This window comes from Alexandriicola marinus (assembly GCF_004000435.1).
Lineage (GTDB): Bacteria > Pseudomonadota > Alphaproteobacteria > Rhodobacterales > Rhodobacteraceae > Alexandriicola > Alexandriicola marinus.
The window spans coordinates 113,428-169,382 of record NZ_RBVZ01000004.1 but is presented as its reverse complement, the minus strand read 5'-3'; the positions used below and the strand labels follow the sequence as shown (position 1 = coordinate 169,382).

56 protein-coding genes (2 of these 56 only partly in view) are annotated in these 55,955 nt (G+C 65.3%); 35 read left to right on the top strand and 21 right to left on the bottom strand.

Annotated features, from left to right (window positions below; all coding sequences use genetic code 11):
• The 5 genes in view from EP376_RS14910 to EP376_RS14890 are tightly spaced (at most 2 nt apart) and all read left to right on the top strand, a layout consistent with a single transcriptional unit that may run on beyond the window.
• Nucleotides 1-934: the 3' portion of a Gfo/Idh/MocA family protein gene (locus EP376_RS14910; RefSeq protein ID WP_127656407.1), read on the top strand. It extends 215 nt beyond the left edge of the window; 934 of the gene's 1,149 nt are visible here — the last part of the coding sequence; the start codon falls outside the window, past its left edge; the stop codon is at nt 932-934.
• A gap of 2 nt (nt 935-936) precedes the next feature.
• Nucleotides 937-1,941 (top strand): SIS domain-containing protein, encoded by a 1,005-nt coding sequence (locus tag EP376_RS14905; RefSeq protein ID WP_164744944.1) that lies wholly within the window; start codon nt 937-939, stop codon nt 1,939-1,941.
• Complete coding sequence (locus EP376_RS14900; RefSeq protein WP_127656406.1) at nt 1,938-3,014, top strand: SIS domain-containing protein; 1,077 nt, start codon at nt 1,938-1,940, stop codon at nt 3,012-3,014. The genes EP376_RS14905 and EP376_RS14900 overlap by 4 nt, the downstream gene beginning before the upstream one ends.
• On the top strand, nt 3,011-3,919 hold the full coding sequence (locus EP376_RS14895; RefSeq protein WP_238928776.1) for an ROK family protein: 909 nt from the start codon (nt 3,011-3,013) through the stop codon (nt 3,917-3,919). The genes EP376_RS14900 and EP376_RS14895 overlap by 4 nt, the downstream gene beginning before the upstream one ends.
• Complete coding sequence (locus tag EP376_RS14890; protein WP_238928775.1) at nt 3,916-5,094, top strand: N-acetylglucosamine-6-phosphate deacetylase; 1,179 nt, start codon at nt 3,916-3,918, stop codon at nt 5,092-5,094. The genes EP376_RS14895 and EP376_RS14890 overlap by 4 nt, the downstream gene beginning before the upstream one ends.
• On the opposite strand, the gene EP376_RS14885 is transcribed toward EP376_RS14890, so the two are convergent.
• Genes EP376_RS14885 through nthA form a run of 3 tightly spaced genes read right to left on the bottom strand, consistent with a single transcriptional unit; the run spans nt 5,091 to nt 6,725 of the window.
• Nucleotides 5,091-5,453 (bottom strand): nitrile hydratase accessory protein, encoded by a 363-nt coding sequence (locus EP376_RS14885; protein ID WP_203330946.1) that lies wholly within the window; start codon nt 5,451-5,453, stop codon nt 5,091-5,093. The two genes, EP376_RS14890 and EP376_RS14885, sit on opposite strands and share 4 nt — an antisense overlap.
• Entirely contained in the window at nt 5,440-6,078 is a 639-nt protein-coding gene (locus EP376_RS14880; protein WP_127656405.1) for an SH3-like domain-containing protein, read from the bottom strand. Before EP376_RS14880 ends, EP376_RS14885 begins: the two co-directional genes overlap by 14 nt.
• A complete protein-coding gene (nthA, locus tag EP376_RS14875) occupies nt 6,078-6,725 on the bottom strand; it encodes a nitrile hydratase subunit alpha (RefSeq protein WP_127656404.1) in 648 nt (215 codons plus the stop codon). Before nthA ends, EP376_RS14880 begins: the two co-directional genes overlap by 1 nt.
• 254 nt (nt 6,726-6,979) lie before the next feature.
• Here nthA and EP376_RS14870 point away from each other — a divergent pair, with 254 nt between their 5' ends.
• Nucleotides 6,980-8,188: a permease gene (locus EP376_RS14870; RefSeq protein ID WP_127656403.1), complete on the top strand. Its 1,209-nt coding sequence runs from the start codon at nt 6,980-6,982 to the stop codon at nt 8,186-8,188.
• A gap of 57 nt (nt 8,189-8,245) precedes the next feature.
• On the opposite strand, the gene adh is transcribed toward EP376_RS14870, so the two are convergent.
• The 4 genes from adh to bchE all read right to left on the bottom strand — a co-directional run bounded on the left by adh (nt 8,246) and on the right by bchE (nt 13,155).
• A complete protein-coding gene (gene adh / locus EP376_RS14865) occupies nt 8,246-9,763 on the bottom strand; it encodes an aldehyde dehydrogenase (protein ID WP_127656402.1) in 1,518 nt (505 codons plus the stop codon).
• A 108-nt stretch (nt 9,764-9,871) separates the two neighbouring features.
• Nucleotides 9,872-10,834 (bottom strand): helix-turn-helix domain-containing protein, encoded by a 963-nt coding sequence (locus EP376_RS14860; protein ID WP_127656401.1) that lies wholly within the window; start codon nt 10,832-10,834, stop codon nt 9,872-9,874.
• A gap of 70 nt (nt 10,835-10,904) precedes the next feature.
• Complete coding sequence (gene bchJ, locus EP376_RS14855; protein ID WP_276317304.1) at nt 10,905-11,465, bottom strand: bacteriochlorophyll 4-vinyl reductase; 561 nt, start codon at nt 11,463-11,465, stop codon at nt 10,905-10,907.
• Nucleotides 11,466-11,490: 25 nt separating this feature from the next.
• Nucleotides 11,491-13,155 (bottom strand): magnesium-protoporphyrin IX monomethyl ester anaerobic oxidative cyclase, encoded by a 1,665-nt coding sequence (gene bchE, locus EP376_RS14850; protein ID WP_127656399.1) that lies wholly within the window; start codon nt 13,153-13,155, stop codon nt 11,491-11,493.
• A gap of 269 nt (nt 13,156-13,424) precedes the next feature.
• Between bchE and EP376_RS14845 the strand changes: the two genes are divergently transcribed.
• The 8 genes from EP376_RS14845 to EP376_RS14810 all read left to right on the top strand — a co-directional run bounded on the left by EP376_RS14845 (nt 13,425) and on the right by EP376_RS14810 (nt 19,883).
• Entirely contained in the window at nt 13,425-14,258 is an 834-nt protein-coding gene (locus EP376_RS14845) for an urease accessory protein UreD (protein WP_127656398.1), read from the top strand.
• A 4-nt stretch (nt 14,259-14,262) separates the two neighbouring features.
• Complete coding sequence (locus EP376_RS14840) at nt 14,263-14,565, top strand: urease subunit gamma (RefSeq protein WP_127656397.1); 303 nt, start codon at nt 14,263-14,265, stop codon at nt 14,563-14,565.
• Nucleotides 14,566-14,602: 37 nt separating this feature from the next.
• Complete coding sequence (locus tag EP376_RS14835; RefSeq protein ID WP_127656396.1) at nt 14,603-14,908, top strand: urease subunit beta; 306 nt, start codon at nt 14,603-14,605, stop codon at nt 14,906-14,908.
• Between the two features lies 1 nt (nt 14,909).
• Nucleotides 14,910-16,667, top strand: a complete 1,758-nt coding sequence (gene ureC, locus EP376_RS14830; RefSeq protein WP_127656395.1) for an urease subunit alpha — start codon at nt 14,910-14,912, stop codon at nt 16,665-16,667.
• Nucleotides 16,668-16,686: 19 nt separating this feature from the next.
• Nucleotides 16,687-17,163, top strand: a complete 477-nt coding sequence (locus tag EP376_RS14825; RefSeq protein WP_127656394.1) for an urease accessory protein UreE — start codon at nt 16,687-16,689, stop codon at nt 17,161-17,163.
• Entirely contained in the window at nt 17,153-17,800 is a 648-nt protein-coding gene (locus EP376_RS14820) for an urease accessory protein UreF (protein ID WP_127656393.1), read from the top strand. The genes EP376_RS14825 and EP376_RS14820 overlap by 11 nt, the downstream gene beginning before the upstream one ends.
• Nucleotides 17,797-18,408 carry an urease accessory protein UreG gene (ureG, locus tag EP376_RS14815; protein WP_127656392.1) on the top strand — a complete coding sequence of 204 codons (612 nt, stop codon included), beginning with the start codon at nt 17,797-17,799 and terminating at the stop codon, nt 18,406-18,408. Before EP376_RS14820 ends, ureG begins: the two co-directional genes overlap by 4 nt.
• Before the next feature lie 104 nt (nt 18,409-18,512).
• Nucleotides 18,513-19,883 carry an aspartate aminotransferase family protein gene (locus EP376_RS14810; protein ID WP_127656391.1) on the top strand — a complete coding sequence of 457 codons (1,371 nt, stop codon included), beginning with the start codon at nt 18,513-18,515 and terminating at the stop codon, nt 19,881-19,883.
• A gap of 70 nt (nt 19,884-19,953) precedes the next feature.
• Here EP376_RS14810 and EP376_RS14805 read toward each other — a convergent pair whose 3' ends face one another.
• From EP376_RS14805 to araD, 5 genes are read right to left on the bottom strand one after another with little or no spacing between them, the layout of a single operon-like run.
• Nucleotides 19,954-21,468, bottom strand: a complete 1,515-nt coding sequence (locus tag EP376_RS14805) for an aldehyde dehydrogenase (NADP(+)) (RefSeq protein ID WP_127656390.1) — start codon at nt 21,466-21,468, stop codon at nt 19,954-19,956.
• Nucleotides 21,469-21,481: 13 nt separating this feature from the next.
• On the bottom strand, nt 21,482-22,627 hold the full coding sequence (locus tag EP376_RS14800; protein WP_127656389.1) for a fumarylacetoacetate hydrolase family protein: 1,146 nt from the start codon (nt 22,625-22,627) through the stop codon (nt 21,482-21,484).
• Nucleotides 22,627-23,544, bottom strand: coding sequence for a dihydrodipicolinate synthase family protein (locus EP376_RS14795; RefSeq protein WP_127656388.1), 918 nt, complete (start codon nt 23,542-23,544; stop codon nt 22,627-22,629). Before EP376_RS14795 ends, EP376_RS14800 begins: the two co-directional genes overlap by 1 nt.
• A 22-nt stretch (nt 23,545-23,566) precedes the next feature.
• A complete protein-coding gene (locus tag EP376_RS14790) occupies nt 23,567-24,481 on the bottom strand; it encodes a Gfo/Idh/MocA family protein (protein WP_127656387.1) in 915 nt (304 codons plus the stop codon).
• A complete protein-coding gene (gene araD / locus EP376_RS14785) occupies nt 24,481-26,226 on the bottom strand; it encodes an L-arabinonate dehydratase (protein WP_127656386.1) in 1,746 nt (581 codons plus the stop codon). The genes EP376_RS14790 and araD overlap by 1 nt, the downstream gene beginning before the upstream one ends.
• A gap of 126 nt (nt 26,227-26,352) precedes the next feature.
• Here araD and EP376_RS14780 point away from each other — a divergent pair, with 126 nt between their 5' ends.
• Together EP376_RS14780 and EP376_RS14775 are read left to right on the top strand one after the other, a co-directional pair.
• Nucleotides 26,353-27,270, top strand: a complete 918-nt coding sequence (locus EP376_RS14780) for a LysR family transcriptional regulator (RefSeq protein WP_127656385.1) — start codon at nt 26,353-26,355, stop codon at nt 27,268-27,270.
• Between the two features lie 78 nt (nt 27,271-27,348).
• Complete coding sequence (locus EP376_RS14775) at nt 27,349-28,668, top strand: serine hydroxymethyltransferase (protein ID WP_127656384.1); 1,320 nt, start codon at nt 27,349-27,351, stop codon at nt 28,666-28,668.
• Here EP376_RS14775 and EP376_RS14770 read toward each other — a convergent pair.
• Together EP376_RS14770 and EP376_RS14765 are read right to left on the bottom strand one after the other, a co-directional pair.
• Nucleotides 28,658-29,470: an alpha/beta fold hydrolase gene (locus tag EP376_RS14770; RefSeq protein ID WP_127656383.1), complete on the bottom strand. Its 813-nt coding sequence runs from the start codon at nt 29,468-29,470 to the stop codon at nt 28,658-28,660. The genes EP376_RS14775 and EP376_RS14770 overlap by 11 nt on opposite strands.
• Entirely contained in the window at nt 29,470-30,474 is a 1,005-nt protein-coding gene (locus EP376_RS14765; RefSeq protein WP_127656382.1) for a P1 family peptidase, read from the bottom strand. The genes EP376_RS14770 and EP376_RS14765 overlap by 1 nt, the downstream gene beginning before the upstream one ends.
• Nucleotides 30,475-30,600: 126 nt before the next feature.
• Between EP376_RS14765 and EP376_RS14760 the strand changes: the two genes are divergently transcribed.
• Genes EP376_RS14760 through EP376_RS14725 form a run of 8 tightly spaced genes read left to right on the top strand, consistent with a single transcriptional unit; the run spans nt 30,601 to nt 37,206 of the window.
• On the top strand, nt 30,601-31,272 hold the full coding sequence (locus tag EP376_RS14760) for a TetR/AcrR family transcriptional regulator (protein WP_127656381.1): 672 nt from the start codon (nt 30,601-30,603) through the stop codon (nt 31,270-31,272).
• 21 nt (nt 31,273-31,293) lie between these two features.
• Nucleotides 31,294-32,349 (top strand): C4-dicarboxylate TRAP transporter substrate-binding protein, encoded by a 1,056-nt coding sequence (locus tag EP376_RS14755; RefSeq protein WP_127656380.1) that lies wholly within the window; start codon nt 31,294-31,296, stop codon nt 32,347-32,349.
• Nucleotides 32,350-32,361: 12 nt separating this feature from the next.
• A complete protein-coding gene (locus EP376_RS14750; RefSeq protein ID WP_240652471.1) occupies nt 32,362-32,886 on the top strand; it encodes a TRAP transporter small permease subunit in 525 nt (174 codons plus the stop codon).
• Nucleotides 32,873-34,183: a TRAP transporter large permease gene (locus EP376_RS14745; RefSeq protein WP_127656378.1), complete on the top strand. Its 1,311-nt coding sequence runs from the start codon at nt 32,873-32,875 to the stop codon at nt 34,181-34,183. Before EP376_RS14750 ends, EP376_RS14745 begins: the two co-directional genes overlap by 14 nt.
• A 9-nt stretch (nt 34,184-34,192) precedes the next feature.
• Entirely contained in the window at nt 34,193-34,969 is a 777-nt protein-coding gene (locus EP376_RS14740; protein WP_127656377.1) for a cyclase family protein, read from the top strand.
• Nucleotides 34,970-34,972: 3 nt separating this feature from the next.
• Complete coding sequence (kce, locus tag EP376_RS14735; protein ID WP_127656376.1) at nt 34,973-35,902, top strand: 3,5-dioxohexanoate:acetyl-CoA acetone transferase; 930 nt, start codon at nt 34,973-34,975, stop codon at nt 35,900-35,902.
• The gene (locus EP376_RS14730; protein ID WP_127656375.1) at nt 35,902-36,399 is read left to right on the top strand and encodes an OsmC family protein; all 498 of its coding nucleotides are present in this window, start codon (nt 35,902-35,904) and stop codon (nt 36,397-36,399) included. The genes kce and EP376_RS14730 overlap by 1 nt, the downstream gene beginning before the upstream one ends.
• Before the next feature lie 3 nt (nt 36,400-36,402).
• Nucleotides 36,403-37,206, top strand: a complete 804-nt coding sequence (locus EP376_RS14725) for an FkbM family methyltransferase (protein ID WP_127656374.1) — start codon at nt 36,403-36,405, stop codon at nt 37,204-37,206.
• A gap of 30 nt (nt 37,207-37,236) precedes the next feature.
• Here the strand turns inward: EP376_RS14725 and EP376_RS14720 are convergent, their stop codons facing one another.
• Entirely contained in the window at nt 37,237-38,412 is a 1,176-nt protein-coding gene (locus EP376_RS14720) for an FG-GAP-like repeat-containing protein (protein WP_127656373.1), read from the bottom strand.
• A 582-nt stretch (nt 38,413-38,994) separates the two neighbouring features.
• Between EP376_RS14720 and EP376_RS14715 the strand changes: the two genes are divergently transcribed.
• The 4 genes from EP376_RS14715 (at nt 38,995) to EP376_RS14700 (ending at nt 42,465) form a co-directional block, all read left to right on the top strand.
• Nucleotides 38,995-39,762: an enoyl-CoA hydratase/isomerase family protein gene (locus tag EP376_RS14715; protein WP_127656372.1), complete on the top strand. Its 768-nt coding sequence runs from the start codon at nt 38,995-38,997 to the stop codon at nt 39,760-39,762.
• 149 nt (nt 39,763-39,911) lie between these two features.
• The gene (locus EP376_RS14710) at nt 39,912-40,562 is read left to right on the top strand and encodes a GntR family transcriptional regulator (RefSeq protein WP_238928772.1); all 651 of its coding nucleotides are present in this window, start codon (nt 39,912-39,914) and stop codon (nt 40,560-40,562) included.
• Nucleotides 40,563-40,582: 20 nt separating this feature from the next.
• Nucleotides 40,583-41,569 (top strand): sugar phosphate isomerase/epimerase family protein, encoded by a 987-nt coding sequence (locus EP376_RS14705; protein WP_127656370.1) that lies wholly within the window; start codon nt 40,583-40,585, stop codon nt 41,567-41,569.
• Nucleotides 41,566-42,465, top strand: coding sequence for a ribokinase (locus EP376_RS14700; protein ID WP_127656369.1), 900 nt, complete (start codon nt 41,566-41,568; stop codon nt 42,463-42,465). Before EP376_RS14705 ends, EP376_RS14700 begins: the two co-directional genes overlap by 4 nt.
• Here EP376_RS14700 and EP376_RS14695 read toward each other — a convergent pair.
• Entirely contained in the window at nt 42,435-43,280 is an 846-nt protein-coding gene (locus EP376_RS14695) for an amidohydrolase family protein (RefSeq protein ID WP_127656368.1), read from the bottom strand. The genes EP376_RS14700 and EP376_RS14695 overlap by 31 nt on opposite strands.
• A 4-nt stretch (nt 43,281-43,284) precedes the next feature.
• A complete protein-coding gene (locus tag EP376_RS14690; protein ID WP_127656367.1) occupies nt 43,285-44,313 on the bottom strand; it encodes an aldo/keto reductase in 1,029 nt (342 codons plus the stop codon).
• Nucleotides 44,314-44,346: 33 nt separating this feature from the next.
• Between EP376_RS14690 and EP376_RS14685 the strand changes: the two genes are divergently transcribed.
• Genes EP376_RS14685 through EP376_RS14670 form a run of 4 tightly spaced genes read left to right on the top strand, consistent with a single transcriptional unit; the run spans nt 44,347 to nt 48,462 of the window.
• Nucleotides 44,347-45,228 carry a BtpA family protein gene (locus tag EP376_RS14685; protein WP_238928771.1) on the top strand — a complete coding sequence of 294 codons (882 nt, stop codon included), beginning with the start codon at nt 44,347-44,349 and terminating at the stop codon, nt 45,226-45,228.
• Complete coding sequence (locus EP376_RS14680) at nt 45,228-46,430, top strand: M42 family metallopeptidase (RefSeq protein ID WP_127656366.1); 1,203 nt, start codon at nt 45,228-45,230, stop codon at nt 46,428-46,430. The genes EP376_RS14685 and EP376_RS14680 overlap by 1 nt, the downstream gene beginning before the upstream one ends.
• The gene (locus EP376_RS14675; RefSeq protein WP_127656365.1) at nt 46,427-47,914 is read left to right on the top strand and encodes an FGGY-family carbohydrate kinase; all 1,488 of its coding nucleotides are present in this window, start codon (nt 46,427-46,429) and stop codon (nt 47,912-47,914) included. The genes EP376_RS14680 and EP376_RS14675 overlap by 4 nt, the downstream gene beginning before the upstream one ends.
• On the top strand, nt 47,911-48,462 hold the full coding sequence (locus tag EP376_RS14670; RefSeq protein WP_127656364.1) for a phosphoheptose isomerase family protein: 552 nt from the start codon (nt 47,911-47,913) through the stop codon (nt 48,460-48,462). Before EP376_RS14675 ends, EP376_RS14670 begins: the two co-directional genes overlap by 4 nt.
• A gap of 33 nt (nt 48,463-48,495) precedes the next feature.
• Here the strand turns inward: EP376_RS14670 and EP376_RS14665 are convergent, their stop codons facing one another.
• The 3 genes from EP376_RS14665 to EP376_RS14655 form a co-directional block, all read right to left on the bottom strand.
• Nucleotides 48,496-49,413, bottom strand: coding sequence for a carbohydrate ABC transporter permease (locus EP376_RS14665; protein WP_127656363.1), 918 nt, complete (start codon nt 49,411-49,413; stop codon nt 48,496-48,498).
• A gap of 9 nt (nt 49,414-49,422) precedes the next feature.
• Nucleotides 49,423-50,532, bottom strand: a complete 1,110-nt coding sequence (locus EP376_RS14660) for a carbohydrate ABC transporter permease (RefSeq protein WP_127656362.1) — start codon at nt 50,530-50,532, stop codon at nt 49,423-49,425.
• Between the two features lie 92 nt (nt 50,533-50,624).
• Complete coding sequence (locus EP376_RS14655; RefSeq protein WP_127656361.1) at nt 50,625-52,253, bottom strand: extracellular solute-binding protein; 1,629 nt, start codon at nt 52,251-52,253, stop codon at nt 50,625-50,627.
• Nucleotides 52,254-52,515: 262 nt separating this feature from the next.
• On the opposite strand from EP376_RS14655, the gene EP376_RS14650 reads away from it, so the two are divergent.
• From EP376_RS14650 to EP376_RS14640, 3 genes are all read left to right on the top strand, one after another.
• A complete protein-coding gene (locus tag EP376_RS14650; RefSeq protein ID WP_127656360.1) occupies nt 52,516-53,574 on the top strand; it encodes an ABC transporter ATP-binding protein in 1,059 nt (352 codons plus the stop codon).
• 37 nt (nt 53,575-53,611) lie between these two features.
• On the top strand, nt 53,612-54,064 hold the full coding sequence (locus EP376_RS14645; RefSeq protein ID WP_127656359.1) for an RbsD/FucU family protein: 453 nt from the start codon (nt 53,612-53,614) through the stop codon (nt 54,062-54,064).
• Between the two features lie 65 nt (nt 54,065-54,129).
• Nucleotides 54,130-55,053 (top strand): ribokinase, encoded by a 924-nt coding sequence (locus EP376_RS14640; protein ID WP_127656358.1) that lies wholly within the window; start codon nt 54,130-54,132, stop codon nt 55,051-55,053.
• 3 nt (nt 55,054-55,056) lie between these two features.
• Here the strand turns inward: EP376_RS14640 and EP376_RS14635 are convergent, their stop codons facing one another.
• Nucleotides 55,057-55,955, bottom strand: the 3' portion of a protein-coding gene (locus EP376_RS14635) for a pyridoxal phosphate-dependent decarboxylase family protein (RefSeq protein ID WP_127656357.1). Its footprint extends 496 nt past the window's final position; only the last 899 of its 1,395 coding nucleotides appear in the window; the start codon falls outside the window, past its right edge; the stop codon is at nt 55,057-55,059.

Sequence of the window (55,955 nt, the reverse complement as noted above, 5' to 3'; positions counted from 1 at the left end):
TCACCTTGAACAGATCCGCGCGGGGCTCGAGGCGGATGTGCCGCATATCTTCACCGAAAAGCCGGTCGTCACCTCGATCGCCGAAACGCTGGAATTGGCCGAATTGCTGCGCAAGCATGGCGGCGCGTCGCGGCTGATGGTCGGGCTGGTGCTGCGCTATTCCCAGCATATGGTCGATCTGCGCCGCGCCATGGCCGAAGGCGCGCTGGGCCAGATCGCCTCTCTCGAGGCGAACGAACATATCGGGCCCTATCACGGTGCGTTCTTCATGCGCGACTGGCGGCGCATGGTCGAACATTCGGGCGGCTTCATGCTCGAGAAATGCTGCCATGACCTCGATCTCTATAACATGATCACGGCCTCGCGACCGAAACGCGTGGCCAGTTTCGGCGGGCGTCGGTCGTTCCTGCCCGATCACGCGCCGGCCTCGAACGCGGAAAACGAGATCTTCCATGTCAAGAAATCGGTCTGGGAATCGGTCGACGACCCGTTCCGTTCGGACGGGGATATCATCGATTTCCAGACGGCGATCCTGTCCTATGAAAGCGGGGCCAGCCTTGCGTTTCACACCAACCTCAACGTGCCCGATGAGCATCGCCGCTTTTGCGTGATCGGCACCCATGGTATGGCAGAGGGCGATTTCGTGCGTGGCTTTCTCAAGGTGACGCGGCGCGACGGAAGCGTTCACGCGGATCACGACTATACGCAGGGCGAACAGGCGCGGCGCAGCCACCATTATGGGGCCGACCACATGATGATCGACGATATCGCGGCCTACCTGCGCGGCGCGGCACAGGAATTGCCGGTCTCGATCCTCGACGCGCTTGAGGCCGGGGTCGCGGCGCTCGCGCTAGATGAGGCGCGGGTTGCGGGGCAGGTCGTCGACCTGACGGAAACATGGGCTGAATTCGACGATTTCGGCCTGAAAGGATGAGTATGACACAATCGGATCCGGGCCGGCACATGGCCGCCGAGATCGATGAGGCGACCGACGTTTTCGCGCGGGCGGCCTCACTCGATCTGGCGGCTGAAGCCGAGGCAGCGGGCTTTGCCGGGGCGCAATCGTTCTACACCGTGGCGCGGGGGTCATCCGATGCGGTGGCCAATATCCTGTCTTATGAATTCATGGCCGAACTTGGCCTGCCGATGACGTCGATGCCGCCATCGATCTTTTCGGTGGGCGCGGGCGTTGCGATGTCGGGGGCCGCGGGGCTGGTGGTGTCGCAATCGGGCGCGAGCGAGGATCTGGTGCGCGCGGCGCAGGGCATCCGCGAACAGGGCGGCCGGGTCGCGGCGATCACCAACGTGGCCGGCTCCGCCGTCGAGGCCGCCGTCGATCTGACGATCCCGGTGGGCGCAGGTCCCGAACTGGCGGTGCCCGCGACCAAGACCGTGATCGGCTCGATCGCGGCGGGTCTGTCGTTTCTCGCGGCGCTGAGCCCGGGTTATGGCGCGCGACTGGTAGGCTCTGTCTCGGCCATGGACGAGGCGGGGCGGCTCAGTGCCGCAGACCATGATGCCCTGCGCGCGGCGCTCTTGTCGGCGCGTCATGTCTTTGTGGTCGGCCGTGGCACCGGCTTCGGCGCGGCTCATGAACTTGCCCTCAAGATCAAGGAAACCTGTGCCATCCATGCCGAGGCCTATTCCGCCTCCGAGGTTCTGCACGGGCCTCTGCAGCTGGCCACCAATCCGCTGACCGTGATCCTGCTCGATACCGGCGCGCCGGGCACCTCCGAGAGCCTTGCCAATGCGGCCGCGCGGTTCCGCGAGATCGGGACGGATGTGCATCGCGTGGCCCCGGCTGTGGCGGGCCTGACGCCGGCGGCCGCCGCCGCTGCGATCCTGCGGCAGGTCTATCCTGTGATCCTCGACGCCGCTCTGGCGCTGGGGCACGATCCAGATGCGCCCGCGACCCTGTCCAAAGTGACGATGACCCGATGACGACCGGACCCCGCGAGACCTGGGCCACCTGGGGTGAGATCATGGCCCAGCCCGGCATTTGGCGCGACTGGGCCGCGTCCTGCGATTTCGCGGCCCACCGGGCCTGGATCGCAGCGCAGGACATCGACGAGGTCTGGTTCACCGGTGCAGGCACCAGCGCCTATATCGGAGATATCATCGTGGCCGGGCTCGAGGCACAGCGCGGCGGGCCGCGCCTGCGCTCGGTGCCATCGACCGATCTTGTCGCGCGGCCTCAGGATCATCTGCGTGGGCGCACGCCCCTTGTCGTCAGTTTCGGGCGGTCGGGCAATTCATCGGAAAGCGTGGGCACGCTCGATGCGCTGGATGCGCTCGCCCCGGACGCGCCGCGCCTGAATATCACCTGCAACGGGTCAAGCGTTCTGGCCACGCGGGGTGGCGCCGAAAGCCGCGTGATCGTCCTGCCCGAGGCGACCCATGACAGCGGCTTCGCGATGACGAGCAGTTTCTCGACGATGCTTCTGACGGCGCTGATGCTGTTCACCGACGGCGTGGCAGACCCCGCGCATCTGACGCGCGCGGCCGACGAGGCAGAGCGTCTTCTGCCGGGGCTGGCGGGCGCGGTGGGGCCGGCCCCCTCCCGCGCCGTCTTTCTGGGAACCGGACCGCTGGCCTTCGCGGCGCGGGAATCCGCGCTCAAGGTCATGGAATTGTCTGCCGGAGCGATCCCGTGTCTTTGGGATTCGATCCTCGGCTTTCGCCATGGGCCGAAATCCTTCGTCACCGAGGACACACGCATTGTCGTTCTGACCGGGGCCGAAGCGCCGGGTGCGGCCTATGAGGCCGATCTTGTGCGCGAATTGCGCACGCAGTTTCCGCAAGTGGGCCTGACAGTGATCGGCCCCGGTGGCGACATCGACATGCCTCAGCCCGACGGACCGCTGTGGGCCGCGCCGCTGGCGGTGCTTTTCGCGCAGGTGGCCTCGGTCCTCTGGGCCGAAGAACTGGGCTATAACGTCGACGATCCCTTTGCGGGGCAGGGCACGCTGACGCGGGTTGTGTCCGGGGTCACGCTTTACGAGGTCATACCATGATCCGGGCGGCGGGCATCGACCTTGGCGGCACGAAATCCGAAGTGCAGCTTTTCGATCAGGACTGGGCCCTTGTCGATCGCAGGCGCGACGCGACGCCCGCCAGCTACGACGCCCTTGTCGCGATGCTGACCGAACAGGTCCGCTGGGTGCAGGACAGGGCCGGCGAGGCCGTCCCGGTGGGGATCGGTGCGGCGGGGCTTGTCGATGCGGAGGGCAACGCCTTTACCGCCAACCTGCCTGCGATGGGGCGGCCCCTGCCAGCCGATATCGCGCGCGCGGCGGGCCACCGGGTGACCTATGTCAACGATTGCCGGGCGCTCGCGCTGTCGGAGGCGGTGTTCGGCGCGGGCCGTGGTCACGCCACGGTCATGTCACTGATCATGGGCACCGGCGTCGGTGGCGGCGTGGCCCATCGCGGCGCGCTCTGGCCCGGGCCTGCCGGCACGGGCGGTGAATTCGGTCATATGCCGGTCTCGGGCCCCGGCCTTCTGGCCCACGGGCTCGCTCTGCGCGAGTGCGGCTGCGGGCGCCGGGGCTGCGTGGAAAGCTATGTCTCCGGCCCCGGTCTGGCCCGCACGGCGCGCGAGGTCGCGGGCCGCGACATGACCCCCGAAGAGGTCGCCGCCGCCCGGGCAACCGATCCGGGAGCGGGGCGGTCCTGGGCCGCATGGCTCGACCTTGCGGCCGATATGGCGCTGGCGCTTGTCCAGGCAGTCGACCCGGACGTGATCGTTCTGGGCGGCGGGTTGAGCCGGGTGGACGGGCTTGTCGGCGAACTGGAACAGGCGCTGGCACAGGCGCAGATCCCCGGCTTTGGCGTGCCGCCGATCGTGCTGGCCGAAGGTGGCGACGCAAGCGGCGCACGCGGGGCCGCGCTGGCCGCCAGTCAGGAGGCCCAGACATGACGAGCGACACGCGATCTGTGGGAACCCTTTCGCCCGACCACTCCGCCGCGCAAACGGGTGACGAGGGCGAGACCTGGCTTGTGCCCGACAGCATCTTCGACGGACAAAAGCTGCGCCGGGGTGCGGCGCTGGTGATCCGCAATGGCAGGGTCGACCGGATCGCCCATGCCGATGATGCGCCGCCCGATCACAAGGTGATCGACGGTGTTCTCAGCCCCGGCTTCATCGACCTGCAGGTCAATGGCGGCGGCGGGGTCCTGCTGAACACCAGCCCCGATCTGGCCGGCATGATGGCGATCGCCGAGGCCCACCGAGGGCTTGGCACTGTGGGTATCCTGCCCACCGTGATCACGGATGCCCCGGAGGTTTTGGCCCGCGTCGTCGACGCGGCGATCGCGGCCAAGGGGCAGCGCGGCATCCTCGGCCTGCATATCGAAGGGCCGCACATCTCGCAGGCCCGGCGCGGCACCCATGCCGCCCGGCATGTCCGTCCGATGGAACAGGCGACGCTCGATCATCTCGAGAGGCTCCGGCAGGCGGGTCTGAAGATCATGATCACCGTGGCGCCCGAGGCCGTGACCCCGGCGCAGGTGGCCCGCATCGCCGCGGCCGGTGTCGTCGTCTCGCTGGGTCATTCCGACACCGATGCCGACACGACCCGCGAATACCTCGCCGCCGGCGCGCGCTGTTTCACGCATCTGTTCAACGCGATGTCGCCGATGCAGAACCGGGCGCCCGGTGTCGTGGGGGCCGCGATCAACTCCGATGCCCATGCCGGGATCATCGCCGACGGCATTCACGTGGCCGACGAGATGATCGGCCTTGCGCTTCGGGCGCGGCCCGTGCCGGACCGGATGTTCCTTGTCTCGGACGCGATGCCGACGGTGGGTGGGCCGGACCGGTTCGATCTGTATGGCGCGACGCTCAGGCTCGAGGAGGGGCGCCTGGTCAACAGCGAAGGGAGCCTCGCGGGCGCCCATCTGAGCCAGGCCGAGGGTCTCTGGCGGCTGGTCAACGTGCTGGGGATCGATCCCGATGCGGCGCTGCGCATGGTGGTGACAATTCCCGCCGGGCTCATGGGTCTTGACGATCTGGCAAGCCCGGTTGGACGCGATCTGCGCGATATCGCGCAGCTATCGGCCGATCTGCGATTCAAGGGCTGGCTGGCCGACTAACGGTCCTTCAGGACGACCGGCTGCCCATGCGGGGTCGAGAGATAGGCCGCGCGCCAATCTGCTTCGCAGCGGTCGATCTCGGACGGGGTGGCAAGGCGGCCTGCCGCGGTGACCTGTTCCAGAACCGCGAGAAAAGCCTCGTAATAGGTGGCATCGGTGTCGGGCGCGCCGCTGGCGTGCCGGCGGTCCAGTTCGGCTCCCAATGCGCGCGACCAGTCCTCGGGTGAAATCCGGCCGCCCGCCACCAGCAGTTCCATCACGGCGATGACCTCGGCATGCCATTGCTCGGCGAAGAGCGTGCCCTTGTCCGGGTCCGGCGCGCGCGTCCCGCGCGAGGGGCTTTCGTCAGGCGGGCTCAATATAGCTGTCCCACATGTCGGTCACGAGGCTGTCGCCATTGTCCTCGGCCTCGGGCCAAAGCTCGGCCATGCGAAACCTGACCACATAGGTCTGTTCGCGCAGCACAGTGCCTTCTGCCGCCAGTTCCGGCAGGGGTTGCGGACCGATCACGCGTTCGATGACGCCCCTGCGCCCGCGCATGTACCGCGCGAGCCGGGTATGCATCGAGGGCAGATCGCGCCGGGTCACGATGGTGTCACCGGGCGCGAAGCGCCCCGGGGTCTCGGCCTGGCGGATCAGGGGCGTGGCCGTCGTGTAGGCAAAGGGTTCCGGCACGGGCCCGTCGCCCCGGAAATCCCCGATTTCCGCGATGCCCTCGTCGATTGCGGTCACCATCATCGCGAGGATCCATTTCTCGAAATAATCCATCCGCAGATAAAGGTCGGGCGGTAGGCGTTCCAGAACATGGCGATACCAATCCAGCGTCCAGCCCGTGTCATCGGCCCGGAGCCGGCCCATCGACATCATGGCAATGGCCCAGATCCGGGCCTTCCATTCCTCGGCGAAAAGGCGGCTGTCGTCTTCATCGGTGTTGGGGATCGGGCCAAAGCCCTGAACTCCGCCCAGATCGTGAACCGTATCCATCAGCTGCCGTCCGCCACGGGCGACAGGTCGCGGACGGTACCGATCATCGAATTGCGGGTGACGAGGGCTGCCAGCGCCTCTTCGCTCCAGCCGTCGGTGCCCCGGGGTCGTTCGGGGACGACCATGTAGCGCCTGTCAGAGGTCGAATCCCAGACCCTGACATCGACGCCCGGCGGCAGGGTGGTGCCGAATTCGGCCAGAACGCCCCGGGGGTCGCGGACGGCCCGGGCGCGGTATTCGACCGATTTGTACCATGACGGCGACATGCCCAGCACCCCCAGCGGATAACAGGAGCACAGGGTGCACACGATCAGGTTGTGGACCTGCGGGCCGTTGAAGACCGCCACGATCGGATAGCCCTTGTCGATGGTCGGGATCAGCGCGTGAAACGCGGCCGGGCTGTCATCGGCCAGCCGCTCGGCGAAATCGGGGTCGGTCCAGGCCCGTGCGATGACGCGCGCACCGTTCATCGGCCCCACGTTTTCGGAATAATCGTCAAGCCAGTCGTCGACGGCGTGTTCGGCGAGGAACCCTTTGCGGACAAGCACCGTCTCCAGCGCCTTGAGGCGCAACGCCGGGTCCGGGGGCAGGTGGCTGTGCAACTCCCGGTGGAGATGTGCGGCCTTTTCGGAATGATGGGAACTCATTGTACACCCTCCCTTTCCGAGGCGCGGGTCTCCGCCGCGCATTGTCAACCTAGCGATGATTGGCGTCCAAGTCACGGAGAACGTCCTGGGCCCGATTGGACCCTCGGGCGCGGATCTGTTAGCTTTTCAACTCTGCAAACCCAGCTCCGCCGCGCACGCGTCCGGCGCAGACCGGCTGCGGACCGGATCGTCCAAGCGCGCACGACGCGGCGGCGAGACGAAACAACCCCCATTCCAGCCGAAGGGAGAAATCCATGCGGCACGAATTTCTGGAAACGTGGCACGAGGCCGCGACAACGACCGTTGGCCTGTTCTGGACAGCGTTCTGGGCCTTTGCGCTTGGCTACGCGATCTCGGCCATGATCCAGGTTTTCGTCACGCGCCAGACCATGCGCGACAGGATGGGCACGACCGGCCCGAAATCCGTGGCGATCGGCACGATCTTCGGATTTCTCAGCTCCTCGTGCAGCTTTTCCGCGCTGTCTGGCGCCCGCACGCTTTTCGCCAAGGGCGCGGGGCTGGTGCCGTCGATGGCCTTCCTTCTGGCCTCGACCAATCTTGTCGTCGAGCTTGGGATCATCATCGCGATCTTTCTGGGATGGCAATTCGTGGTGGGCGAGTATGTCGGAGGGTTGATCCTGATCGGTCTGATGTGGCTGGTGATCCGGCTGACACGGGGGATCGCGCCCATAGAGGAGGCGCGTGACCGCGCGCAGGCCAGCCAGAACGAGAACGGGGACGGGTCGGAAGAGCGCAGCTCGTGGCGCGAGAAGATCCGGTCCCGCGACAGCTGGGCGATGGTCGCGCAACGCTATGTCATGGAATGGCAGATGGTCTGGAAGGACGTGACGGTCGGCTTCACCGTGGCAGGCATCATCGCAGCCTTCGTGCCGCGCGACTTCTTTGAATGGCTGTTCATTGGCGGCGCCGATCCAAACTTCGGGGAATTGCTGGCACAGGCCCTGGTGGGGCCAGTCGCGGCCTTTTTCACCTTCATCGGGTCGATGGGGAACATCCCGCTGGCGGCTGTTCTTTATGGCAACGGCGTGGCCTTTGCCGGGATCATGGCGTTCATCTTTTCAGACCTCGTGGTGCTGCCGGTCCTGCGGATCAACGCGCAATATTACGGGTGGAAGATGGCGCTGTATATTCTGGCCGTGTTCCTTGTCGTTCTGGTCACGACGGCGATGCTTCTGCACTACGGCTTCGCGTTGCTTGGCCTTTTGCCCACGGCCGATCAGATCCGGAACGTAGTCGACCGCGAATTCTTTGCGTTCGACTATACCTTCTGGATGAACGTCGCCTTCCTCGTCATGACGCTGGGCTTTCTCGGCTGGAAGATCGCGCAATCGGGCTGGAGCTTCGCGGTAAAGCGGGGGATCCTCGAAACGAGCCTCCTTGCGCTGGCATTCGGGTCTTACCTGTGGCTTGCGGTCGGGCTCCTGATCGGGACATCGCTCTAGCGGCACAAGAAAAGGGCCCGCATTGGCGGGCCCTTTGGTTGGTCGGATCGCCTGAGATCAGAAGAAGCCGAGCTTGTTGGGATTGTAGCTCATCAGGATGTTCTTCGTCTGCTGGTAGTGATCGAGCATCATCTTGTGCGTTTCGCGCCCGATGCCCGATTGCTTGTAGCCGCCGAAGGCTGCATGTGCCGGGTAGGCATGGTAGTTGTTGACCCAGACCCGGCCCGCCTCGATCGCGCGGCCAAAGCGGTAGCAGCGGTTCGCGTCGCGCGTCCAGACACCGGCGCCAAGGCCGTACATCGTGTCATTGGCGATGGCGAGCGCCTCTTCCTCGTCCTTGAAGGTCGTCACCGACACGACAGGGCCGAAGATTTCCTCCTGGAAGACGCGCATCTTGTTGTGGCCCTTCAGGATCGTGGGCTCGATATAGAAGCCGTTTTCCAGCCCCGCGACCGAGGCCGCCTTGCCGCCCGTCAGGACCTCGGCCCCTTCTTCGACGCCGATGGTCAGGTAGGAGAGGATCTTCTCCTGCTGCTCGGCGCTGGCCTGTGCGCCGACCATCGTCTCGGGGTCGCGCGGATCGCCTTGCTTGATCGCCTTCACACGGGCGATGCAGCGCGCAATGAACTCTTCGTAGATGTCTTCCTGGATCAGCGCGCGGCTGGGGCAGGTGCAGACCTCGCCCTGGTTGAAGGCAAAGAGAACGAAGCCTTCGACCGCCTTGTCGAGGAAGGCGTCATCTTCGGCCATCACGTCCGAGAAGAAGATGTTGGGCGACTTGCCGCCCAGTTCAAGCGTCACGGGGATCAGGTTCTCGGTCGCGGCCTGCATGATCTTGCGGCCCGTGGCGGTGGAGCCCGTAAACGCGATCTTGGCGATGCGCGGGGAAGACGCAAGCGGAGCGCCGACCTCGGCACCATAGCCGTTGACGATGTTGAGCGCGCCCGCGGGCAGCAAATCGGCGATCAGTTCCGCCAGAACCATGATCGCGGCAGGGGTCTGTTCGGCAGGCTTGAGCACGATGCAATTGCCGGCGGCAAGTGCGGGGGCAAGTTTCCACGCGGCCATCAGGATCGAGAAGTTCCACGGGATGATCTGGCCCACGACGCCAAGCGGCTCGTGGAAATGATAGGCCACGGTATCGGCGTCGATTTCCGACATCGTGCCTTCCTGTGCGCGCAGGACGCCGGCGAAATAGCGGAAATGGTCGATCGACAGGGGGATGTCGGCGGCCGTCGTCTCGCGGATCGGCTTGCCGTTGTCCCATGTCTCGGCGCGGGCCAGAAGGTCGAGGTTCTCTTCCATCCGGTCGGCGATGCGCAACAGCGTGTTCGCCCGTTCGGCGGGCGAAGTGGCGCCCCAGGCGGCCTTGGCGGCGTGGGCCGCGTCAAGCGCGCGTTCGACATCGGCCGCGTCGGAACGGGCGACTTCGCCGACGACGTCTCCGGTGATCGGCGTGATGTTCTGGAAATAGCGGCCATTCACGGGCGGCACGAAGACGCCCCCGATGAAGTTGTCATAACGGGTCTTGAACGGGTTGGCCGTGCGGGTGTCGATTTCTGTCATCTGGTTCATGGGTCTCTCCTCCGATGGTGGACGCAAGGCTGCGTCGCTCCGATCGTGATGACCGATAAGATGAGCAGTTGTCAGGAGGGCTGGACACGATGACAGGGGTGATCTGTCTCAGCCCTGAGACAGATCGCGCATGTTTTCGGAGATCCCCAGCCGTTTCATCCGGCGATAGAGCGTCGCGCGCCCGATCCCCAGGTCGCGGGCCGCGGCCGAGACATTGCCCTCGGTCCGGGTCAGCGCGCGGATCATCGCGGCGCGTTCCGCGCCTTCGAGCCCGCGGGCATCTTCGCCGGTCAGTTCGCGCAAGGCGCGCGGACGCACCCGATCTTCGCGTTCCAGTTCGAACCGCCGCCGCGCGGCGCGGGTCGCCCCGACGACGATATCGTCGCGATCGACCGCCAGAAGGACCGCCGCGTCATCTTCGCCGGCCAGCAGAATCCGGTGGCCGGAATGCACCTCGCGGAAGAGATCCGTCTCGATCTGGGCGGCGACCTTGGTGACCATCGCGCCGATCAGCTGGTTGAACCCTTCGGTCTGGTCCATCCGCGCGGACGACACGTCAAGCGCCGCGATCAGCCGTCCGTCGGGGCCGAAGACCGGCGCGTCGATGCAGCTCATTGCCGTGTTGGACGGCAGGTAGTGCTGGTCGCGGTGGATGATCAGCGGGCGGCCCTCTTCGATGCAGGTGCCGATCCCGTTGGTGCCCTGTGCCGCCTCGCTCCAGTCCGATCCGGTCATCAGGCCCCACTCGCCAAAGGCGGTCCGATCCGACGCACCAATCCTTTCCGACAGGATCAGGCCCTCGTCATCGGTAAGAAAGATGCCCCGCCCGCAATGGCCGATCATCCGGTAAAGATCCTCGAGCCGGGGTTCGGCCACATGCAGCAGCCGGCCAAGGGCATCGCGCCGCTCGGCCAGCCGGCGGCTGTCGGCCTCGGCGCGCAGGGTCTTGTCGTTGGGATCAAGCTGATGCTTCACGAAGCAGCGCCGCCACGAGGCGGCCACCGACGACCGTGCCGAGGCGCGCGGCGATTCGATGCTTTGGAGCACGCGCTCTGCGTGTGGCGTGGTCATCTCGTCCTCCCTGACGAGAATAAGGCCATAGTATACCGTTGAATGCAATCTTTGGTCATCCGCGCCGGGGCTAAGCGCGTCTCAACTCGAACCGGCAACGGTCCTGTCCGGGCTGGGCGCGGCAGCAGGTCTCGACGCAGCGACAATCGGGCGCGACCAGCACGCGGTAGAGCCTCTCGAACACGGCGGCGTGCCATGTGCAAAGCGGTGCGTCGCTTTTCTCCCCCCGGATCAACGGGTTGTCGTGGATCTCGAAGCACCATGGCCCCTTTGCCTCGAACCGCCCCGATCCGGCGAAAGTCCATGCGTGCTTGCCGATCGCGGCGGTCAGGGCGCGGGCGGCCAGAGGCGGCGGGAGGGCCTTGAGGATCGTTTGTGCCACGCGCGGGATGCGGTGTGCGAGGATGTAATCGGCCGTGCCCGTCCCCGACAGAAGCGCCAAGTCCGGTGCCGCCTCGGGGGCGCGAATCCGCATGACGCGGTGAAGCCGGGCGGCCTGCTCCTCGGGGATCATGGACTGCCCGTCGGGGATCTGCGCGACACCGGCGAGATCAAGCATCTCGCGCGTGCCCGACGCGCCGAACCTTTCCTCCAGATGGGGCAGCAATTGCAGGATCGCGTTGGGGCCGATCAGGGCGCCGGAGGCATGGGCATCCTCAGGCGTCCTCCATCTGCTGGTCGCCCCCTCCGCAGGCGCGGATCTCGGCGCCGTTGGGCATCTTGAAATCCTGGCTCCGCTCGACCGCGCGTTCCTTCATCTGCGCCTTCACGGCCTCGCGCCGCTCCGCGGCAGCGGCGGCCTTGTCGGCGGAGGCTTCCCAATCGTCCATCTGCGCCTCGGCGATGGTGCGGGTCTCGTCGAAGTGGAAGTCGAGCTTCTTCTTGGATTGCGGGCCGGTATAGCCGACCTTTCCAAGGTCATAGAACGTGCGGCCCACGCCCGCCTTGAGGAAGGCATAGAGGCAACCCAGAAGATAGCGCCTGCGGAACCCCGTGCCCCGCCATGGATAATGGAACAGCGCCTTTTTCATGTAGAAACGGCGGTAATTGTTCATCACACCATCCAGCAATTCGCCCCGCTCCATCGCGGCAGGCTTCATGATGGGGGTCACGAAGTTGTAGCGGCTGAAGTCGAAGACCTCGACCTGATCCTTCAATTCCTGAAACAGCGGGGTGAAGGGCCAGGGCGTGTACATCGACCAGTTGGCAAGGTCCGGCTGCCAGTCCCAGGCCATCTGGTAGGTCTCTTCGAGCGTCTCCGGCGTTTCATTGTCGAGGCCTACGATGAACTGTGCTTCCACAAGGATATCGGCCTCGCGCAGCAACTTGATCGCCTGTTTGTTCTCTTCGACCTTGGTTTCCTTGTTGAAGACATCGAGCTTCATCTGTGCGGCGGCCTCTGTCCCGAGGCTCACATGAACCAGCCCGGCCTTGCGGTAGAATTTCAGCAGGTCGCGGTCGCGGTAGATGTCGGTGACGCGGGTGTTGATGCCCCATTTCACGCGTTTCGGCAGGCCCCGGTCGATCAGTTCCTGACAGAAGGCCACGAACTTCTTCTTGTTGATGGTGGGTTCCTCGTCGGCAAGGATGAAGAAGCCGACACCGTGGTTTTCCACCAGATCCTCGATCTCGTCGACCACGTCCTTGGGGTCGCGGACCCGGTAATCGCGCCAGAATTTCCACTGAGAACAGAACGAACAGGTGAACGGGCAGCCGCGGGCGAGGTTCGGGATCGCCACCCGCGTGCCCAGAGGGATGTAGATGTATTTCTCCCAATCCAGCACCGTCCAGTCGGGCTTGATCTTGGACAGGTCCTTGACCGTGGAGGCAGCCGGCGTCGCCACGATTTCGTCGCCATCTAGAAAGGCCAGACCCTTGATCTTGCGGCGATCCTCGGGCCAGCGGCCGTCCGCGATGGCCTGCATCAATTCGGTGCAGATCTCTTCGCCTTCGCCGCGCACGATCACGTCAACCCAGGGCGCCTCGGACAGGACCTGCTTGAACATGAAGGTGGCATGCACGCCGCCCAGCATCCGGACGGCCTTTGGCGCGACCTCGGAGGCGATGCGCAAGACATCTTCGGCGCGGTAGATCGACGGCGTGATGGCCGTGACGCCGACCACATCCGGTTCGATTTTGGCGATGCGGACCGCCAGATCGTCATCGTCGATATTGTCGGTCATCGCGTCGATGAAATGGATGTCTTCGAATCCCGCCGTGCGCAGGTGACCGCTGAGATAGGCGACCCATGCGGGCGGCCAGGTTCCCGCAATTTCGGCCCCGCCGGAGCGATAATTTGGGTGAACGAAGAGAATGCGCATCCGGTCGGCCTTTCAGTTGTGTAAGCCTAGATTGACATGTGAAGTGTCAACCTGACTTGATTCAGATCAAGATGGCCCTGTCTGAGTGCGGCAGACCGCGAAAGCGCCCGGATTGGCGCGATTCATCGGCGGTGAATTATTGGGCAGATCGTCCAAGGAATGGGCGTTCGTCGGCGCCGCCTTGGCGCAGCGCGTCACAAGTCGAGCCGCCCCATGGCCCCGCGTGCCGCGCCTATGCTCAATCGTCCCGACAGGAGGAACCTGACCCGATGGATGGACAGCCAGAGCTTGTGACAGACCGCGCCGCGCCGGTGCAGCCGCGGTCCGTGGGCACTCTCGATCTGGTCACCAAGCGGCGCGATGCGCTCAGCGTGATCGACAGGTTCCGCACCTCGGGCTCCATGAAGACACTGTTTCCGCTGACTGGCACGACGCTCGAGGCGATCATGATCAACACCTCGGGCGGGCTGACCGGTGGGGATCGGTTCGACGTGACGGCCGGGGTGGGCGAGGGCAGCACGCTGACGCTCACGACCCAGGCCGCCGAGAGGGCCTATCGCGCGGTGTCGGGCCGGGCGCAGGTGCGCAGCCGGATGGATGTTGCCCCGGGCGGGCGTCTCAACTGGTTGCCGCAGGAGCTGATCCTGTTTCAGGGCTGTGCGCTTGACCGGCGGCTAGAGATTGATCTGGCCCCGGGGGCGGAGCTGTTGATGGTCGAGCCCGTGATCTTCGGCCGGCGCGCCATGGATGAACGGCTTGACCGGATCGGATTTACCGACCGGATCGCGATCCGGCGCGCGGGACGGCCTCTCTATCTCGATACGATCTCTCTCGAGGGGGACGCGGGTGCGCTGATGGCGCGCCCGGCACTGGGCGCCGGGGCGGGGGCGATGGCCTGCGTGGTCTTCGTGTCGGAGATGGCCGAGGGGCTGCTGGCGCGCTGTCGCACTTTGCTTGGTGCGGCGGGTGGGGCAAGCCTCGTCCAGCCGGATACGCTTGTCCTGCGGCTTCTGGCGGAGGACGGATTTGAATTGCGGCGCAGCCTTGTGCCGATACTCGAAACGCTGGGCGGGGCCCGGCTTCCGAAATCGTGGAGTCTTTAGAACGATGCAGCTCACCCCGAGGGAAAAGGACAAGCTTCTGGTCGCCATGGCGGCAGAGGTGGCACGCAAGCGGCTGTCGCGTGGCGTGAAACTCAACCACCCCGAGGCCATCGCCCTGATCACCGATGCCGTGGTCGAGGGCGCCCGCGACGGGCGCTCCGTCGCCGACATGATGCAGGCCGGCGCCGAGGTCATCACCCGCGACCAATGCATGGAGGGTGTGCCCGAGATGATCCACGAGGTGCAGGTCGAGGCGACCTTCCCTGACGGCACGAAACTGGTCACCGTTCACAACCCGATCCGGTGAATGTGAGAATTTCAGAAAGAACGAGAGGGCAAACGCGATGATACCAGGCGAGTTGTTTCCGGCCGAGGGCGAGATCCAGCTGAACACCGACCGCGAGGCGATCACGCTGATGGTCGCCAATACCGGTGACCGGCCCGTTCAGGTCGGCAGCCATTATCATTTTGCCGAGGCCAATTCCGCGCTCGACTTCGACCGCGAGGCCGCGCGGGGCCTGCGCCTCGATATCGCGGCGGGCACCGCCGTGCGGTTCGAACCGGGACAACGCCGCGAAGTGCAGCTGATCCCGATGTCCGGAGATCGCCGCATCTTCGGGTTCAACAAGAAGATCATGGGAGCGCTTTGAGATGCCTGCTTCGATTTCACGGGGTGACTATGCCGCCATGTTCGGCCCCACGGTGGGCGACAGGCTGCGTCTGGCCGATACCGACCTGATCATCGAGGTCGAACGCGACTTGATCGCCGAACGCGCGGGTGCCGCCTCGGGCGGCAGCGGGCCGAACGCGAGGCTCTATGGCGAAGAGGTCAAGTTCGGCGGCGGCAAGGTGATCCGCGATGGCATGGGCCAGAGCCAGGCGACCCGCGCCCAGGGCGCGGTCGACACCGTCATTACCAACGCCCTGATCGTCGACTACACCGGCATCTACAAGGCCGACATCGGCCTGCGTGACGGGCGGATCGCCGCCATCGGCAAGGCCGGCAACCCCGACACCCAGCCCGGCGTCGATATCATCGTGGGGCCCGGCACCGAAGCCATCGCGGGCGAGGGACGGATCCTGACGGCAGGCGGGTTCGACAGCCATATCCATTTCATCTGCCCGCAGCAGATCGACGATGCGTTGCATTCCGGCCTGACCACGATGCTGGGCGGCGGCACCGGCCCCGCGCATGGCACGCTGGCCACCACCTGCACGCCGGGCCCGTGGCATATCGGGCGGATGTTGCAGGCCGCCGACGCCTTCCCGATGAACCTTGCGTTTGCGGGTAAGGGCAATGCCTCGCTGCCCGCCGCGCTGGAAGAACAGGTGAATGCGGGGGCCTGCGCGCTCAAGCTGCACGAGGATTGGGGCACGACCCCGGGGGCCATCGACTGCTGCCTGACGGTCGCGGACGCGATGGACGTGCAGGTGATGATCCATACCGACACGCTCAACGAAAGCGGCTTTGTCGAGAATACCGTCGCCGCCATCGCGGGCCGCACGATCCATGCCTTCCACACCGAGGGCGCGGGCGGCGGACATGCGCCCGACATCATCAAGATTTGCGGCGATCCGAACGTCCTGCCCAGCTCGACCAACCCGACGCGGCCCTTCACCGTGAACACGGTGGACGAGCATCTCGACATGCTGATGGTCTGCCATCACCTCGACAAGCGGGTGCCCGAAGACGTGGCCTTTGCCGAAAGCCGCATCCGTCGCGAAACGATCGCGGCCGAGGATATCCTGCACGATATGGGGGCCTTCTCGATCATCGCGTCCGACAGTCAGGCGATGGGCCGGGTGGGCGAGGTGATCATCCGCACATGGCAGACGGCCGACAAGATGAAGAAACAGCGCGGGCGTCTGGCCGAAGAGACCGGCCAGAACGACAACATGCGCGTGCGCCGCTACGTCGCCAAATACACGATCAACCCGGCCATTGCCCACGGGATCAGCCACGAGATTGGCTCGATCGAGGTTGGCAAGCGGGCCGATCTCGTGTTGTGGTCGCCGGCCTTCTTCGGGGTAAAGCCTGACATGGTCCTTCTGGGGGGCACGATCGCCATGGCGCAGATGGGCGATCCCAACGCCTCGATCCCGACGCCGCAGCCGGTCTATTCGCGGCCGATGTTCGGGGCCTATGGCCGCTCGGTCGAGCATTCGGCGGTGACCTTCGTCTCGGCCGCAGCCGAGGCTGCGGGCATTCGCGAGACACTGGGCCTTGCCAAGCAGACGCCCGCGGTGCGCGGCACGCGCAACGTGACGAAGGCCGATCTGAAGCTGAACACCGCGACCCCGCATATGGAGGTCCATCCCGAGACCTACGAGGTGCGCGCGGATGGTGAGCTTCTGACCTGCGAACCGGCGAAAGAGCTTGCCATGGCGCAACGCTATTTCATGTTCTGACGGGCCAGAGGGGCGTGACATGACCACACTTCCCATCGCGCAGATCCTGCACCGCAAGGGCCATTGGGACGGCGCGCCCGCCGGCACGATGAGCCGCGATTACGAAGGGCGTTTCCTGCGCCGCAAGCGGCTCGAGACGGATGCGGGACTGCCCTTCGTCGTCGATCTGGAGCAGACGACCTCGCTTGATCCGGGCGATGCGCTTGAACTCGGCGACGGGCGCCTGATCGAGGTGGTCGCGGCGCCGGAGCCTCTGTTGCAGGTCACTGGCCCCGATCTCGCGCGGCTGGCCTGGCATATCGGCAACCGGCACACGCCCTGTCGGATCGAGGCAGACCGCCTGCTGATCCGCGACGACCCCGTGATCGGCCACATGCTGGAGCACCTTGGCGCGCGGCTGGACAAGGTGACCGAACCCTTTACGCCCGAGGGTGGCGCCTATGGCCACGGGCGCACTCATTCGCACGAGCACGGGGCCACGGCCCATGAACACTGACGCACGGTTCCTGACCCTGATGCAATGGCTCTCGCCCGCCTTTCCGGTGGGCGGTTTCGCCTATTCGCACGGGCTGGAAACCGCAATCGCGGAGGGCCGCGTCGCATCGGGCGCCGATGTCGAGGATTGGCTGCGCGATATCCTGCGCGACGGCACGGGCCGGTCGGATGCGATCTGGCTGGGGCTTGCCCATCAGGCTGGCTCGACCGAGGCGCTGACCGCGCTCGATGCGCAGGCGCGCGCCTTTTGCGCGGCGCGCGAACGGCTGCGTGAGGGCGAAAGGCAGGGGGCCGCCTTTGTCCGGACCGTGAACGCGGTCTGGTCCCTCGATCTGCCGCCCATCCTTTTGCCGCTGGCCGTCGGGTCCGCCGCGGGGCAGGTGGGGATCGACCGGCGGATGGCGGCGATGGCCTATCTGCAATCCTTTGTCTCGTCGCTCGTCTCGGCGGCCCTGCGCCTTGCCCCGCTTGGCCAGACCGAAGGCCAGAGGATCGTCGCGGCCCTCGCGCCGGATTGCGCGACGCTGTCCGAGCTGGCCGAAACGGCGACCGAGGACGATATCCACAGCAATGCGTTCCTGTCCGACATCATGGCGATGCGGCACGAAACGCTCGAACCAAGGCTTTTCCAGTCATGACCAGAATGAACGGCCCGCTGCGCGTGGGCATCGGCGGCCCGGTGGGGGCCGGCAAGACGACGCTTACGGCCCGTCTGGCCGAGATCCTGCAAAAGGATCATTCGATCGGCGTCATCACCAACGACATCTACACGCAGGAAGATGCCGAGGCGCTGACGCGGATGCAGATCCTGCCCTCGGACCGGATCATCGGGGTCGAGACGGGCGGCTGCCCTCATACCGCGATCCGCGAGGATGCCTCAATCAACCTTGCCGCCGTGGCCGAAATGCGCGCGCGCCACCCGGAGGTGGAGATCGTGTTGATCGAATCGGGCGGCGACAATCTGTCGGCCACGTTCAGCCCCGAACTCGCCGATGTGACGCTCTATGTGATCGACGTGGCCGCTGGCGAAGAGATCCCGCGCAAGGGCGGCCCCGCGATCACACGGTCGGACCTGCTGGTGATCAACAAGACCGACCTCGCCCCCCATGTGGGCGCCTCTCTCGAAGTGATGGAGCGGGATGCGACGCGGGTCCGCGAGGGCAGGCCCTTTGTCTTTACCGCGCTGAAATCGCGGCAGGGGGCCGAGGCCGTGGCCATCCATCTTAAAGAGATCGCGGGCCTCTGACTGGCCGCGCGGGGGAGATTTGCACCCGCGCGCGCGTCGTGACACCAATGCATCAAGGGAAATGAAAGATCGGGCCCCGAGTCGGGCCCGGAAAGGGGCCTGAGATGCTGAAGAATGACATGCTCGAGAAATGGGACCGGGAGAATTTCTTTCACCCGTCCACACATCTCGCTGATTTCGCCCGTGGTGACATCCCCCACAGGGTCGTGACGGGTGGTCAGGGCTGCCACATCACCGACCGGGAGGGCAACCGGCTGCTCGATGCCTTTGCGGGCCTTTATTGCGTGAACGTGGGCTACGGGCGGCAGGACATCGCCGAGGCGATCGCCGCACAGGCCAAGGAACTGGCCTATTACCATTCCTACGTGGGCCACGGCACCGAGGCGTCGATCACGCTGTCCAAGATGATCCTCGATCGCGCGCCCGACCACATGTCGAAGGTCTATTTCGGGCTTGGCGGCTCGGACGCGAACGAGACCAACATCAAGCTGGTCTGGTATTACAACAACATCATGGGCCGGCCCGAGAAGAAGAAGATCATCTCCCGCTGGCGCGGCTATCACGGGTCGGGGCTGGTGACGGGCTCGCTCACGGGGCTCGAGCTGTTTCACAAGAAGTTCGACCTGCCGCTTGCGCAGATCCTGCACACCGATGCGCCCTATTACTACCGCCGCGCGGATGGCTCCCAGACCGAGGCGGAGTTCACGGCGCAATGCGTGGCCTCGCTGGAGGAGATGATCGAGCGCGAGGGCGCCGACACGATCGCGGCCTTCATCGGAGAGCCTGTTCTGGGCACCGGCGGCATCGTGCCGCCGCCCGAAGGCTATTGGGACGCGATCCAGGAGGTGCTGAAAAAGCATGACATCCTGCTGATCGCCGACGAGGTCGTGACGGGCTTTGGCCGCCTGGGCACCATGTTCGGCTCGACCCATTACGGGCTTGAACCCGATATCATCACCATCGCCAAGGGCCTGACGTCGGCCTATGCGCCGCTCTCTGGCTCGATCGTGTCGGACAAGGTCTGGGCGGTTCTGGAACAGGGCACCGACGAGAACGGCCCGATCGGCCATGGCTGGACCTATTCGGCCCATCCCATCGGCGCCGCGGCCGGTGTCGCCAACCTCAAGCTGATCGACGAGCTGGGCCTCGTGCAGAACGCGGGCGAGACGGGCGCCTATCTCAACAAGGTGATGGCCGAGGCCGTGGGCGGGCACGCCCATGTGGGCGAGGTGCGTGGCGAAGGGATGCTGTGCGCGGTCGAACTTGTTCAGGATCGCGACAGCCGCGCCGCCTTCGAGGCGTCGGAAAAGGTGGGTCCGCGCATCGTCGCGGCGCTTCTGGAGCAGGGCGTCATCGCGCGGGCGATGCCGCAGGGCGATATCCTCGGATATGCGCCGCCCTTCTGCCTGACGACGGCCGAGGCCGACGAGGTCGCGGGCAAGACGGCCAAGGCCATCGAAACCGTTCTGGGCTGACCGGGCCTGCCCCCGGACATGACAACGCCGCCGAGGGGATTGCCCCTCGGCGGCGTTTTCCATTGGTGACTTAGCGCAGGTCGGCGGGCAGCAGCGCGTCGGGCATGTTCTGATAGGACACCGGCCGCAGGAAGCGCCGGATCGCCATCGTGCCGACCGAAGTCGCCCCGAAATTGGTCGACGCCGGGTAGGGCCCGCCGTGAACCATCGCATCGCAGACCTCGACGCCGGTGGGGAAGCCATTCGCCAGAATCCGGCCCGCCTTGCGTTCCAGAACCGGCATCAGCGCCTGTGCATGGGTCGTGTCGCCGTCATCCATGTGGATCGTGCAGGTCAGCTGCCCCTGCAGGCTCAGCGCCATGTCGCGCATCTGGTCGAAATCCCGGACCCGGACGATCAGGCCGAGCGGGCCGAAGACCTCTTCACCCAGCGCCTCGTTCTCGAGCCATTCGTCGCCCGTGGTCGCGAAAAGGTAGGGCGTCGCGTTGCGCATGTCGCAGACGCTGGTCAGCACTTCCTGCACGCCCTTCGTGCCGGCCACGCGGTCGCGCCCCGCGCGATAGGCGGAGGCGATGCCATCGGTCAGCATGGTCTGCGCGCCCATCGGCTCGAGCGCCTTTGTCGCGGCCTCGATGAAGGCGTCGGCATCTGGGCCGTCGATCACCACGGAGATGCCGGGGTTGGTGCAGAACTGGCCCGCACCCATGGTCAGCGATCCAGACCAACCCTGCGCGATCTCTGCGCCACGCGCGCCAAGGGCCTGCGGCAGAAGGAACATCGGGTTGACCGATCCCAGCTCTCCGAAGAAGGGGATCGGATTTTCGCGCTGGGCACAAAGGTCAAACAGGGCGCGTCCGCCGCCAAGCGATCCGGTGAAGCCCACCGCGTTGATCAGCGGATGCTGGACCAGCGCCTGCCCCACATCGCGCTTGCCCCCCTGAATGAGCGAGAAGACACCGGGATGAACGCCGCAGGATTTGATCGCGGCAAGGATTGCCTCGGCCACGATCTCGGCCGTGCCGGGATGGGCCGAGTGGCCCTTGACGACGACCGGGCAGCCTGCCGCCAGCGCGGAGGCCGTGTCGCCCCCGGCGGTGGAAAAGGCCAGCGGGAAGTTCGAGGCGCCGAAGACGGCCACGGGGCCCAGCGGGCGCTGCACCATCTTGATGTCGGGACGGGGCAGGGGCTGCCGGTCGGGCAGGGCCTCGTCATGGCGCCGGTCGAGGTAATCGCCCTTCAGGATATGGCTCGCGAACAGACGCAGCTGGCCGGTGGTGCGGCCCCGCTCCCCCTGAAGGCGCGCCTCGGGCAGGCCGGTTTCGGCGGTGCCGATCTCGGTGATGGCCTCGCCGCGGGCCTCGATCTCGTCGGCGATGGCGTTCAGGAACGCCGCGCGATCCTCGCGGCTGGAATTGCCATAGGACCAGAAGGCCTCTTCGGCGGCGGCGCAGGCCGCGTCGACATGGGCGGGCGTGCCGACGGAGAAGTCATGCGCCGCGCCGCTGACAGGATCGTTCTTGAAGGTCGTCTCGCCCGCGACCCAGTCGCCGGCGATCAGGTGCTTTCCGTGGGGAGTGAATGCCATCTTGTCTTGCCTTTCAGATCAGGTTGCGCGCAGCGAGGTTGCGCATGAACGCCGCGGTCCCGAATGTCCATTCCGGGCATTCGGTCGAGAGGCGCACGGTGTTGGTCAATGTGCCAAGCCCCGGCGACGAGATCGAGACCACGTCCCCAAGGTGATGGGTAAAGCCCTGTCCGGGCTGGTCGCGATCCTCGGTCGGTGCGAACAGCGTGCCGAGGAACAGCATGAACCCGTCGGGATATTGATGATGCCGGCCAATGGTCTGGCCGACAAGGTCTTCGGGGTCGCGGCTTATCTCGCGCATGGAGGACTGCCCATGCAGGACATAGCCATCTTCGCCCGTGACCGTCATGTCAAGTTCGGCCCGGCGCACATCGTCGAGGGTGAAGCCCGCGTCGAAGAGGCGGATCATCGGCCCGATCGCGCAGGAGCCGTTGTTGTCCTTGGCCTTGTGCAGGAGCAGGGCAGACCGGCCTTCCACATCGCGAAGGTTCACATCATTGCCCAGCGTGGCGCCCAGGATGCGGCCCCGGCTGCTGACGGCCAGCACGATCTCGGGTTCTGGGTTGTTCCAGCGCGACATCGGGTGAAGCCCCACATCCGCGCCCCAACCCACGGACGACAGGGCCTGCGCCTTGGAAAAGACCTCGGCGTCGGGGCCGATCCCCACCTCGAGGTATTGCGACCACAGGCCCAGCGAAATCAGCTCTGCCTTGACCTCGGCGGCCTTCTCGGACCCGGCCTCGATCTGGTCGAGGCTGGCGCCGATCTTGTCGGCAATGCGCGCGCGGATCGCCTGCGCCTTGTCCGGGTCGCCCGCGGCCTGTTCCTCGATCACACGCTCGACCATAGAGCGCGCAAAGGTGACGCCGCAGGCCTTGACCGGTTGCAGGTCGCAGGGGGCGAGAAACCGTATCTGCCCTTCGTCGTGGCCCGGGGCGATATCGGCCAGCGATCCCAGCGCCTCGCCCGCGGCCTCGCGCACATGGGCCGCCGGATCGTCGCGTTCCAGCACATCGCGCACGCTCGGCGCCTCGGGCGAGGTGATATCCGTCACCACGCCGTCGCGCAGCGTGACGACGGCCGGGCCGATCCCCGGCCGCTCGACCCGGCCCAGCCAAAGCCCGGCCTGTTCTGCCTCGGTCAGGGGAGCCGGTGACATCAGCGGCCCCACCGCAGGGCGATCAGGTCCATGTCGCGCGACAACTGAAGAAGACGGTCCTTCGTGCGCTCCGACATCGGTTTGAGAGGATGGCGCACATGATCGGACCCGATCACCCCGCCTTCCTTCATCACGACCTTGGTCGCGCGCAGGCCGCATTGCCGGTTTTCGTGGTTGATCAGCGGCAGGCAGGTCGCCCACTGGGCAAGGGCCGCATCCTTGTCACCGGCAAGATAGCTGCGCACGATCTTGCCGATATGTTCGGGCTGCAGCGCCGAGGTCATCGTGCCTGTGCATCCGGCATCGAGATCGGCCAGAAGGGTCGCGGCCTCCTCGCCGTCGAAGGGGCCGACGATATCGTCGCCGCCCGCCTCGATCAGGGCGGCGAGCTTGTCGGCGGCGAAGGGCATTTCCATCTTGAAATAGCTGACCTGTTCCAGTTCCCGCGCCATCCGCACCAGAAGCGGGACAGACAGCGTACAGCCCGACAAAGGCGCGTCCTGCACCATGATCGGGATCGAGATCGCGTCGGACACGGCCTGAAAATGTTCGAAGATGCCGGCCTCGGCCGGGACAAGCCCCACCCCGTGATAGGGCGGCATCATCATCACCATCGCGGCGCCCATGGCCTGCGCGGCCTTGGCGCGCGCCACGACGATGCCGGTATGGAAATGGCTGATCGTCACGATGATCGGCACGCGGCCCGCCGCATGTTCGAGGCTGACCCGCATCAATTCGGAGCGCTCGTCATCGGACAGCAGGAACTGTTCGGAGTAATTGGCAAGGATGCAGATCGCGTCGACGCCCTGATCGATCATGCAATCGATCACGCGGCACATGCCGTCGCTGTCGATCCGGCCATCGTCATGGAAGGGCGTGGGCGCCACGGGGAGGATCCCGGTCAGAGGTTGTTTCACAGGGGGAAATCCTTTCGCGATCTCAGAATTCAAAGGGGGCCACGGTCTTGCGCGCGCCCAGCATGAAGGCATCGGCCACATGGGCAAAGGGGGCGAGGTCCATATCGATCCCCCCTTCGGCCACGAGGTGCGCCATATTGCGGTAGAGGCGGGGATATTCGCCCGCCAGCGTATCCTCGTCGCGGGGGCCTTCCGCGCCGTCGATCATGAGCGTGGCGCCGCCATCCGACAGGACAAGCGTGCTGTCATCGGTCTCGACTTGAATCGTCCAGGTCTGCGGGCCTTCCTGCCGCCAGTCGAAATCGGCTGTCACGTTCCCGGTGAAGGCCAGCTGCGCGGCGATCGGGGTCTGACGGTTCTCCGGGAATTCCAGCGTCGCTTCGGTCAGATGCACCGGGGCGGGCAGGATCGCCGTCAGGATCGACAGCGCGTTGATGCCCGGATCAAAGACGCCCATGCCGCCCGGCTCGAACACCCAATCCTGCCCGGGATGCCATTTGCGCACATCCTCGCGCCAGGTGATATGGGCGCGGCGGATCACGCGGTCGGCCAGCCACAGGCGCGCGGGCGCGACCATCGCGGCCTCACGCGAATGCCATGTGGCATACAGCGATACGCCCGCCTCGCGCGCCATGGCGGTCAGCGCATGGCATTCCGACAGCGTCGCCCCCGGCGGCTTTTCCAGCATCACGTGGCGCCCGGCGCGGATCGCGGCCTCGGCATAGGCGAAACGCGGCACCGGCGGCATGGCGAGCGACACGACCCGGATATCGGGCCGCGCCTCGAGCATCGCGGCCATGTCGGTGAAGGCCTCGATCCCCTCGACCGTGCCCCGGCGCGAGACCGTCGCGGCCAGTTCCCAGTCCGGCGAGGCGGCCAGCGCAGGAACATGCTGGTCGACCGCGATCTTTCCGATCCCTGCAAGCGCGATCTTCATCAGTGCGCATCCCGGCCGACGGGCGAGCCTCGGCACCCCTTGAGGAAATCGAGATCGGCTCCCGTATCGGCACCTTCGACATGGGCCTGGTGCAGCCAGGCGTACCCGCTGTCGAATGTCTCGTGGTGCGGTGTCCAGTTGGCCAGCCGCGCGGCAAGTTCCTCGTCGGTGATATCCAGGTGCAGCCTGCGGTTCGGCACGTCGATCTCGATCATGTCACCGCTTTGGACAACCGCCAGCGGCCCACCCGCCGCCGCCTCGGGCGACGTGTGCAGCACGACGGTGCCATAAGCCGTGCCAGACATGCGCGCGTCGGAAATGCGGATCATGTCGGTGATGCCCTTCTTCAGGACCTTGGGCGGCAGGCCCATGTTGCCCACTTCCGACATCCCGGGATAGCCCTTGGGGCCGCAATTCTTCATGACCATGATGCAGGTCTCGTCGATATCCAGATCCTCGTCGTTGATCCGCGCCTTGTAGTCGTCGATATCCTCGAACACGACCGCGCGGCCGCGATGTGTCATCAGCGCGGGTGTCGCGGCCGACGGTTTCAGCACCGCACCATTGGGTGCGAGGTTCCCCTTGAGCACCGCGATGCCACCTGACTGCGCCAGCGCCTTTTCTGCGGGCAGGATGACGTTCTCGTTATGGTTCCGGACGTCCTTGACCTCGTCCCAGATCGTGCTGCCCGACACGGTGATCGCGTCCCGGTGCAGAAGCCCGGTCTCGCCCAGCCGTTTGAGCACGACCGGCAGGCCACCGGCATAGAAGAATTCCTCCATCAGGAATTCGCCCGACGGCAGCAGGTTGACGATCGTCGGCACGTCGCGACCGCACCTGTCCCAATCATCGAGCGTCAGTTCCACGTTCGTGCGGCCCGCAAGCGCGAGGATATGGATCACCGCGTTGGTCGATCCGCCGATGGCCGCATTGGTACGGATCGCGTTCTCGAACGCCTCTTTGGTGAGAATGTCGGACGGCTTCATGTCGTCCTTGACCATCTGCACGATGCGCCGGCCCGACAATTGCGCGATGACCCTGCGGCGGGAATCGACGGCCGGGATCGCCGCATTGCCCGACAGTGCCATGCCCAGCGCCTCGGCCATGCTGGCCATCGTGGACGCGGTGCCCATGGTGTTGCAGGTGCCCGACGACCGGCTCATCGATTGTTCGGCCTCGAGGAATTCTTCCTGCGTCATCTCTCCGGCCTTCACGGCTTCGGAAAACTTCCACAGATGGGTTCCCGATCCGACGCGTTCACCCCGGAAATAGCCGTTCAGCATCGGGCCGCCGGTCACCACGATCGTGGGAAGGTCGGTCGAGGCCGCGGCCATCATCAGGCTGGGCGTGGTCTTGTCGCAGCCCACCAGCAGGACACAGCCGTCGATGGGCTGGCCGCGCAGGCTTTCTTCGACGGCCATCGCCGCGAGGTTGCGGAACATCATCGCGGTGGGGCGGTAGGTGTTCTCCGAGGCCGAGAATGCAGGCACCTCGACCGGAAAGCCCCCGGCCTCCCAGATGCCGGCCTTCACCTTTTCGGCGATGTCCTTCATGTGCGAGCCGTTGCAGGGCGTCAGCTCCGACCATGTGTTCATCACACCGATGATCGGGCGGCCGTCGAACAGGTCATCGGGATACCCCTGATTCTTGAGCCAGCCCCGGTGATAGATCGTGTCGCGGGACGTGCCGCCATACCATTCCTGTGAGCGGAGTTTCCGGGGCCATTTCGCGGGTGTGAAAGTCATCGGCTGTTTCTCCTCCTTCCCGACCGACAATCCGGCGGGCCTCGAGCATAGGAAATATACGAGGCTTGGCATACCAGTAAAATCGGAATATTGAGTGATCATATAACAAAAATGGTATGATGAGACATGTCCCTTTCTGCCAGGATCAGGCCCGCCCATCTGGCGCTGATCGTCCGCATCGCCGAGACGGGCAAGTTGCACCTTGCCGCCGACCGGTCGGCCATGTCGCAACCCGCGGCCTCGCGGATCCTGTCGGATATCGAGGGGCGGGCGGGAACTGCGTTGTTCGATCGCGGGCCGGGCGGGATGCGGCCTACGGCGGCCGGGCAGGCGGTCGTCAAACATGCGCGCGCCATTCTGGAGGGGCTCGACAATCTCGACCGTGAAATCGGTCTGGTTCAGACCGGCGGGGCCGGCTCTGTCCGGATCGGCACGGTGACGGGGCCCGCCGTGGGATCGGTCGTGCCCGCGATCCGGGCCTGCCGGGCCCGCGCACCCGATCTGGAAATCTCGGTCGAGGTGCTGCCGTCCGCACCGCTGGTGGCGGGGCTGGCCGAACGGCAATTCGATTTCGTCCTTGGCCGCATTCCGGCCGACGCCGATGCCCGTGCCTTTCACCTGACGCCCGCGCGCACCGAAAAGGTGACCCTTCTCGTTGATCGCGGCCATCCCGCGGCGGGTCGGGGCCGGGTCGGTCTGGCCGATCTGCTGGATCACGAATGGGTCGTGCAGGAGCGGGTCTCGCCCATTCGCAGCGCCGTGGAGGCCGCGTTCCGGGAACGCGGGCTTCCCACACCTGCGAAGGTGACGAATTCGTCCTCTCTTCTGGTGGCGCTGGCCATGATCGAGGGATCACAGGCCATCGCGCCCCAATCCGACGAGGTGGCCCGTCTTGTCGAGCGGCAGGGTGGGGCGCACGGGCCGGTGCGGCTCGATCTGCGCGATGAGATCGCTGTCGCCCCCTTCTTCGTGATCCGCAACAAGGCGCATCAATTGTCCCGCGCGGCCGAGACAGTGCTGGATGAAATCCTCGCGCGGCTCTGACCTGCGTGTCCGGCGAAATTGCCGCTTGCGGCGGCGCGGGCACCGACGCAGTCTTCGCCCCGAACAAGGGAGATGACGATGACGCTCGAACGCCGTGACTGGGTGCCGGACCGCTCCGAAGACCGGGTGCAATTTCTGGCCGCGCCCGTTTCGAGGCAGGGCACGGCGATGCTCGCGGACCGGATCGAGGGCCTCGCCAGAGAAAGCCGCGACATCCACGAGCGCCTCTGTTTCAACCTCAATCCCGCGACGAATGTCATGAACCCCCGGGCCGAGGCGCTGCTGGCCTCGGGCCTCGGCACGCGGGCCTCGTTGGGCTATCCGGCGGACAAATATGAAACCGGCCTCGAGGCGATCGAAGAGATCGAGGTGATCGCCGCCGAACTGGCCGCGGAAATCCTTGACGCGCGGTTTGCCGAAGTGCGCGTACCGTCGGGGGCGATGGCCAATCTCTATGGTTTCATGGCGCTGTGCGAACCGGGTGACACGATCATCGCGCCCCCGGCCACGATCGGCGGCCATGTGACCCATCATGCCGATGGCTGCGCGGGGCTCTACCGGCTCAGGACCGTGCCGGCGCCCGTGGCGGCGGATGGCTATACCATCGATGTGGCGGCGCTGCGCGATCTGGCCCGCGAGGTGCGGCCCCGGCTGATCACCGTGGGCGGCAGTCTGAACCTGTTCGAACACCCGGTCGCCGAAATCCGCAAGGTGGCCGACGAGGTGGGCGCCCACCTGATGTTCGACGCGGCGCATCAATGCGGGATCATCGCCGGCAAGGCCTGGGCCGATCCACTGGCCGAGGGCGCGCATCTCATGACGATGAGCACCTACAAGAGCCTGGGCGGCCCTCCGGGCGGTCTGATCGTGACGAACGATGCCGAGATCGCCCGGAAACTCGACGCCATCGCCTTTCCGGGGATGACTGCGAATTTCGACGTGGCCAAGACGGCGGCCCTTGCGATGACGCTGCTTGACTGGCGCGATCACGGGCGGTCCTATGCCCGCGCCATGATCGATGTGGCGCAGGCGCTGGCGGCTGCCCTGTCGGCCGAGGGGCTGCCGGTCTTCGGTGCATCGCATGGGTTCACCCGATCGCATCAATTCGCGATCGACGCGCGGTCTCTGGGCGGTGGCCAGGCGGCTTCCCTGCGGTTGCGCGAGGCGGGGTTCCTGACCTGCGGGATAGGCCTTCCGCTGCCCGAGGTGCCGGGTGACATGAACGGATTGCGCATCGGCACGCCCGAGATCGTGCGCTTTGGCATCGGGGTGCAGGATGCGCCCCGGATGGCCGGGCTCATCGCGCGGGCGTTGCGCGAGGAAGATCGCGCAGAGATCCTCGCCGAGGTGTCAGCCTGGCGCAAGAGCCTGAGCGAGTTGCACTATATCAACTCCTGAGCCTTTGAAGATCAGTTTTTGGCCCTAGGAATTGCAGTATTTCGCTCACGAAGGCCTCCGGCGCTTCCCAATGCAGGGAATGGCCTGCGCCTGGTATCGTGACGGCATCGGCCACGCCCAGTTCCGCAAGCCGGGCCCGGGCAAGGGCGTCCGGCACGATCAGATCCTCGCCTGCAAAGACCGCGCGGGTCGGTAGGCCCGTCACTGGTCTCAGCGCCATCGGATCGAATGCCGCGAAGGCCGCGACCTGCGCCTGCATCGCCGTAAGGCTTTGGGCATGGGGATAGGCGCCGGCGGCCAGCATCGCGGCCTCAACGTTCCTCGGTTCTTCGAAGAAGGGCGGCGCAAAGAGCCATGGATAGAGCGCGCGCAGCCAGTCGCTCCCGGCCGCGGCGCGGATCCGGCACAGGCCGTCGAAAAGCGCGACAAGATGCGGCCGCGGCAGCGGCGCGGTGCAGGACAAGAGGACCGACCGAACAAGTCCGGGCCGTTCGTCCGCGATCATCAGCGCCAGCGCTCCGCCCAGCGAATGCCCAACGATATGGGCAGGCCCCAGCGCCAGTTCCTCGAGCAGGGCGGCCGCATCGCGGGCCATGTCCTCGACCCGCGCCGCGCCCGCGTGGCGTGTCCGCCCGGTGGTGCGGTTGTCGGGTCGGATGACGGTGAATTGCGCCTCGAGCGGGGCCACGACCGGGCCCCAGCTGGCACTGTCGCTGAACATCCCCGCCAGGAGCAGGAGCGGCGGGCCGCTGCCGCCGGTCTCGTAGTGAAGCTCGGCTCCGTCGGTCTGCAAAGTCGGCATCAGGGCACCCCGTTCAGATCGGACCAGCAGGGTAGGATATCACCGGCGGCGGGGCGCGCCTCATAGACCGCGCGCGCGATGCTGCGCGCGACGCAATGGGCCGCCGCGTTGCAGATCGTCCCCAGTCGCGTGTCGTCCGCGACGGGGCCGTCGCAGGTGGTGGCCGCGAAGATCAGGTCACCGTCGGCAGGGCTGTGCGACGGCACGATGGCACGGGCGATGCCGTCATGGGCGGCGGTGGCCATGCGCTTGGCCTGCGCCTTGGTCAGCTGCGCATTGGTCGCCACGAGGCCGATGGTGGTGTTGGCGTGACGGGAAAGCGCGCCGTATTTGAGGCTTTCTTCCGGATCCACCAGTCCGCTTGCCGGATCGGGGCCGAACCCGCCGAATTCGCCGCCCAGTTCGAAAGGGGCGGCCCAGAAATGCCGGTCGCCCCTGGTGCAGGGGCTGCCGATCGGGTTTGCGATCATCAGCGCGGCCACCGTCACGCCCTCCCCGATCTCCAGAGAGGCAGTGCCGGTCCCCCCCTTCATCCGTGCGGTCAGGGCGCCGGTTCCGGCCCCGTGACTGCCCAGCCGGATGTCCTCGCCCAAGGCGTCCACGGCGGCCCGGCCAAGCGCGGGGTAGGGGCTGTCGGTCCAGCCCTTGTCGCCGCCATTGAGCAGGTCGAAGATGATCGCCGCGGGCACGATGGGCACGCGCACGGGGCCTACCTCGAAGCCGCGGCCCATCTCGCGCAGGCGCGCGACGACGCCGCTTGCGGCATCGAGACCAAAGGCCGAGCCACCTGAAAGGACCAGCGCATCAACGGCGGGCGCGGATTTGTCGGGCTCCAGCAGGTCCGTCTCGCGGGTGCCGGGCGCGCCGCCCATCACCGCGACGCTTGCCACCATCGGGGCCGCGCCCATCACGACCGTCACCCCCGATTTCAGGGCCCGATCCTCGGCCTGTCCGACCTGAAGGCCGGGGATATCGGTCAGGCTGTTTCGAGGTCCGGGCTGCATGCGATTCGGTCTTTCATCAATTGGACTGGCCCCGCATCGAAGGGCGTTGCCGCCGGCTTGTCAAACGGCGGGCGAGGGTCCGAACTCCTGATTGACCGATCAGTCAGGACGCCCTAGCCTCACGTCATGGCATTGGCACGCACCCAAGGCAGGCAGGTCACCGACAGCGCGACGGAGAAGATCCTCGTCGCCGCCGAGGAGGTCTTTGCCCAATGGGGCTTCGACGGGACGGGGATGAAGGCCATCGCGGAACGCGCCGGGGTAAGTCAGGGTCTGCTGCATTACCATTTCGGCACCAAGGATCATCTGTATGCCGAGGTGATCCGTCACCGGTCGGGCATGATCAATGACCGCAGGCTCGAACTGCTGAACGCAGTCGATTTCGCGCGGGCAGATGCGCTTGCCGCCGTGATCGAGGCGCTGGTGCGCCCGCCGCTTGGCCCCGAAGGCGGCGACAGGGCCTATGCCCGCATCTTTTCGGGCCTGATCGTGGGGCGCGAGCGGGATCAGGCGCTGGTGCGCGAATGCTATGACCCGATGGCGTTGCAATTCGTCGCGGCCCTTCACAGGGCGTGCCCTGCGCTGGGCGAGGAGGGGGCAGGGCTCGGCTACGCCTTCACGCTGGGAGTGCTGATCTCCGTGATCGCGCGCGACGGGCGGCCCGAGCGGCTGATGGGCGCGCAGGACGGGGCGTTGATGGAAACCGAGGCGTTGATCCAACAGGTCGTCGCCTATTCCGAGGGAGGCCTTCATGCGCTGGCCCGCGCAGGGGGGAAAGACACGAACAAGGGCCCGTGAGTTCAAAGGGAGGAAAAGAAAATGACGCTCAGGACAACGACATTTGCCGCGGCGCTGGCTGCGCTGCCCGCGGCCACGATGGCCGACAGCTTTTCGGCCACGGTCGCGGCGGGCCATCCGCCGGTCTTTCGCTGGGTTCAGATGGTCGATCAGGCCTTCGTGCCGGCTGTTGCCGAGAACCTTGAGGGGACCGGCCACAGCGTGACGTTCCAGGGTCTTTACGGTGGCGCCATCGCCGGCGTGGGCGAAGAACTCGAGGCCGTCGAGGCCGGGCTTGCCGAGATCGGGATCTGCCAGTCGCTGTTCGATCCGGCCAAGCTGGCGGTGCACAACGTGACCTACTACACGCCTTTCGTCAGCGACGACGCGCGCACGATCTCGGACCTGATGGACGAGTTGCTGTCCACCGATGCGCGGATGCAGCAGCCGTTCGAGGATAATGGCGTGGTCTATCTGGGCGCGCCGGTCGCCATCGACGATTATCTCTTGATGACCAATTTCCCTGTCGAAAGCCTCGCAGATCTTGAGGGCCGCAAGATCGGCGCGCCGGGGGCTGCGCTGAACTGGCTGTCGGGGACCGGTGCGGTCGGCGTGTCGGGCAACCTGACCACCTATTACAACGAACTCAGCTCGGGCGTCTTCGACGGGGTGATCGTATTTGCCTCCGCCGCCCTGCCGGGCAAGCTCTACGAGGTGGCGCCCTACATCACGCGGATGGGTCTTGGCGCGCAATATGCCGGCAGCCTCTGCGCCAATGCCGATTGGTGGGCGGGCCTGCCGACCGAGGTGCAGGACGCGATGCTGGCCGCCGCCGACACCACCTCCGACTGGTATCTCGATGCGCTGGAGGGCGCGGTCGAGGCGGCCTTTGCCGCGATGGGCGAACAGGGCGCCACGATCACCGAAGCGCCGGCCGAGATGCGCGAGGCCTGGGCCGCGGGCATGGACAACGCCGCCAAAGCCTGGGCCGAGGAACTGGATGCCAACGGGCAGCCCGGCAGCGAGATCCTCTCGCTCTACATGGAGACGATGCGGGCCGGCGGCGCCACGCCGCTGCGCGACTGGGACATGGAGTAACCCTTGACCGCCGTGACACGGGCAGAGCCGGCGCTTTTGCGCTGGCTCGACCGTCTGACCCTGTTGGCCAATGTCTGCGGTTCGCTCCTGATCCTCGGGCTGATGGTGCTGATCGGCATCGACGTGCTGGGCCGCAACCTTGCGGGGGCGCCCCTGTCGGGGGTGCCCGAACTCGTGTCGCTGTCGATCGTGGCGATCGTCTTCCTTCAGGCGCCGCAGGCGCTCAAATCCGGGCGGATGACCCGGTCGGACGCGCTTTTGAACTGGGTCGGCAGCCGCCGGCCCGGCATCAAGCGCAGTCTCGAGACGCTCTATGATCTGCTGGGCATGGCGGTGGTGGCGGTGATCGTCTCCGCCACATGGCCGATTTTCACCCGCGCGTGGGAAAGGAACGAATTCGTGGGCGCGGTCGGCGATTTCACGGCACCCACATGGCCGGTCAAGGCGATGATCATCCTCGGCGGCGGCCTTCTGACGCTGCAATTCGCGGCGCGCATCCTGCGCCGGTTCCTCGGGGGTGCCGATGGCCGCGTTTGAAATCGGGCTGATCGCGCTGGGGGCCATGGGGCTTCTGGTGATGGGCGGGCTTTATGTGCCGATCGCGCTGATCCTGTGCTCCTTCGCGGGCATGTGGGCGATAAAGGGCACGCCGCTTCTGGCGGCAAAGATGCTGGGACTGGCGGCGAACGATGCCATCGCAAGCTATTTCTTCGGCGTGGTGCCGCTGTTCGTCCTGATGGGCTTCATCGTGTCGGAAACCGGCATGGGGCGCGACGCCTATGACGTGGCCAACGCGCTGACCCGGCGGATCAGGGGCGGGCTTGGCGTCGGCACGGTCATGGCCAACGCGATCTTTGCCGCGATCACCGGGATCTCCATTGCCTCGGCCGCGGTCTTCACCAAGATCGCGGTGCCCGAGATGCGGCGCCACGGCTATACCGCGCGGTTCTCGGTCGGGGTCGTGGCCGGCAGCTCGGTTCTGGGCATGATGATCCCGCCGAGCCTGTTGCTGATCCTTTATGGATTGCTGACCGAGCAAAGCATCGGGGACCTGTTTCTTGCGGGCGTGGGCCCTGGCCTTCTGCTGGCGGTTCTGTTCGCGCTGGGCACGATCCTTCTGGCCTTTGCCGCGCCGGGCTATGTGGGCCGCAACCTCGGACAGGGCGGCGAGGAGATGACTGCGCGCGAGCTGATCGCCAAGGGCCTGCCGATCACCGGCCTGATCGCAATCGTTCTGGGCGGCATCTACCTTGGCTTCTTCACCCCGGTCGAGGCGGGGGCCATGGGCGCGATCGGCGCGCTGGCGATAGGGATTGCGAAACGCCGGATCGGCTGGGCCGCGCTGTGGCGGGTGCTGGTTGAGACGGGGCTTGTCACCGCGTCGGTCTGTTTCCTGATCATCGCGGCGCAGATGTATTCCCGGATGCTCGCCTTTTCGGGCGTGCCCGCGACATTCGGTGACATGGCCGCAGGGGCGGATCTGGGCCGGATCGGGCTGATCCTTCTTTATTGCGCCATCGTGATCGCCATGGGGATGATCCTCGACAGCTCGTCGATCATGCTGATCCTCGTGCCGTTGATGCTGCCGATCATTCAGCCGATGGGGATCGACCTGATCTGGTTTGGTATCGTGACGGTTCTGGCCGTCGAGATCGGGCTTCTGACCCCGCCCTTCGGCATATCCGTCTATGTGATCAAATCCACCCTCGATGATGACAGCATCAGCCTTGGCGACATCTTTGCGGGGGCCGCGCCCTTCGCGTTGATGATGCTTGCGGCGCTGGGGCTGATCATCGCCTTTCCATCCATCGCAACCGGTCTTCTGGGCCGATAGGAGGTTTTCATGGGACGACGCTACATTGATCTTTCCGTCGCGCTGGAGGCTGATATTCCATCCGACCCCGACATGATGCTGCCCAAGATCGAATACTTCTCCGGTAAGGACACCGCCCAACAGGTCGTGTCGTTCTTTCCCGGCCTGACGGAGGAGGATCTCCCCGGCGGGGAAGGCTGGGCGATCGAGAAACTGACCATCTATACCCACAACGGGACGCATCTCGACGCGCCCTATCACCACCATTCCACCATGTCGCGGGGCGAACGCGCGATCACCATCGACGAGGTGCCGCTGGAATGGTGCTTCAACCCGGGCGTCAAGCTTGATTTCCGGCACCTGCCCGACGGCCATGTGGTCACGCCCGCCGAGGTCGACGCCGAACTTGCAAGGATCGGGCACCGGATCCAGCCTCTCGATATCGTGCTGGTCAATACCTCTGCGGGCGACCGCTACGGCCAACCTGACTATCTGGCGAAAGGCTGCGGCATGGGGCGCGAGGCGACGCTGCACCTTCTGGAACAGGGTGTGCGGATCACTGGCACCGACGCATGGAGCTGGGACGCGCCGTTCATCCACACCGCCAAACGCTTTGCCGAAGAGCCGGACCCGGCCATCATCTGGGAGGGGCACCGCGCGAGCATGGAGATCGGCTACAGCCATATCGAAAAGCTTGCCAATCTCGACCAATTGCCGGGGACCGGCTTCATGGTCTCCTGTTTCCCGTTCAAGATCAAAGCCGCCTCCGCCGGGTTCGTCCGCGCGGTCGCCATTATAGAGGACTGATCCATGCCCAAGACGATCATCACCTGCGCCATCACCGGCGCGATCCACACGCCCACCATGTCGGATGCGCTTCCCGTCACGCCCGACAGCATCGCCGAACAGGCGATCGCCGCGGCCGAGGCCGGGGCGGCGATCCTGCACCTTCATGCGCGCAACCCCGACAACGGCGCGCCCTCTGTCGCGCCCGAGGATTTCGAGCTGTTCCTGCCCCGGATCAAGCAGGCCACGAATGCCATCGTGAACATCACCACCGGCGGCAGCCCGACGATGACGGTCGAACAACGCATCCCCGCGGCCCTGCGCTATTCGCCCGAGATGTGTTCGATCAACATGGGGTCGATGAATTTCGCGCTGCACCCGCTGGCCGATCGCTATGACGACTGGAAAGAGGATTGGGAAGAGGGCTATCTGCGCGGGTCGGAGGCCAACATCTTCCGCAACACATTCGCCGATATCCGCATGGTCGCCGAGGCGCTGGGCGGCGATCCCCACAACGCCAAGTTCGAGCATGAATGCTATGACGTGGGCCATCTCTACAACCTGAAATTCTGCCTCGACCGGGGCATGTTCAAGGCGCCGATCTTCCTGCAATTCGTGATGGGCGTGCTGGGCGGCATCTCGGCCGAGATCGACAACCTGCTGTTCATGAAGCGCACCGCCGACAAGCTGTTCGGTGATCAGTATCAATGGTCGGTCCTGGGCGCGGGATCGCAGCAGATGAAGCTGGCCGCCGTCGCGGCCCAGCTTGGTGGCCATGTGCGCGTGGGTCTCGAGGATTCGCTCTATATCTCGCGCGGAGAGCTTGCCACGTCGAACGCCCAGCAGGTCGAGAAGATCCGCAAGATCCTCGAACTTCAGGGCAATGACGTGGCCACACCCGACGAGGCCCGCGATATCCTCGGCCTCAAGGGCGGCGACAGGGTGAATTTCTGATGGAGGTCAAGCAGCCCAAGACCGTGACCGAAGTCACCTTCACCTGTCACGGACAGGCCAATGGCAAGATGCGCAATGACCTTGATGTGTCCATGATCAGCCCGATGGAAGAGCATTTCACGCTCGCCACCGACGAGGGCCCGTTCCACGGAGGGGATGCCACCGCGCCGCCGCCGCTGGCATTGTTCATCGGCGGGCTTACGGGCTGCATCATGACACAGCTTCGCGCCTTCGCGAAACGGATGGACGTAACGATCACCGATCTGAAGGTCGATTGCCGTGTCACATGGGTCTGGACGCCCAAGGGTCGGATCTACGAGACAGCGCCCAAAAGCTTCGATATCGACGTGATCCTCGACAGTCCGAACCCGATCGACGCGCAGCTAGCGCTGATCGCCGCGGCGAAGAAGGGCTGTTTCGTCGAACAGACATTGGGCCAGGTCAACTCGGTCCGTCACCGGCTGAAGACAGTGGACGGGTTCGTTGACGCCGACTAGGCCATGACCTGGCGGCCGACGATACGCGACTGCCGCGACGGGCGGATGATGTTCGACCCGACGGATGCGTATATCGGGCGGTCGCTCGATCTCTATGGCGAATTCAGCCCGGCCGAGGGCGACGTCTACCGTCAGATCGTTCGTCCCGGGCAGGTCGTCGTTGATGCCGGGGCGCATATCGGCTGTTTCACGCTCCTGTTTGCCCACGCGGTCGGGACCTCGGGCCATGTCATCGCGTTCGAGCCACAAAGGCCGGTCTTTCAGATGCTGTGCGGCAACCTCGCGCTCAATGGGCTGACACATGTCGAGGCGCGTCAGGCGGGCCTCGGAGCAGGAGTGGGAGAGGCGGTGATGCCGGTTATCCCGTTTGGCGAGGGCAGAAATTCCGGCGCCCCCGGGCTCAGGCCAGACGGGCCCGGCGACCGCGTTCCCGTTCTGCCGCTCGATGCGCTGAATCTGCCGCGCCTTGATTTTCTCAAGGCTGATATCCAGGGCATGGAAGGCGAGATGCTCGATGGTGCCACGGACACTCTGCGCCGGTGCCAACCTATCCTGAGCATCGAGAACGAGGAACCGGAGACATCGCATGCATTGATCGAACGGCTTTTCTCTCTCGATTACCGGGTATTCGCACTTGTCGTTCCGCTCTACCGGAAACGCAATTTCCGGCACCTGGCAGAGAACCATTTCGAAGGCCTCGGATCCTTCAACATGCTGTGCCTGCCTTCTGCGTCCAACCGCGATGTCAGGGGCCTGCCCGAGATCAAAGAGCCGTCCGAATGGCCTGTGCCTAACAGGCGACGCTAGACGACCTCGCGTTGCGTTCCGGTCAGGTCGTCAGATCAGAAACTCGTCCGTTCCCTGATAACTCTGGGGGGCCGCGAAATCGTATCTGCCGGCTTCGCCCGAGACGTTCTCGTAGATGACCAAGCCGTCATATCCGGCGCCCGTCACCATATCGAGATCGCCGTCATTATCGAGATCGGCAAAGGTGGGCGCGCTGCGCTGGCCCACATTGACGTCCTGGAACGGGTCGTTGTCGCCCCAGGCGCGGAAATTGCCGCTCCAGCCATTGCCGCCGTTGATGAAGGAGATCATTTCGCCGAACCGCGTGCCCACCACGAGGTCGAGATCGCCGTCGAGATCGAGGTCGACGAATGTCGGTGTGCTCCCTTCATCCACCGCGAGGGATGCGAAGGGATCGTCATCGCCCCATAGGCTGAACTGGCCCGACCAACCATTGCCGCCGTTGCGGTAGGTTATCATCGGGCCGGCCCCGTTGCCGACGACCATGTCCTGATCGCCATCGCCATCCAGATCGATGAATGCCGGGGCTGCGCCCGTGCCCGCATCGATATTGCCCAGAGGAAATGTCGAGTTGGTCGTCACGAAATCGCCCGGGGCGCCGATCGACCCGTTTCGGAATGCGGTGACGGTCCCGTCCTGCGCGCCCACCACCAGATCAAGATCGCCGTCGCGATCGAGATCGACTAAGGCGGGGGCCGCGAAATTTCCGACCTGGATATCGGCGAATGGATTGTCGCCCTCCCATGTTCCGAAGGTGCCATCCGCTCTGCCCTGATAGATCACGATCAGTCCAAGTGCGGCACCGGTTACCAGATCGAGGGCGCCGTCTCCGTTCATGTCGAGGAAGACGGGGCTGAGGAAATCGCCCAGGAAAATGTCCTCGAAAGGATCCACCCCGTTATAACGCTCGAAGGTGCCGCCCGAGGCCAGAACCCGTACCTCCTGTGTCTTGACCGTTTCGACGCGCATATCGTCCAGCAGACCCGCCGCAATCTCGAATGCGCTTGGCGTCGGCGTCTCGGGGATTGAGGGATCGACCTCGCGTTCTGCCTGCGCCTGCGTGTGGAAGGCCTCCTGGAGGGCGCTTTGGCTTGCTGAAATCGGCGCGGAAGTGTCGCGTGGAGGGTCAATCGTGACGGCTGCGGTCACGTCATCGTCGAATTCGAAATCTTGCGACAGGTCTTCATGAAACGAGTGGACTGGCATCAAACCGACTCCTCATTCCTGTTGTGGTCAGATTGGCCGACCATCGGAATTCACGGACCTCGGACGAGGCCCCTGCAATATTGCTTTGGATCGGATCGCTGTAATTGTGCGACGAACTGGAAGCTCTGTACCCTTTAAAATAAGACCAGAAGCATTGGGCAAACGCCGCGTCAGTCAAGACAGAACGCGATTTCATGTCGGTTTGCGGTGTGGCCATGGGGCGCGCGAAGGGACCGGATGCGGGGCCAGTCGATTGGTTCGGGATGGACTGAGGCCGAACGCACTAACTTGCCAAGCATTTGTGGCAACGGTGATTTTCATACCAAATCCAACATCTCGACTTGCGGTTTTGCTTATGCCGAATGTCCGCACACAGGTCGTTCGGCCCGGCTTGGGAGCATGTGTCGAATATCCGGGCATTGCGCCCAGTTGCACACTCCAAGGTTGCATTCTGCCCGAACCCGGTTGCACAGGTTCCTCCTGCCGGCCCCTGATTCGCCGGGGGGCGGGCGCCTTGTGGTGGTTGTCCCGCGACCAAAGATTGCTAAGGATACCGCAACTCAAAGTCGGGCAGGGGGTCGCATGGAACTTGCGGGTGGGCGCATGTCGCTCGAGATCGGGCGTATCAGCCGCATTCGCATAAATGCGCCCGCGTCGCGCAATGCGATGACCGCCGAGATGTGGGCGGCGCTGATCACCTTCTGTGATGCCCTCGATGCCGATGACGCGGTGCGGGTCGTCATTCTGACCGGCGGTCCCGATTGCTTTTCCGCAGGCGCCGATATCGCAGAATTCGCCGAGGTCTTTGCCACGCCCGAACGCACCTCTGCCTATAACGCCCTGTTCCGCCGCGCGCAGGCCCGCCTTGCCGAATTGAAGGTACCGGTGCTGGCCGCGATTTCCGGGCCCTGCATCGGCGGCGGCTGCGGCATGGCACTGGCCGCCGATCTGCGCTTTGCGGGATCAACCGCCCGTCTGGGGATCACGCCATCCCGGCTGGGCATTGCGCTGTCGCCCGAGGATACCTGGCAACTTGTTCGTATCGTGGGGCCCGCGCGTGCGAAGGACATCCTCTATTCCGCCCGTCTTCTCGAGCCGGACGAGGCCCTTCGGATCGGCCTCGTGGATTTCGTGTCCGAAGAGGCGGACCCGCTGGCCGATGCGATGCGTTATGCCGAAACGCTCTGCGATCGGTCGCCCGCCTCGCTCGAGGTCATCAAGCAGACGATCGACGGGCTGGCGCACCCCTGGACGCTTCCCGATCGAGGCGCGTTCGATGCTCTTTTCGAGGGCCGCGATTTCCACGAAGGACGCGAGGCCTTTCTGGCCGGACGGAAGCCGCAGTTCTGACGGCGGCTGCGAATCGTCAGGATTGCTTGTTTGCCCGACATTTCCTAACATTCTAGCATGCCACTCTCTTCCAGCGGGGGCCGCGCGCCGAAATGTCGAACCAGCCGTTACCTCCTGCGCTTCAGCCTCTGGACAGGTTCGAGGGCTCGATGGCACAGCGCACCTATCAAAGCTTGCGTGCGGCGATCCTCGACCTGACCTACCTGCCCGGACAGGCCATGCGGAAAAGCGAGATCTGCGAGACACTTGGCGTCTCGCGTTCGCCCGTGTCCGAGGCGATCGCCCGGCTTGCGACCGAAGGTCTGGTCCGCGTCGTGCCTCAGGCCGGCACATTCGTGTCGCTGTTCTCGATGGTCGAAATCCGCGAGGGCGCATTCCTGCGCGAGGCGATCGAAAGCTCGGCGGCCGAATACCTCGCTTCCCGGATCACGGACGAACAGCTGGCCCTACTTCGGCGCAATCTCAAGCTGCAGGAGATCATGGTGGCCGAGGCCGATCACGGGGGGTTCTACGGACTGGATCGTGAATTCCATGCGCTGATCCTTGCCTCCACGGGGTTTCGCAAGCTTCAGTCCGTTGCGGAAACGGCATGGGTCCATGTGGATCGGGCGCGCAAGCAGGTGGTTCCCGTCAGGGGCCGTGTCGGCGAAACGCTGGTCGAACACTGGGCCATCCACGATGCCCTGTCGTCGCGTGATCCCGTGGCATCGCGGGCCGCGATGGGGCACCATTTGCGCCAGCTGCTGGCCTATATCGAGCCTCTCGAGAAAGAGCGGCCGGAATTGTTCGACCCCGATTGAGGGCTGTTTGAGGATTATCCATGACCCGACCGAACCGACACCGCTATGCCGCGCGGCTCAATGCGTTCAAGCTCGCGCCCGGGTTGCCTGACCGGCCCGGCATCGCCGACATGATCGCCGCGGCAGGGCAGGTGGGTGGGCTGAACGCGGCCGATCTGAACTATCCCGACCATTTCGAAGGTCTTTCCCCGACCGACTTGTCGGCGATGCTGGCCGATGCGGGCATGGTGCTGAACGGTCTCGCGATGCGGTATTACACCAATCCCGGGTATCGGCTGGGTGCCTTCACCAATCCCGACGCGGCCGTGCGGCAGGCTGCCATCGACGAAACGCGGCGCGGCATCGACGCTCTTCAGGCCATGGGCGGTAGCCTCATGACGCTCTGGATGGGGCAGGACGGGTTCGACTATGCCTTTCAGGGGAATTACGCGCGGCTGTGGGACGATACGATCGCCGCCCTGCGCGAAGTGGCCGATCATGCGCCCGACGTCGACATAGCGATCGAGTACAAACCGAACGAGCCCCGCGCCTTTGCCCTGATGCCCGACATCGGGCACACGCTTCTGGCCGTGCGCGAGGCCGACCGGCCCAACATCGGCGTGACGCTCGATTTCGCGCATCTTCTGTATGCCGACGAGATGCCAGCCCACTCTGCGCATCTTGTGTCGCGCCACGCGCGGCTGATGGGGGTGCATCTGAATGACGGCTACGGCAAGCGGGATGACGGGCTGATGGTGGGCACGGTCCATGCCATCGCCACGGTCGAGCTGTTCGTGGAAATCGCGCGGATGGGCTATGACGGCGCGATCTATTTCGACACCTTCCCCGATCACGGCGGCCTGAACCCGATCGAGGAGGCCCGCACCAACCTCGCGCTGACCGAAAGGCTGCGCGAGGTGGCCGAAGGGCTGGCCGATGATCCCGAACTGGCCGCTGCGATCGCCCGGCAGGATGCCGCCACGAGCCAGCGGATCGTGGGTCGCGCCCTTTACGGGGCCGACGCGTGAGCATTCTCGTCGCGGGCTCTCTCCACCTCGATGTGGTGGTCCGCGCGCCCTATCTGCCGGCCAGGGACGAGACGCTCATGGGCTCGGACGTGGGCTATGTCTTTGGCGGCAAGGGCGGAAATCAGGCCGTCGCCGCCGCCCATATGGGCGCGGTTGTGCGCATGGCAGGCCATGTGGGGCGCGACGATTTCGCGGCACCCATCCTTGCCGCGCTGGATGAGGCCGGGGTCGACAGGTCGGCTGTTGTCCAGATCGACGGCGCCACGGGCATGAGCGTTGCGATCGTGGATGCGGCGGGGGATTACTGTGCCGTCGTCGTCTCGGGGGCGAACCAGTCGCTGGATGGCGGCGCGGTCCAGTTGCCGCCCGACCTGCGGCTGCTCATGCTTCAGAACGAGATTTCGGCGGCGGCCAATGTGGAGATTGCGGCGCGGTTGCCTGAGGGTGTCCGGCTGATGCTGAACGCCGCCCCCGCGCGTGACGTCCCGCCAGAACTGATGGCCCGCGTCGACATCCTTGTCGTGAACCGGGTCGAGGCCGCGATGCTCGCCGGTCGGGAGGCCGCGCCCGAGGCGCTGGCCACCGATCTCAAGGGCAGGGGGCCGGGCAATGTCATCATCACGCTGGGTGCGGATGGGCTTTGTGGTTTGGGGCCTGACGGACCCTTTGCGATGCCCGGCCACGTGGTCGACGTGATCTCGACCCACGGGGCGGGCGACAGGTTCTGCGGGGCGCTGGCCGCGCGGCTCGTGGCAGGCGCTCCGCTGACGGAGGCCTGCGATTTCGCGCAGGCGGCCGCCGCGCTCCATGTCTCGACGCCGGTCGCGGCGCGGGGCAGGCTCCGCGCCACCGATGTCGTCCGGTTTCAGAGCGAGACCGACACCCCGATCTCGTAGAATTCGCGCGCGGTGCCGCCGAAAATCCGGGCCTGAGCCTCTGCGCCCAGCGGTCGGGTCAGCTCCTCGGCGGCCGCATACCAGCGATCGTATTCCGCCCGCAGCCGCACCACGGGCCAGTCAGATCCCCACATGATCCGGTCGGGTCCGAAGGCCTCGAACAGAAGCTCTGCATAGGGGCGCAGCTGGTCGATGGTCCAGTCTTCGGCCGCCTCGGTCACAAGGCCCGAAAATTTGACGCAGGCCTCGGTATCCGTGGCCAGCCGCGTCATTCCGGCGGCCCAGTGATCAAACCCGCCGGGGTCGGTGATCTGCGGTTTCATGCAGTGATCGATCACGGTCTGCATTTCGGGATAGCGGGTCAGGATCGTGTGGAAATTCTCCAGATGCCGGGGAAATCCCAGCGCATCGAAGGTCAGCCCGAGTTCGGACACCGCCTCGAAGGCCCATTGGACATCCTCGCGCAGCATCCAGTCCACGTCCGGGATATCCTGGATCATGGGCCGCACGCCGCGAAACTTCGGATGCCCGGCGAACCGCGCCAGCGTCTCGATCTGGGAGGGATCCTCGAAATCGATCCAGCCGACCACGGCCGCGATCATGTCGGTCGCATCGGCAAGGCCCAACATGTATTCGGTCTCGGCCGTCGTGGCGGCGGCCTGCACGATGACGGATCGTTCAATCCCCGCGGCCTCGGCCACGGCGAGGTAATCGGGCGGGAAATAGGGGCGCGCGAGGATCTCGTTGTCCATCGGCATCCAGTCGTAATCGCCGCGCGCGGGCTGCCAGAGATGGTGATGTGCGTCGATCTTCATGATCTTATTCCACCGGTGCATCGGGGTGCAAAAGCCCCTCGGATTTCAGGTCTGCCCAAAGCTGGGCGGGGATTTCGGCGTTCAAAGCCTTCAGGTTGCTTGCCATCTCGTCGACCGACTGACCACCGGGAATGATCGAAACGACCGCCGGATGACGAAGCGGGAACTGGAAAGCGGCATCCACAAGACGAACCCCGTGCCGGGTGCAGGCCGCCTCGATCTTTGCGACGCGATCGAGCACCTCCTGCGGAGCGGGGTCGTAGTTGTAATAGGCGCCCGGTCGCGGCCCGGTGGCAAGAATGCCCGAATTGTAGGGCCCGCCGATCACGACGCCGATGCCCTTTTCCACGCACAGGGGCATCATCGTATCAAGCGAGGCCTGTTCCAGAAGCGTATAGCGCCCCGCCAGAAGGAAGATGTCCGGATCGCCTCGTTCGGCCAGCCATTTGCAGGGCTGCCATTCGTTCACGCCAAGGCCGAAGGCGCCGATCACCCCTTCGGAGCGCAGCTTGACCAGCGCCTCATGCCCGCCTTCGAGGAATTCCGTCATCCGCGCGTCCAGCGCGTCGCGGCTGCCGTGGTTGGTCAGATCCAGATCGTGGCCATAGAGGATATCGACCCGATGTGTCCCCAGCCGCTCGAGCGAGAATTCGAGGCTGCGCATGACCGCGTCATAGCCATAATCATAGACCTCGTTGCGGGCGGGCACGTCGAACCACTTGCCGAACCCGTCGCGCTTGTCGGGGCTGGTGGCCCTGAGGATGCGGCCCACCTTGGTCGACAGCACGTAGTCGTCGCGCGGCTTGTCGCGCAGGAACCGGTTCAGCCGCGTCTCGGACAGGCCCAGCCCGTAAAGCGGCGCGGTGTCAAAATAGCGGATGCCTGCGTCCCACGCGCGGGCGAGGATCGCATCGGCCTCGTCGTCCGAAATCGCGCGGTAGAGATTGCCCAGCGGTGCGGTGCCAAAGCCCAGTTCGGTAAAGCTCAGCCCGCCCGTGCCATGCCTGTCCCAATGTCGGCGTCTGATTTCCATGGCGTCCTCCCTCCATTTGACTGACATGCTAGCATGAAACGCTTGGGGGCCAACGGCTTTGGCAGTAGGCTGACACAGAATTCGAAGGACAAGGCAGAACACATGGAACGGTTCAACGAGATTTTCGGCACGGCAAAGCCCGTGATCGGCATGGTCCATATCGGGGCGCTGCCGGGCAGCCCCCTTTTTGACCCGGAGGCGGGGATCGAGGGGCTTCTCGACGGGGCGCGCCGCGATCTCGCCGCCCTTCAGGCGGCGGGGTTCGACGCGGTGATGTTCGGCAACGAAAACGACCGGCCCTATGAGTTTCAGGTCGATACCGCCTCGACCGCGACCATGGCCTCGATCATCGGCACCCTGCGCTCCGAGATCACGGTGCCGTTCGGGGTCAACGTGCTGTGGGATCCGATGTCGACCATCGCGCTTGCGGCCGCCACGGGCGCCTCTTTCGTGCGCGAAATCTTTACCGGCACCTATGCCTCGGACATGGGGCCATGGACGCCCGATGCCGGCGCCGCGATGCGTTATCGCAACCGGCTGGGCGCGAAGGACGTGGCGATGCTCTATAACGTATCCGCCGAATTCGCCCATTCGCTCGATCAGCGGCCGCTGGCCGACCGGGCGCGCTCGGCCGTCTTTTCCTCGATCCCCGACGCGGTGCTCGTCTCGGGCCAGATCACCGGGGAGGCCGCCCGGATGGAGGATCTCGAGGCCGTCAAACGCGCGGTCACGAGCGTGCCCGTGATGGCGAATACCGGCGTCAAGCACGAGACCGTGGCGGATGTTCTGGCGATCGCGGACGGTTGCGTCGTGGGTTCGGCGCTCAAGGTCGATGGCCATACCTGGAACGCGATCGACCCGGACCGGGCCGTCGAATTCATGAGCCTCGTTCGCACGGCACGGGGTGGCAAGTGATGCTGGATCGTCTGGAGGAGGACCTATCGCAACTGATGTGCATCCCGGGCCTTGCGGGCCACGAGGATCGGGTTCGCCGGCACATCGCGGCGCAGCTTGCCCGCGACGGCATCACCGGCGAGACCGACCGGCTGGGCAATTTCACCGTGACGTTCCCGGGCGATCCCGCGGCCCCATCCGTCATGGTCTTTGCCCATATGGATCAGCTGGGCTTCATCGTCCGCCGGATCGAACCCGACGGCCTCTTGCGGGTCGAGCGGATGGGGGGCGTGGCGGAACGCGCGATGGCGGCGCAGGCGGTGCTGGTCTGCGTGGGCGAAGGGCGCGATGTGCCCGGGGTGATCCTCAACAAGGCCCATCACGCCACGACACCCGAAGAGAAATACCGCGTCGTCAAGGCGCCCGAGATCGTGATCGACACGGGCCACGGCTCCAGAGCGGCGGTCGAGGCTGCGGGCATCCGGATCGGCGCGCCCGTGATCTATCTGCCGCAGGTCCTGCCCCTTGCCGATACCCGACTGGCCGGGACGGCCATAGACGATCGCGCGGGCTGTGCGGTTCTGATGGCGCTGGCCCGCGCGCTGCGCAACCGGGAGGGCGGGCCGACGGTGCATATCGTCTTTTCGGTGCTCGAGGAATTCAACCTGCGCGGCGCTCAGGTGGCGGCGCAACGGCTGAAACCCGATGTGGCCATCCAGATCGACCTGATGCTGGCGACCGACACGCCCGACATGGCCGACCGGGGCGAGATGGTTCTGGGCGGCGGGCCCGGGATGAGCCTCTATTCGTTCCACGGGCGTGGCACGCTCAACGGCGTGATACCGCACCCTGCCGCCGTGCGTCTGATCGAAGAGGCGGCAGCGGGTGAAGGGCTGCCCCTGCAACGTTCGGCGCAAGTGGGCGTCCTGACGGACCTGTCCTATGTGCAGCTTGTGGGCGAGGGGGTCATCTCCATCGACGTGGGCTTTCCGATGCGCGCCTCGCATTCGGCGCTCGAGGTCTGCGATCTTCGTGATCTGGAAAGCCTGGCCCGGCTTCTGCAGGCCGCCGTGCAGCGGCTCGATGCCCAATTCGACCTTGGCCGTGATCCGGCCGATGCCCCGGCGGCCCCCGTCGCGGCCGAGCCACCGGCACCGGAGATGCCAGCAGAAGACCCTCTGGTCCTCCCGCCCGGCTCCTCCACGGAGGAGAATCAGCCATGACCTATACGCTCGGCGTCGATATCGGGACCTACCAGACAAAGGGTGTGCTGGTGGATGACAAGGGCCGCGTCGTGGCCGTGGCGCGGCGCGATCACGAGATGATCGTGCCCCGGCCCGGCTGGGCCGAGCACCGCGCCGAGGAGGATTGGTGGGGCGATTTCGTTCAGGTGACACGGGACCTGCTCGCAGGGTCGGGCATCGACCCGACCGAGATCGCCTGCGTCGCAACTTCGGCCATCGGACCCTGCATGTTGCCCGTGGACGGGCAGGGACGGCCCCTGATGAACGGCGTTCTTTACGGCGTTGATACCCGCGCCGAAGCCGAGATCACCGAACTGACCGACCGCATCGGCGAAGAGACGATCCTCGCCACCTGCGGCAACGCCCTGACATCGCAATCGGTGGGGCCGAAGATCCTCTGGCTCAAACGGAACCACCCCGAGCTTTTCGACCGGACCGAGGCGATCTTCACCTCCACGAGCTTTCTGACCTTTCGCCTGACCGGCGAGAAGGTGATCGATCATTACACGGCGGCCAACTTCTCCCCGCTTTACGATGTCGACCGGCAGGACTGGACCGACGCCCTTGCCTCCGACATCATCGCGCTGGACAAGCTGCCGCGCCTGATGTGGTCGTCCGAGATCGCGGGAACCGTCACGCCCGAGGCGGCCGCCGAAACAGGCCTTGCCCCCGGCACGCCCGTCACCTGCGGGACGATCGATGCGGCGGCCGAGGCGGTCAGTGTGGGCCTGACCCGTCCGGGCGACATGATGATGATGTATGGCTCGACCATCTTCATCATTCAGGCCGTGTCGGGCCGCGTCACCGATCCGCGGCTGTGGTATGCGCCGTGGCTATTCGAAGGGGAGCATGCCTCGATGGCGGGGCTGGCCACTTCGGGCACGCTGACCCATTGGTTTCGCGATCAATTCGCCCGCGAATTGCCGCGCGAGACGGCCTTTCCCGACCTCGCGCGCGAAGCCGCCGACACACCGGCAGGCGCCAACGGCATCCTGTTCCTGCCCTATTTCTCGGGCGAGCGGACCCCGATCCATGACCCGAGGGCCAAGGGCACCTTCTTTGGTCTGAACCTGACCCATACCCGCGGCGACATGTATCGCGCCCTTCTTGAAGGGATCGCCCACGGCACGGCGCATGTGATCGAAACCTATGGAGAGATCGGACAGGCGCCGACACGCGTTCTGGCCGTGGGCGGCGGGACGCAGAATGCGATCTGGCTTCAGGCCACGTCCGATATCGGCAAGGTGCCTCAGATCCTGCGCGAGAAGTCGATCGGTGCCAGCTATGGCAATGCCTTCCTTGCCGCCTGCGCGGCAGGCCTCGCCGAGCGGGGCGATATCGACAGGTGGAACCCGGTGACGCAACAGGTCGAGCCCGATCCCGGCGCCGCCCTCGAAGGCCAGCACGATCTGTTCAAACGTCTCTATCTCCAGACCAAGGATATCATGGCGGACCTTTCATGAGATCTGAGTATGCCAATGCGCTGGCCGAGATCGGCGCGGGGCTCGAGGGCCTCGATGATGCGCAGGTCGAGGCCGCCTGCGCGTTGATCGCCGGGGCAGGCGTGGTCGTGGGCTATGGCTGCGGGCGTGAAGGGGTGCAGCTGCGCGGATTTGTCATGCGATTGCACCATCTGGGGCTGTCGGTCGCGATGCAGGGGGACATGGCCTGCCCGCCGGTCGGACCCGGAGACCTGTTTCTGGCCTCGGCCGGACCGGGGGAGCTGGCAACGGTAACGGCGCTACTGGGCAAGGCGCGCGCGGCGGGCGCCCGCACGCTTCTGCTGACGGCGGAACCTGACCGCGCGCCCGCGGCACTGGTCGATCAGTTCCTCGTTCTGCCGGCACGGACCATGGCGCGGGCGCCGGGCGAGACCGAAGGCGTCCTGCCCATGGGATCGGTCTTCGAAGGGGCGATGTTCGTCCTGTTCGAGGTCATGATCCATGACCTGCGCGCGCGGCTGGGCGTCACGAGTGCCGAGATGGAAACCCGCCACACCAACCTCGAGTGAGACCACAGTGCGCGTGTCGCGGGGCAGGGGCCCCTACTTCACCGCGCCCGCGGCCATGCCCTTGATGATGAAGCGTTCGAGCACGATGCCGATCACGATCAGCGGCAGGATCGCTGCAAAGCTGAGGGCCGCCATCGACCACCAGTTGATCCCCTGACTTCCGGTCTGGCTTGCCACCATCACCGGCAGGGTGACCGCGTTGGTCGAGGTCAGAAGCGCGGCGAAGAAATATTCGTTCCACGTCAGCACAAGGCTCAGGATGAAGGCCGCGACCATCCCCGGAAGCGCGATCGGCAGGATGATCGTCACGAACGCCCCCCAGATCGACAGGCCGTCGACAAGGGCCGCCTCTTCCAGCTCGGTCGGGATCGAAGAGAACTGGTCGCGCATGATCCAGATCACGATGGGCAAGACCGTCAGCGTATAGAGCATGATCAACCCGATGCGGGTATCGAGGAGCGCCAGGGATTTGTAGAGCACGAGGAACGGCAGGGCGAGCACGACGGGCGGCAGGATCAGCTGGCTGAGAAAGAAGAAGGAGATATCCGAATTCTTCATCGGCCCGAACCGGTAGGAGAACCGCGAGAGCCCATAGGCCGCGAGGCTGCCCAGCACGACGGCCAGCGTCGAGGCCGACAGCGCGATGATGGTGGAGTTCAGGAACCGTTTCATGAACTCGGCCCGCACCGTGCTTTCCGTGCCGATCGTGTCGGGCGACAGGCCCAGCGACCGCCAGCCCAGCCAGTTCGGGGCGAAATCGAGCCACGGGATGATATTGCCCTGCATCACGTCGGGAGCGCGTTTGAACGATGTCGTGATCGTCCAGAAGATCGGAAAGAGGCAGATGATCGCCCAGAAGATCAGGATTGTGTAGATCGCTATCCGCGAGCTCCACCACTTGGCGCGGTGGCCGGCATCTGCGGGGCTGTCGTGAAAGATTTGCTCAGACATCGATGCGCCTCATGTGCGGGGCCGGGTCCAGCGTTCGGACACCTTCATCAGGATCGTCATGAAGATGACGATGATGACGAGGTAGACCATCGCCAGAAGCGTGCCGTAGCCCACGTTGGATCGGTCGCGATATTCGCGGAAGATGAAAGACGTCACGGTGTCGGTCGCGCCGCCGGGGCCGCCCGAGGTCACGTTGATGACGATATCGGCCAGCTTGAGCTTGAAGATGATGCGGATCAGGATCGCGGTGATCGAGACGGGTAGCATCAGCGGGAAGGTCACCTCCCAGAAGCCGCGCCACGGGCCCGCGCCATCGACGCGGGCGGCCTCGTTCAGCTCTTTCGGAATGGCCTGTAGGCCGGCGAGAATCATGATCATCATGAAAGGGATGAAGGTCCAGGCATCCATCGCCATGATCATGAAGCGCGCCATCTCGGGCGAAGAGAAGAAGGCCACATCCTCGACCCCGAGGGAGCGGAAGAACCGTGCGATCGGCCCGAAGCGCACCTCGAGCATGGATTTGCCGATCATCCACGACACCGCCACGGGCGACAGCATCAGCGGCAGAAGGAAAGCGACCCGAAAGAACTTGCGCGCCCGGATCTGGGCGTTCAGCAGCACCGCGAGCCCGAACGCGATCGCATATTCCGGCAAGATCGCCAGAACGTACCAGACCATGTTCTTCAGTGCGTTCCAGTAGAACGGATCGTTCCACATCTCGACAATATTGTCGGTGCCGTTGAATTGCCGGCCGTCCGGGGAGGACAGGTTCCAGTCCGACAGCGCGATTCCGACGCCGAAGATCAGCGGAAAGACGACCATCGCCCCCACGAAGAGTGCGGCGGGTAGGACGAAAAGCGTGCGTTTGCCATATTCGCCAAAGCGCAGGACCTGGCCCCAGCACAGGCCCACCGACCACAGGCAGAAGGCATAGAGGGTCGGCCGCCACGAGGTGAAGCCGAAATCGGCCCGGCCATTGGCATCGGCCCATTGCAGGGCCGCGACGATCACGAGAATCGCGAAGGACCCCCAGATGACCGTGGTGCCCAGCTTGCGCCGTCCGTCGGAAATGTCGTCGGCGGTGACGACATGGAGGAGATCGCCTTCAGAGGTGCTCATGCCCCGGTCTTGCCTGTCCTGCGGTCAAAAGTGGCCCGCCCGTTTCGGGGCGGGCCATGGTTGCGCGGGCCAGAAGGTCCGCGCGGTTCAGGTTACATGCCCAGCGACGCCTTGTAGAGCGCGATCTGGCTCTCGCGGCCGATCTGGTCGGTGATATCCTCCCAGGCGGCGGCGATGGCATCGGCGGTTTCCTGCGCCGAGCCGTACTGGCCGTTGATCCCCTTGACCAGTTCGTCCTCGGCGATCGAGTAGTACTGGAAGATGCCGGGGATACGCGGTTCGATCGCGGCGTTGGGGTGGTTGTAGCTGTCGACGTTGGACCCGAGATAATCCTCGACGAAGGCCCGGTCGTAGCCAGCCTCTTCCCACTCTTCGTACTGGAAGTGGGAGTTGCGGTAGGGCTGGAAGCCCGACGGATAGGCCGACGTCCAGAGCGACAGGTCCTTGCCGCCCAGATGCGCCGCGGCCGACCAGGCGGCCTTGCGCTTGAGGTCGTCGCCCGACACCCGCGAGGTGACGTAGATGCCCCAGCCGATGTAGGACATGACCGGCGCTTCGTTCATCTCGTCTTCCCACGACGCGGTCGCCGCGTTGAAGCGCCGCTCCGATCCGGGGTTGATGCCGAAGCCGACGACATCGCCCACGACAGAGCTGTCGGAGGTGCGTGCGTTCGAGCCCACGTCGCCCCACCACGTCAGCATCGAGCCGGTTCCGGCAAGGAACTGGCTGAAGGCGGTGGTGTTGGGGTCCGCGTTGACCTGATCGGCCGGGTAGGCATCGGCCGCGACCAGATCGAAGACGTCCTGGATCGCCTGCACCCAGCCCGGGTTGTTGACCATGGGCTTCATGGTTTCGGGCTCGAACAGCCACGCGGGGCTGTCGGGATGCTTGACATAGGACGACGCGCGGTCGGCAAGGAAGTAGAAGCCGAAGCCGCCCCACTGATACTTCAGCGGATCGAGGAAGCCATGGGCATCAAGGCCGGTCAGCGGGTCTGTCTGGCCTTTCAGGGCCAGCGAGGCCGCGTTGACCTCCTGCCAGGTGCTGGGCACCTTTGGCCCTCCGATCGCGCCCTCGCCGAAATAATCGGTCCGGTAGGCGAAGGTGTGGCAGTCGCCGTCGATGGTGATCCGGTAGGTCTTGCCGTCCCAGGTGCCGACGGGCGGCTGAAGGTATCCCACGAGGTCATCGGCCTCGATCTGCTCCTTCACCCATTCGGGCATCTCGTCCAAAAGGCCGCGTCCTGCGGTGTCACCTTCGAAGGGAGCGCCCATCTCGATGATGTCGAAGTCGACGGTGCCCGTGGCGATCGACTGCTGCAGGCGGGCGTTGTAATCGGCCTGGGCCAGGTCGATCCAGTTGATCGTGGCGCCGGTATAGGCCTCCCATGGCTTCAGGAAGCCGCGGAACAGGAAGTTGTGCAGGTTCTGGTTGTTGAGACCCATGAAGGTCAGCTCGACGCCCGCGAATTCGCCCTCGGCGACGCGTTCCTTGGTCGGCCCGAGGCACAGCTCGCCGACTTTCTGCCAATCGGCATCGGTGGGCGATCCCATGCCCACGCCGGGGATCTTGAGAATTTCGGCACGCACCGACCCATGCGCCTCGGCCATGGCCGGACGGGCCCCCATCGCGGCCAGTGCGCCCGCGCTCGCGGCGCCTTGCAGCAGCCTGCGCCGGTTCACTCTTGAACGGGCCACCATGTTGTAAAGTTCTGTTTTCACGGACAATCCTCCCTATAGACTCCGGTCAGCGGAAAGGCATTCACGGCAGGACGGGGCGATATTCCTGACCTCGGTTTCCTGCCCCGTCGCCCGCTGCATCCTCTATGCCCCAGGCTCCGCTCCGATCATGCTGACAGGTCAGAGCATCACAGCGCCGGTGACACGAGTCAAGTTTCTAACATGTTAGTATGCTAAGTTGTTGGACAGGCTCCGGCCCTTCGGCTAACCATTCCCTTCAGGGAGCAAGGAGAGGCTGGCACAGATGTCCGAGGTCAAGGTTCGCGCACTTCGCAAGAATTACGGCAATCTCGAGGTTTTGCACGGGCTGGACGTGGATATTGCCGATGGCGAATTCGTCGTGCTGGTCGGCCCGTCAGGCTGTGGCAAATCGACCTTGCTGCGTATGGTTGCGGGTCTTGAGGGCGTGACCTCGGGCACGATTCATATCGGCGACCGGCTGGTCAACAACCTGCCGCCCGCCGAGCGGGACATCGCGATGGTGTTCCAGAACTATGCGCTTTATCCGCACAAGACCGTGCGCGCCAACATGGCCTTCAGCCTCAGGATGCGGAAGATGGCCAAGGACGAAATCGCCGCGCGCGTCGACAAGGCCGCCGAGGTTCTTGGCCTGACGCCCTATCTCGACCGGTATCCCCGTGCGCTCTCGGGCGGTCAGCGCCAGCGCGTCGCGATGGGTCGGGCGATCGTGCGCGATCCGCAGGTCTTCCTGTTCGATGAGCCTCTCTCGAATCTGGACGCGAAGCTGCGCGTGCAGATGCGCACCGAGATCCGCGAATTGCATCAGCGTCTGTCGACGACCACGATCTACGTCACCCATGACCAGATCGAAGCGATGACCATGGCCGACAAGATCGTCGTCATGCAGGGCGGCCATATCGAACAGATCGGTGCCCCCCTCGACGTCTATGACCGGCCCGCCAACACCTTTGTCGCAGGCTTCATCGGCAGCCCCGCGATGAACACGCTCGATGCGGTGATCGGCCCGGACGGCAAGAGCGCGACGGTGGGCGACGTGGCCTTCGATCTGGTGCCCGGACCGGGGCTCGAGGAAGGGCGACCGATCCGGCTTGGCATCCGGCCCGAGCATCTCGTCCTGTCCGAGCGGGGCCTTTCGACAGAGGTGAGCGTCATCGAGCCGACCGGGTCCGAGACCCATATCCTGCTGCGCCACGACGGTGCCGATCTGACGATGCTTCTCAAGGATCGGCAGAATTTCTCGGTCGGTCAGACGCTGACGGTCTCATCCGCGCCCGAACACCTGCATCTTTTCGACCGCGAGAGTGGACAAAGGATCAACTAGGGCGCCGACAGGTTCATCAACGAGGGAGGAGGGCCCCATGCTCAAGGGGATCGACAACAGGCTCAACGCGGATGTGCTGCACGTGCTCCGGGCGATGGGACATGGCGATATGCTGATCGTGTCGGACACGAATTTTCCGGCCGATTCGATCGCGAAACAGACGGTCCATGGAAAGCTCTTGCGGATGGAGAACCTCACTGCCGGAGAAACGGTCGGCGCGATCCTGTCGGTGCTGCCCCTCGACACGTTCGTCGATGATTTCGCGGCCCGGATGGAGATCGTCGGGGAACCCGACACGATCCCGCCGGTGCAGGCCGAAGTTCAGGCGGCCATCGATGCCGCCGAAGGCGCGCCGCGGCCGATGATCGGCGTCGAACGGTTTGCCTTCTACGATATGGCCAAGGAGGCCTATGCCGTGATCCAGAGCGGCGAGCGCCGCTTTTATGGCTGTTTCATGTTGCGCAAAGGCGTCATCCCACCCGACGCTTGAGCGGGGCGGCCAAAATTAGCTAATTTTGGCCACCACCGCGCGTGGCTGATCTATCGGAGGACCTCATGAGAACCGACATCGTGATCCTCGGCGTCTTCGTCGCCGACACCGCCTATCGCGCCGAGCGTCAGCCCCGGATGGGCGAGACGATCATGGGCAACAGTTTCGTCCTCGGGCCCGGTGGCAAGGGGTCGAACCAGTCCGTCGCGGCCGCGCGCGCGGGCGGAAATGTCCATTTCGTCACCCGCCTCGGCATGGACGATTTCGCTATCATGGCGCGCAAGACCTGGGAGGAGGCGGGCGTGACGCCCGTCGTCACCGACGATCCCGACAGCTATACCGGGGCGGCCTATATCTTCATCGAAGAAGCCTCTGGCGACAACGCGATCATCATCTCTCCGGGTGCGGCGGCCCGGATCTCTGTGGCCGATGTCGAGGCGCAGGCCGCGCTGATCGGCGGGGCCGCGGTCTTTGTCACGCAACTCGAGCAACCGATGGACGCGGCGGAACGCGCGCTCGGGATCGCCCGGCAAGGCGGTGCGCGCACGATCCTGAACCCGGCGCCGGCGGCACAGGTGCCGCAATCCATGCTGGAACTCTGCGAATTCGTCACGCCGAACGAGACCGAGGCCGAGGGCATCGTGGGCGTCACGGTCAAGACGCTGGACGATGCCGCCGCTGCCGCCGCACGGTTCCGCGAACGCGGCGTTTCGGCCCCGATCATCACCCTGGGCGAGCGGGGCGCCTATTACGACGACGGCGAGACCGCGGAACTGGTGCCCGCCATGTCAGCGGGCCCCGTGGTCGAGACGACGGGCGCGGGCGACGCCTTCAACGGCGGGTTCTCGGTCGCCTTGGCCGAGGGCATGAAGCCGCTCGAGGCCGTGCGATTTGGCTGCGCCACGGCTGCTATCTCGGTCACCCGTCCGGGGACCGCGCCGTCGATGCCCGCCCGATCCGAGATCGAGGCGCTCCTGAAGAGCAGCTGAAGATCAGACCTCGCGCGCCAATTCTGTGATCACCTCGAAGGCCGTGTCGATATCGGCCTCGGTCGTCGTGAAGGCGCCCGCCTGAAATCGGATCACATAGGCCCCGTCGACCCGTGTCTGGGTCAGGTAGATTCGACCGTCGTTGTTGATTTTGTGCAAGAGTGCCTCGGTTTTTTCGTCGCCTTCGGCCATTCGAAACGAGAAAAGTGAAAGCATGGGCTGAGTCACGATCTCGATCCCCGGGGCATCGGCGAGCCTCCGGGCTAGGCTTTCGGACCAATGCACATGGTTGCGGATCATCTCGCGCAGGCCATCCAGACCATGTGCGCGGATCAGGAACCACAGCTTCAATGCGCGGAACCGTCGGCCAAGGGGAACAGTCCATTCCGAATAGTTGATGATGCCATCGGCGCCCGCGGTCTTGAGGTATTCCGGCTGGATCGCCAGCGTCCGGACGAGATCGGCCGGGTCGGCCAGAAAATGGGTGGAGCAGTCGAACTGCGCGCCCAGCCATTTATGCGGATTCAGGACGACCGAATCGGCCATCTCGACACCCTCCCAGACGTCGCGAAATTCGGGGCATATCATCGCCGCACCGGCCCATGCGGCATCCACGTGGGAATAGAGGCCCTCGTCGCGGGCAAGGGTCAGAACCGCGCGCAGATCATCGGTCGCGCCGACGCTGGTGCCCCCCACGCAGGCGATCACCCCGGCGGGCAAGTGCCCCGCCGCCCGGTCTGCGGCGATCGCGGCGCGGAGGGCGTCGATGTCCATCGCGCGCGCGGCGCCGGTCACCGGAATGCGGACAAGGTTCGCCTCGCCGATGCCCGCGACCCAGATCGCCCGGTCGATCGAGCTGTGAACCTGATCCGAGGCATAAATGCGCACCTGTTTCTGCCCGG

Bases quoted from the DNA above. Each gene is read 5' to 3' on its own strand.
- EP376_RS14905 (WP_164744944.1), top strand. From the start codon at position 937: ATGACACAATCGGATCCGGGCCGGCACATGGCCGCCGAGATCGATGAG.
- EP376_RS14900 (WP_127656406.1), top strand. From the start codon at position 1,938: ATGACGACCGGACCCCGCGAGACCTGGGCCACCTGGGGTGAGATCATG.
- EP376_RS14895 (WP_238928776.1), top strand. From the start codon at position 3,011: ATGATCCGGGCGGCGGGCATCGACCTTGGCGGCACGAAATCCGAAGTG.
- EP376_RS14890 (WP_238928775.1), top strand. From the start codon at position 3,916: ATGACGAGCGACACGCGATCTGTGGGAACCCTTTCGCCCGACCACTCC.
- EP376_RS14880 (WP_127656405.1), bottom strand. From the start codon at position 6,078: ATGGATACGGTTCACGATCTGGGCGGAGTTCAGGGCTTTGGCCCGATC.
- nthA (WP_127656404.1), bottom strand. From the start codon at position 6,725: ATGAGTTCCCATCATTCCGAAAAGGCCGCACATCTCCACCGGGAGTTG.
- EP376_RS14870 (WP_127656403.1), top strand. From the start codon at position 6,980: ATGCGGCACGAATTTCTGGAAACGTGGCACGAGGCCGCGACAACGACC.
- adh (WP_127656402.1), bottom strand. From the start codon at position 9,763: ATGAACCAGATGACAGAAATCGACACCCGCACGGCCAACCCGTTCAAG.
- EP376_RS14860 (WP_127656401.1), bottom strand. From the start codon at position 10,834: ATGACCACGCCACACGCAGAGCGCGTGCTCCAAAGCATCGAATCGCCG.
- bchE (WP_127656399.1), bottom strand. From the start codon at position 13,155: ATGCGCATTCTCTTCGTTCACCCAAATTATCGCTCCGGCGGGGCCGAA.
- EP376_RS14845 (WP_127656398.1), top strand. From the start codon at position 13,425: ATGGATGGACAGCCAGAGCTTGTGACAGACCGCGCCGCGCCGGTGCAG.
- EP376_RS14840 (WP_127656397.1), top strand. From the start codon at position 14,263: ATGCAGCTCACCCCGAGGGAAAAGGACAAGCTTCTGGTCGCCATGGCG.
- EP376_RS14835 (WP_127656396.1), top strand. From the start codon at position 14,603: ATGATACCAGGCGAGTTGTTTCCGGCCGAGGGCGAGATCCAGCTGAAC.
- ureC (WP_127656395.1), top strand. From the start codon at position 14,910: ATGCCTGCTTCGATTTCACGGGGTGACTATGCCGCCATGTTCGGCCCC.
- EP376_RS14825 (WP_127656394.1), top strand. From the start codon at position 16,687: ATGACCACACTTCCCATCGCGCAGATCCTGCACCGCAAGGGCCATTGG.
- EP376_RS14820 (WP_127656393.1), top strand. From the start codon at position 17,153: ATGAACACTGACGCACGGTTCCTGACCCTGATGCAATGGCTCTCGCCC.
- ureG (WP_127656392.1), top strand. From the start codon at position 17,797: ATGACCAGAATGAACGGCCCGCTGCGCGTGGGCATCGGCGGCCCGGTG.
- EP376_RS14810 (WP_127656391.1), top strand. From the start codon at position 18,513: ATGCTGAAGAATGACATGCTCGAGAAATGGGACCGGGAGAATTTCTTT.
- EP376_RS14805 (WP_127656390.1), bottom strand. From the start codon at position 21,468: ATGGCATTCACTCCCCACGGAAAGCACCTGATCGCCGGCGACTGGGTC.
- EP376_RS14800 (WP_127656389.1), bottom strand. From the start codon at position 22,627: ATGTCACCGGCTCCCCTGACCGAGGCAGAACAGGCCGGGCTTTGGCTG.
- EP376_RS14790 (WP_127656387.1), bottom strand. From the start codon at position 24,481: ATGAAGATCGCGCTTGCAGGGATCGGAAAGATCGCGGTCGACCAGCAT.
- araD (WP_127656386.1), bottom strand. From the start codon at position 26,226: ATGACTTTCACACCCGCGAAATGGCCCCGGAAACTCCGCTCACAGGAA.
- EP376_RS14780 (WP_127656385.1), top strand. From the start codon at position 26,353: ATGTCCCTTTCTGCCAGGATCAGGCCCGCCCATCTGGCGCTGATCGTC.
- EP376_RS14775 (WP_127656384.1), top strand. From the start codon at position 27,349: ATGACGCTCGAACGCCGTGACTGGGTGCCGGACCGCTCCGAAGACCGG.
- EP376_RS14770 (WP_127656383.1), bottom strand. From the start codon at position 29,470: ATGCCGACTTTGCAGACCGACGGAGCCGAGCTTCACTACGAGACCGGC.
- EP376_RS14765 (WP_127656382.1), bottom strand. From the start codon at position 30,474: ATGCAGCCCGGACCTCGAAACAGCCTGACCGATATCCCCGGCCTTCAG.
- EP376_RS14760 (WP_127656381.1), top strand. From the start codon at position 30,601: ATGGCATTGGCACGCACCCAAGGCAGGCAGGTCACCGACAGCGCGACG.
- EP376_RS14755 (WP_127656380.1), top strand. From the start codon at position 31,294: ATGACGCTCAGGACAACGACATTTGCCGCGGCGCTGGCTGCGCTGCCC.
- EP376_RS14745 (WP_127656378.1), top strand. From the start codon at position 32,873: ATGGCCGCGTTTGAAATCGGGCTGATCGCGCTGGGGGCCATGGGGCTT.
- EP376_RS14740 (WP_127656377.1), top strand. From the start codon at position 34,193: ATGGGACGACGCTACATTGATCTTTCCGTCGCGCTGGAGGCTGATATT.
- kce (WP_127656376.1), top strand. From the start codon at position 34,973: ATGCCCAAGACGATCATCACCTGCGCCATCACCGGCGCGATCCACACG.
- EP376_RS14730 (WP_127656375.1), top strand. From the start codon at position 35,902: ATGGAGGTCAAGCAGCCCAAGACCGTGACCGAAGTCACCTTCACCTGT.
- EP376_RS14725 (WP_127656374.1), top strand. From the start codon at position 36,403: ATGACCTGGCGGCCGACGATACGCGACTGCCGCGACGGGCGGATGATG.
- EP376_RS14720 (WP_127656373.1), bottom strand. From the start codon at position 38,412: ATGCCAGTCCACTCGTTTCATGAAGACCTGTCGCAAGATTTCGAATTC.
- EP376_RS14715 (WP_127656372.1), top strand. From the start codon at position 38,995: ATGGAACTTGCGGGTGGGCGCATGTCGCTCGAGATCGGGCGTATCAGC.
- EP376_RS14710 (WP_238928772.1), top strand. From the start codon at position 39,912: ATGGCACAGCGCACCTATCAAAGCTTGCGTGCGGCGATCCTCGACCTG.
- EP376_RS14705 (WP_127656370.1), top strand. From the start codon at position 40,583: ATGACCCGACCGAACCGACACCGCTATGCCGCGCGGCTCAATGCGTTC.
- EP376_RS14695 (WP_127656368.1), bottom strand. From the start codon at position 43,280: ATGAAGATCGACGCACATCACCATCTCTGGCAGCCCGCGCGCGGCGAT.
- EP376_RS14690 (WP_127656367.1), bottom strand. From the start codon at position 44,313: ATGGAAATCAGACGCCGACATTGGGACAGGCATGGCACGGGCGGGCTG.
- EP376_RS14685 (WP_238928771.1), top strand. From the start codon at position 44,347: ATGAAACGCTTGGGGGCCAACGGCTTTGGCAGTAGGCTGACACAGAAT.
- EP376_RS14680 (WP_127656366.1), top strand. From the start codon at position 45,228: ATGCTGGATCGTCTGGAGGAGGACCTATCGCAACTGATGTGCATCCCG.
- EP376_RS14675 (WP_127656365.1), top strand. From the start codon at position 46,427: ATGACCTATACGCTCGGCGTCGATATCGGGACCTACCAGACAAAGGGT.
- EP376_RS14670 (WP_127656364.1), top strand. From the start codon at position 47,911: ATGAGATCTGAGTATGCCAATGCGCTGGCCGAGATCGGCGCGGGGCTC.
- EP376_RS14665 (WP_127656363.1), bottom strand. From the start codon at position 49,413: ATGTCTGAGCAAATCTTTCACGACAGCCCCGCAGATGCCGGCCACCGC.
- EP376_RS14660 (WP_127656362.1), bottom strand. From the start codon at position 50,532: ATGAGCACCTCTGAAGGCGATCTCCTCCATGTCGTCACCGCCGACGAC.
- EP376_RS14650 (WP_127656360.1), top strand. From the start codon at position 52,516: ATGTCCGAGGTCAAGGTTCGCGCACTTCGCAAGAATTACGGCAATCTC.
- EP376_RS14645 (WP_127656359.1), top strand. From the start codon at position 53,612: ATGCTCAAGGGGATCGACAACAGGCTCAACGCGGATGTGCTGCACGTG.
- EP376_RS14640 (WP_127656358.1), top strand. From the start codon at position 54,130: ATGAGAACCGACATCGTGATCCTCGGCGTCTTCGTCGCCGACACCGCC.